Here is a 56,583-nt window from a genome sequence, read left to right as displayed (position 1 = left end):
CAACACACGCCGTCATGCGCCAAGGGGATCGCCTGGTATCCAAGGGTCAATCACATGAACGACAAACTGGTGACGCTGATCGGTGGCGGCGGGTTTCTGGGGCGATATGTCGCACAGGAATTGATGAAGGCAGGCGCGCGGGTGCGGATCGCGCAGCGTGATCCGCGCGCGGCGTTGTTCCTGCGCACGCAGGGTGGCCTGGGGCAGATGCAGTTCGCCGCGGTCGACGTGACCAAGCCCGAATCGGTGGCGCGCGCGGTGCAGGGCTCGGACGGGGTCGTGAACCTGGTCGGCGTGCTGGCGGGTAATTTCCACGCCGTGCAGGCCGAAGGCGCCGCCACCGTCGCGCAGGCGGCCACGGCGGCCGGCGTTACGGCGTTGGTGCATGTCTCGGCGATCGGCGCCGACGCCGCATCCGATTCTGCCTACGGCCGATCGAAGGGCGACGGTGAGGCCGCGGTGCGCGCGGCCTTCCCGCGCGCGACGATCCTGCGCCCGTCGATCGTGTTCGGGCGCGAGGACCAGTTCGTCAACCGCTTCGCCGGGATGATCGCCGCCACTCCGGTGGTGCCGGTGCTGCGCGCCGGGGCACGGTTCCAGCCGGTCTATGTCGCCGATGTCGCCGCCGCCGTCACCCGCGTGCTCGCCGAGCCCGGCCGCTTCGGCGGTGAGACGCTCGAGCTTGGCGGGCCCGACGTGGTGACGATGGGCGACCTGATCCGCTGGATCGCGCAGGCGATCGGCCGCGCGCCGCGGATCGCGGAACTGCCGGATGTCGTCGGCGGGCTGATCGCCAAGGCAGGCTTCCTGCCCGGCGCGCCGATCACCGCCGACCAGTGGAAGATGCTGCAGCGCGACAATGTGGTGACCGGTACCGACGGGCTTGCTGCACTCGGCATCACGCCGACGCCGATGGCGAGCGTCGCGCCCAGTTGGCTGGTGCGCTATCGCCGCGAAGGCCGCTTCGGTACGGTGAGCGCCAGCGCATAACGCGCGGCTATTGGGGAATTACCAGTGTACGACCTGATCGTCATCATCCTGCTCGGCATCGTCGAGGGGGTGACCGAGTTCCTGCCCGTCTCCTCCACCGGCCATCTCATCCTGGCCGGCGCGCTGCTCGGGCTGCCCCAAGCCGACGCGACGTTCGACATCGTCATCCAGCTGGGCGCGATCTTGGCCGTCATCGTGCTGTTCTGGGGCCGGTTCATGAAGGTCGGCCGAGGATTGCTGGCGCGCGACCCGGCGGCGATCCGCTTCACGCGCAACGTGTTGCTCGGCTTCCTGCCCTCGGCGATCGTCGGGGCGATCGCCTACAAGGCGATCAAGGCAGTGCTGGAGGCGCCCCTGGTTGGGCCGCTCGTCGTCTCGATCGCCTTGATCGTCGGCGGCGTGCTGATCCTGCTGATCGAGCGGCTTCAGAAACATGTCGTGACACGCAGCGTGGAGGAGATGCCGTGGCGCACGGCGCTAACGATCGGCGTGGTGCAATGCCTGTCGATGATTCCGGGCGTCAGCCGCTCGGGCGCGACGATCATGGGCGCGCTGACGCTGGGCGTCGATCGGGAGACCGCGGCGGAATACAGCTTCTTCCTGGCCATCCCGACGATGATGGGCGCGACGACGCTGGCGCTGTACAAGGGCCGGCATGAACTGGGCGATGCGCATCTGACGGCGATCGCGATCGGCTTCGTGGTGTCTTTCGTCGTAGCGCTGGCGGTGATCCGCTGGTTCGTCGCGTTCGTTGGCCGGCATGGTTTTGCGCCATTTGCCTGGTATCGAATCGTCGCTGGGAGCATCGCCCTTATCGCACTACTGTCTCATTAATGCCGATGGGTCCTAAATTAGGGTAAGCAGCTTTTGCAGATTGGCCTCAAAGAACCTGCGTAATTGATTAGGTTAAACATGCTTACCTATTGAACGATTTTTGCGTGACACGTCATAAGAACGAAATTATGCACCTCGCTCGATACACGCGAGGCGGCATGACCGATACGATGCTCAAATTCGTGGGACGGCCCCAGGCCTATCCCGGCAAACGCCCAGCCCCGGTGCGGGCAGACGATTTCCGCGAGATCGCAGAGCGCTATGCGCCGCCCGCGGCCGAGGATCAGGCTGGGCGTTGCTCGCAATGCGGCGTGCCCTATTGCTCGGTGCATTGCCCGCTGCACAACCACATCCCCGATTGGCTGCGGCTCACTGCGGAGGGGCGATTGCGCGAGGCCTATGAGCTGAGCAATTCGACCTCGACCATGCCCGAAATCTGCGGCCGCATCTGCCCGCAGGACCGGCTGTGCGAAGGCAATTGCGTGATCGAGTTCACCGGGCATGGCGCGGTGACGATCGGGTCGGTGGAGAAATTCATCACCGATACCGCCTGGGAGGAAGGCTGGGTCGAGCCGGTCACGGTCGGGCCCGCGCGGGGCCAGTCGGTCGGGGTGATCGGTGCAGGTCCGGCGGGGCTGAGCGCCGCCGAGTATCTGCGCAATCATGGGTACGACGTGCATGTCTATGACCGCTACGACCGCGCCGGCGGGCTGCTGACCTATGGCATTCCGGGGTTCAAGCTGGAGAAGCATGTTGTCACGCGGCGGGTCGAGCGGCTGAAGCAGGGCGGTATCGTGTTCCACGAGAGCTTCGAAGTGGGCCGGGACGCCAACCTGGACGAGTTGCGCCAGCGGCACGACGCGGTGCTGATCGCAACGGGCGTGTACAAGCCGCGCGCGATCAAGGCGCCTGGTGTCGGCAGCCAGGGCGTGGTCGACGCGCTCGATTTCCTCACCGCCTCCAACCGCAAGAGCTTCGGCGATGCGGTGCCGGCGTTCGATGACGGATCGCTCAATGCCGAGGGCAAGCATGTGGTGGTGATCGGCGGCGGAGATACAGCGATGGATTGCGTGCGCACCGCGGTGCGCCAGGGCGCGGCCAGCGTGAAGTGCCTTTATCGCCGTGACCGCGCCAACATGCCGGGATCGCAGCGCGAAGTCGCCAATGCTGAGGAGGAAGGCGTAGAATTCGTCTGGCTTACCGCGCCGGAAGCGTTTGCCGCGGCAGCCGAAGCGACGGTCGGGCGCGTGACGAGCGTCAAGGCCAGCCGCATGCGGCTGGGCGCGCCCGATGCCAGCGGCAGGCGCGCGCCGGAAGTCGATCCGGAAGGCGGGTTCGACGTGCCGGCCGATCTCGTCATCAAGGCGTTGGGTTTCGATGCCGAGGATCTGCCGACCATGTTCGGCACGCCTGAACTAGGCGTCACGCGTTGGGGCACCTTGCTGGTCGGTAAGACGCTGATGACCTCGCTCGACGGCGTGTTCGCGGCAGGTGACATCGTGCGTGGTGCCTCGCTGGTGGTATGGGCGATCCGCGACGGGCGTGATGTGTCGGCCGCGATGCACAAGTGGCTGAAGGCCAAGGCAGCGAGCGAGAGGGTGGCGGCATGAGCGCTATACGACATGCGACCGCGCTGGCCTTGATGGTTGCGGCGTCGGCAGTCTCCGGCGTTGCCGCCGCGCAGACCGGAGCGGCGACACCGGCGCTCGATCCGGCACGGGTCGCCGTAGCCAGTGAGTTGATCGAGCTTCTGTTCCCGGCAGCAACGCGGGAAAAGATGATCGATGGGATGATGCAGCCGATGCTCGCGAACATTCGCCAAAGCATGACGCAGAACCCGCAGTTCGAAGCGCTTCTAAACAACGACGCGCGTGCTCGGGAAGTATTTGACCGCTTCCTAGACCGACAGCTGTCGCGCTCGACCGAAGCCATGCATGCCGGGCTCCCGGGCATGGCGACGGCAATGACCAACGCCTATGCGCGACGGTTCGACGTCGGCCAGCTTCGAGAGCTCAAGGCCTTCTTTAGCACGCCCACCGGCCGCGTTTACATGCAGCAGTCCATGACGATCATGAGCGATCCGGACGTTGCCGCTTGGCAGCGCGATTTGATGAAGCAGTCCATGAGCCACATGCAGGCTGACGTCGCCGAACTTACCAAAGACATCATGGCGTTAGCCGGGGACGAGAAAAAGCCATGAGCATGGAGTCCGAACGCGACCGCCTCGCCCGCGATGGCATGTATCGCCCCGAATTCGAATCCGACGCTTGTGGCGTCGGGCTGATCGCCGCCACCGATGGCACGCCGTCGCGGCGCGTCGTGCAATCGGCAATCGATGCCTTGAAGGCCGTGTGGCACCGCGGCGCCGTGGATGCCGATGGCAAGACCGGCGATGGCGCTGGTCTGCATGTCGATTTGCCGCTCAAATTCTTCGACGATGCCGTGGCCGCCTCCGGCCATCACGCCAAGCCCAACCGGCTGGCCGTCGGCATGATCTTCCTGCCGCGCACCGATCTCGGCGCGCAGGAGGCGTGCCGGACGATCGTGGAGAGCGCGATCATCGAGGAAGGCTATACCATTTATGGCTGGCGCCAGGTGCCAGTCGACGTTTCGGTGATCGGCATCAAGGCTCAGGCGACGCGACCCGAAATCGAGCAGATCATGATCGCGGGGCCCCTGCCTGACGAGCAGTCCGCGGCCGAGTTCGAGAAGAACCTGTACCTCGTGCGGCGCCGGATCGAGAAGCGCGTGATCGCCGCGCAGATCCAGGGCTTCTACGTCTGCTCGCTGTCGTGCCGCTCGATCATCTACAAGGGGCTGTTCCTGGCGGAGAGCCTGTCGCTCTTCTACCCCGATCTGCAGGATCAGCGCTTCGAAAGCCGCGTGGCGATCTTTCACCAGCGTTATTCCACCAACACCTTCCCGCAATGGTGGCTGGCGCAGCCGTTCCGCTGTCTTGCGCATAATGGCGAGATCAACACGATCCGCGGCAACAAGAACTGGATGCTGAGCCACGAGATCAAGATGGCGAGCTTGGCGTTCGGCGAGCATTCGGAGGACATCAAGCCGGTGATCCCGGCCGGCGCCAGCGACACCGCGGCGCTGGACGCGACGTTCGAGGCGATCTGCCGATCGGGCCGCGACGCGCCGACCGCCAAGCTGATGCTGGTTCCCGAGGCGTGGATGGGCAAGGGCGAGATGCCCAAGGCGCATCTCGACATGTACAAATATCTCGCATCCGTGATGGAGCCGTGGGACGGCCCGGCGGCGCTGGCCATGACCGACGGGCGCTGGGCCGTGGCGGGCATGGATCGCAATGCGCTTCGCCCCTTACGCTATACGCTGACCAGCGACGGGCTGCTGATCGTGGGCTCGGAGACCGGCATGGTGGTGGTGCCGGAATCGACCGTGCTCGAAAAGGGCCGGCTGGGTCCGGGTCAGATGATCGCGGTCGATCTCGACGAGGGCGTGCTGTTCAAGGATTGCGAGATCAAGGACAAGATCTCGGCCGAGGCGGATTATGCGGCGATGATCGGCAATTTTCTGTCCATCGCCGATCTGCCGCCAGCCCCCGGTGATGCCGTGACTCGCTTCGCTCGCGCCGATCTAACCAGGCGTCAGATCGCTGCCGGGCAGTCGCTGGAGGATATGGAGCTGATCCTGTCGCCGATGGTGGAAGGCGCCAAGGAAGCGATCGGATCGATGGGCGACGATACGCCGCTTGCCGTCGTGTCCGACAATCCACGGCTGATCAGCCATTTCTTCCGGCAGAATTTCAGCCAGGTGACCAATCCGCCGATCGATCCTCTGCGCGAACGGCATGTCATGTCGCTCAAAACCCGCTTCGGCAATCTATCCAACATTCTGGATACCGGCGCGCGCAAGGACGGCGTGCTGGTGCTCGATTCGCCGGTGCTGACCGGCACGGACTGGGCGCGACTGAAGGCGTTCTTCGGCAATGCCGTGGCGGAGATCGACTGCACGTTCGACGCCGGCGGCACGCCCGATACGCTGCGCCACGCGATCGCGCGCATCCGCACGCAGGCAGAGCAAGCGGTGCGGGAAGGCAAGAGCGAGCTGTTCCTGACCGACATGCGCACCTCCGAGGATCGCGTGGCGATTGCCGGCGTGCTGGCGGCGGCGGCCGTGCACACGCATCTCGTACGCAAGGGCCTGCGCTCTTATGCCAGCATTAACATCCAGACCGCGGAATGCCTCGACACGCATTATTACGCCGTGCTGATCGGCGTCGGCGCGACGACGGTGCATGCCTATCTCACCGAGGCCTCGATCGCCGACCGGCATGAGCGTGGTCTCTTCGGCGACCTGACGCTAGACGAATGTGTCGCGCGACACCGTAAGGCGATCGACGAGGGGCTGCTCAAGATCATCTCGAAGATGGGGATCGCGGTGATCTCCTCCTATCGCGGCGGTTATAATTTCGAGGCGGTCGGCCTCAGCCGTGCGCTGGTCAACGATTTCTTCCCGGGCATGCCGGCCAAGATTTCGGGCGAAGGCTATGCCTCCTTGTTCGTCAATGCGACGGACCGGCACGAGGCGGCCTTCGACGATGCGGTCGTCCACCTGCCGATCGGCGGCTTCTATCGCCAGCGCCATTCGGGCGAGACGCACGCATACTCCGCGCAATTGATGCACCTGCTGCAATCGGCCGTGGCGAGCGACAGCTACTCGACCTACCTGCAATTCTCGCGCGGCGTAGAGGCATTGCCGCCGGTCTATCTGCGCGACCTGCTGCAGTTCAACTTCCCCGACGAAGGCATTCCGCAGGACCAGGTCGAAGCGATCACCGAGATTCGCAAGCGCTTCGTCACGCCGGGCATGAGCCTGGGCGCGCTCAGCCCCAAAGCGCATGAGACGCTGGCGATCGCCATGAACCGTATCGGCGCCAAGGCGGTGTCGGGCGAAGGCGGCGAGGACAAGGCCCGCTACACGCCCTATGCCAATGGCGACAACGCCAATTCGGGCGTCAAGCAGATCGCCTCCGGACGCTTCGGCGTGACGGCGGAATATCTCGGAGCCTGCGAAGAGATCGAGGTCAAGGTCGCACAGGGCGCCAAGCCCGGCGAAGGCGGGCAGTTGCCCGGCTTCAAGGTGACCGAGTTCATCGCCAAGTTGCGCCACGCAACTCCGGGCGTGACACTGATCAGCCCCCCGCCGCACCATGATATTTACTCGATCGAGGATCTCGCGCAGCTGATCTACGACCTGAAGCAGATCAACCCCCGCGCGCGAGTGTGCGTCAAGCTGGTCTCCTCCGCCGGGATCGGCACGGTCGCGGCCGGCGTCGCCAAGGCGCATGCCGACGTGATCCTGATCGCCGGGCATGTCGGCGGCACGGGCGCTTCGCCGCAGACCAGCATCAAATATGCCGGCACGCCGTGGGAAATGGGGCTGTCCGAGGTCAACCAGACGCTGACCCTCAACGGCCTACGCGGCCGCATCAAGCTGCGCACGGACGGCGGCCTCAAGACCGGGCGCGACATCGTCATCGCCGCGATCCTGGGCGCCGAGGAGTTCGGCATCGGCACGCTCTCACTGGTTGCCATGGGCTGCATCATGGTCCGGCAATGCCATTCGAACACCTGTCCGGTGGGCGTATGCACGCAAGACGAGAAATTACGCGCCAAATTCACCGGCACACCCGAAAAGGTCATCAACCTGATGACCTTCATCGCCGAGGAAGTCCGCGACATCCTCGCGCGTCTGGGCTTCAAGAGCCTCGACGAGGTGATCGGGCGCACCGAATTGCTCCGCCAGGTCAGCCGCGGAGCGGAGCATCTCGACGATCTCGATCTCAACCCGATCCTGGCCAAGGTGGATGCGGACGATAGCCAGCGGCGTTTCTCGCTCAGCACGTTCCGCAACGACGTGCCCGACAGTCTCGACGCGCAGATGATCCGCGATGCCGCCGCCGTGTTCAGCCGCGGCGAGAAGATGCAGCTGACCTATAGCGTGCGCAACACGCACCGCGCGGTGGGCACGCGACTGTCGAGCGAGATCACCGCCAAGTTCGGCATGTCGACGTTGGCCGACGGGCACGTCCATGTGCGGCTGCGCGGCTCCGCTGGCCAAAGCCTCGGCGCATTCCTGTGCAAGGGCATCACGCTCGAAGTGTTCGGCGACGCCAACGATTATGTCGGCAAGGGCCTATCCGGCGGCAAGATCGTCGTGCGCCCGATGGTCAGTTCGCCTCTCGCCAGTCAGGACAACACGATCATCGGCAACACCGTGCTGTACGGCGCGACGTCGGGCAGCTTGCTGGCCGCCGGCCAGGCGGGCGAGCGTTTCGCCGTGCGCAATTCGGGCGCGACGGTGGTGGTCGAGGGCTGCGGCGCCAATGGTTGCGAGTACATGACCGGTGGAGTCGCGGTGGTGCTGGGCAGCGTCGGCGCCAATTTCGGCGCGGGGATGACCGGGGGAATGGCGTTCGTCTATGACACGGACGGCAGCTTCGAACGCCGCGCCAATCCGGAGAGCATCACCTGGCAGCGGCTGTCGTCAATGCACTGGGAATCGGTGCTGCTCGACCTGATCCGCACGCACCATGCCGCGACGGACAGCAAATGGTCGGGTGCGATGCTGGAGGATTGGAACCTGGCGGCCGGGCATTTCTGGCAAGTGGTGCCCAAGGAGATGATCGGTCGCCTGCCGCACGCGCTGGACGACAGTCTGGAGATGGTCGCGGCGGAGTGAAGCAGCGGACTCGCAAATTAACCGGTAATCTGCTACATCGCGCTTCTGCCCAATAGGATCGGACGGTGTCATGCGACTGATTTCCCTGCTTTCCTTCTCGGCGGCGTTATTGGCCGCCAATCCTGCGGTGGCACGGGATCGCGAGATGCCGTCGGCCGATCAGGTCGCGCGCGCCTTGGACGACCCTCAGGTCCAGGCAGGCGTCGCCACCGTGCTCGACGCCTTTGCCGGGGCGGTGCTCGACACGCATGTCGGGCCGCTGTCGCATTATACGGGCAAGGTCCGGTCGAGCGATACGTTGCGCGATCTTGCCCGGCGCGACGATCCACAGTTCGATCGCCACTTGCAGGAACAGACGCGCGGCGCGGTGGCGCTGGCCGGGCGGACCGCGCGTGACGCCGCCACGATGCAGAAGGAATTGAGCGCGACCGCTGCACGGCTGCGCAGCCTGTTCGCCATGACCTCGGCCGCTCTGGATACCGCCGCTAGTGGCGCGCCCGGCGATAAGTAAGTCCAATGGCTCTGCCAGCTAAACCAAGGTTTGGCGCGCGATTGCCCGGCCCGCCACGTCACTCCCCTAGCAAAAACGTGGATCCGGTGCGCGTCGGTGGCACCGGCAAGCCCAGCAGGGCGCAAAAAGCGATAACCACGGCCGCGTTCAACCATCGATTGTCGATGAGATACGGCCGTACCGCCTGGGGCCGTGATGCCACCTCGCGCAACAATGCGCGCGCTTCGTCCACGGCATCATGCGGTACGCGCACGTGAATGCCGCCCAGGGCCACCATCAGCACCGGATTGACCGCCGCATGTGCCGCACCAATCGCTAGATTGGGAATACCGTAGAAGTGCAGCATCGACCGTAGCACCAGCGTTTCCGGCTGATTGTAGGTGATCGCTACCGTCTCCAACCTGTCGTCAGCCATTCTCGCCTTCCCCCGCCCGCTCAGTCGATCTAACACGCCCCCATGTGGCAACTCCATCAATTCCCGCTCTGCCCGTTTTCGCGCAAGGTGCGCCTGCTGCTGGGTGAAAAAGGCGTCGGGTACGAACTCGTGCGCGAACGCCCATGGGAGCGGCGCGACGAGTTCCTCGACATGAACCCCGCCGGACAAGTGCCGGTGATGACCGACACCACGCGCAAGATCCTGCTGATGGATTCGATGGTGATCTGCGAATATCTCGAAGAAACGGTCGAGAAAGCGGCGATGATCAGCGGCACTGCAATCAACCGCGCGGAGATCCGCCGCCTAGTCATGTGGTTCGACCATCATTTCTTCGCCGACATCACGGCGCCGCTGCTCCACGAGCGCATGGTCAAACGTCTGGTGACCAAGGAAGCCCCCGATTCGAAAGCGCTGCGCGAGGCGATGAAGGCGGCGGTGCGCCACCTCGATTATACCGACTATCTGCTCGGCCATCACAATTGGATCGCCGGCACGACGATGAGTCTGGCCGACCTTGCCGCCGCAGCGCAGATTTCGGTCGCGGATTATCTCGGCGGTATCGACTGGAAGAATCACGAGGAAACCGCGCGCTGGTATGCCGGGATGAAAAGCCGGCCGAGCTTCCGGCCGTTGCTGTCGGAGCGGATGGAGGGGATCGCCCCGCCATCCCACTATGACGACGTGAACTTCTGATGCACGTGACGCACGATGCAGCGGCCGGCATTGCGGCGGAGATCGGGTTCGACGCTTTCCTGGCAGTCGATATCCGGGTCGGCACGATCATCGAAGCGCTTCCCTTCCCCCAGGCGCGCAAGCCCGCATACCGACTGGCGATAGATTTCGGCCCGGTGATCGGGATCAAGCGATCCTCGGCACAGATCACGGAGCATTACACGTTGGAAGACTTGGCTGGCCGGCAAGTGGCGGCGGTGGTCAACTTCCCGCCGCGGCAGATCGGGCCGATGATGTCGGAGGTCCTGACCCTGGGCTTCCCCGATGCCGATGGCAAAGTGGTACTGGTTACCCCGAGCAAGGACGTGCCCAATGGCGGGCGCCTCTTCTAGCCGGCCCCGCGTGGGCACTGCCGGCTGGGCGATCCCGGCGCCGTCGCGCGGCGACTTCCCCGAACAGGGCAGCCAGCTCGAGCGCTATGCGACGCGGCTGGACGCCGCCGAGATCAATTCCAGCTTCCATCGCCCCCATCGGCGCACGACCTACGAACGCTGGGCGGCAAGCGTGCCGCCCGGCTTCCGCTTCGCCGTCAAGCTGCCCAAGACGATCACGCATGAGCGGCGTCTGGTCGAGGTCGACGATCTGCTCGGCCGTTTCGGTGAAGAGGTGGCCGGGCTCGGCGACAAGCGCGGGCCTTTATTGGTGCAATTGCCACCGAGCTTGGTGTTCGACGAGGCAGTGGCTGCGGCTTTCTTCGCGCACGCGGCGGGCGTGCTTGGCGGCGCGTTCGCTTGCGAACCGCGGCATGCTAGCTGGTTCACACTGGAGGCCGATAACTTTCTGGTCGCGCATCGCATCGCCCGCGTCGCGGCCGACCCGGCACGTGTGCCGGAGGCAGCGACACCGGGCGGCTGGCGCGGACTGAGCTACGCGCGGTGGCATGGCTCGCCGCAAATGTATCGCTCGGATTACGATGCGCTGGCGCTGGCGGGGCATGCCGACGTGGCGCGTGCGGCGCCCGACGAGCAGTGGACGATCTACGACAATACCAGCGCTGGCTTCGCACTGGGCAATGCGCTTACCTTGGCGCGCCTGGTGGAGTGATCTGCCGAATGTCGAGACCTGCCACCGGGCAGCCTACCCCGCCAGGCTTTTCGATGCCTGTTCGAACATGTCCTTCGACAGCCCGGGCGTTCCTACGATCCGCTCCAGTTCCGCCTTCATCAGCCCCGCGCGCTTTGCGTCGAACCGGCGCCAGCGCCCGAGCGGCGGCAGCAGCTTGGCCGCGGTCTGTGGGTTCAGCTTATCAAGCGCGATCAACTGGTCGGCGACGAAGCGATAGCCGGCACCACTGGCGGCATTGAAGGCCCGCTGGTTGACGCTGAAGGCACCGATCAGGGCGCGCGCACGGTTGGGATTGGCGAGCGTGAAATCACGGTGCCGCGCCAGTTCCTGGACAGTTGCCAGCGTGTCGTCGCGCGGCGACAACGCCTGCGTCTGGAACCATTTGTCGAGCACCAGCGCATTATCACCGTACAGGTTGTAGAAGATGTCGAGCGCTGCCACGCGTTCGGCCGTGTCACCGGCGATCAGCGTGGTCAGCGCCCCCTGCCGATCGGTCATGTTGTCCGCCGCCTCGAACTGGCGGAAGGCAAGCGCCGGTGCATCGGCAGCACCGCTGGCGGCGATATAGCCGAGCGCCACTGTCTTCAGCCGGCGAAGCCCCTTGGCGGCTGGCGTATATTCGAAGCGCTCGGCTAGCGCGCCCTCATAGTGCGCGCGCCACCGGACATCCAATTGTCGTCCAAGATCACGCCGCAGCGCCTCGCGCGCGCGGAAGATCGCCTCCGGATCGACCAGCGGCATCTGATCGCCGACAAAGGCGTCGGACGGGAGCAGCACCGCCTCGGCAATGAATGCCGGATCCAGCGAGGCATCGTCCAGCGTGCCCGCCACCGCTGCGATCACCGCCGCGTGATCGGCGCGGCCGAGCGTCGCGCTTTCCACCAGTGTGTCGAGCATCAATTGCTGCATCGCCTCGTACCGGGCGAAAGGATCGTCGTCATGCGCGCTGAGAAAGGCCAGATCGGCCGCCGAGCGATCGGTCTCGACGATGATCGGCGCGGAGAAGCCGCGGTTGATCGACAGCACCGGCCGTTCGGTCACACCGTCGAAAATCATCTGCTGGCCGGCGGTGTCGAGCATCACCAACTGCTCGCCCGACAGGGTCGTCGCGGTGTCCGCGCCGAACAGCTTGATCTTGAGCGGCAAGACCATCGGCTGCTTGTCCGGCTGACCGGGCGTCGGCAGCGTCCGCTGAGACAAAGTCAGTATCGCGCGGCCGCTGCCCGGCTCGTGACGCAGACTGGCCGTCACGCGCGGCGTGCCGGCCTGCGAATACCACAAGCGGAACTGCGTCAGATCGACGCCGCTGCCGAACTCCATCGAGCGGACGAAATCCTCGCACGTCGCCGCGGTGCCATCGAAGCGGTCGAAATATAGATCGGTCGCGGTGCGGAAGCGTTCGGCGCCCAGGATGGTGGCGATCATGCGGATCACCTCGGCGCCCTTGTTGTAGATCGTGGCCGTGTAGAAGTTGGAGATTTCCTGGTATTCGTCCGGCCGGATCGGGTGCGCCAGCGGGCCGGCATCTTCGGGGAATTGGGCGGCGCGCAAGCCGCGCACATCCTCTATCCGCTTGACCGCCGCGCTGCCCTGATCGGCAGAGAAGCCTTGATCCCGGAACACGGTGAAGCCCTCCTTCAGCGAAAGCTGGAACCAATCGCGGCATGTGATGCGATTACCAGACCAATTGTGGAAATATTCGTGTGCGACGACGGCGGCGATCGCATCGAAATCGTAATCCGTCGCAGTGTCTGCATCGGCCAGGATGTAGCGGCTGTTGAAGATGTTCAGCCCCTTATTCTCCATCGCGCCGAAGTTGAAATCGTCCACCGCGACGATGTTGAACACGTCGAGATCATATTCGCGCCCATAGACGCGCTCGTCCCACGCCATCGATGTCTGCAGCGCGGCCAGTGCATGCTCGGTCTTGGGCAAGTCGGCCGCGCGTACCCAGATCGCCAGTGCCACCTCGCGGCCGGACATCGTCGTGAAGCGCGCGCGATTGGCGACCAGATTGCCAGCGACGAGCGCGAACAGATAGCACGGCTTGGGGAACGGGTCGTGCCACTCCGCCCAATGCCGGCCAGCGGGCAACTCGCCGGCCGCGGTAGGATCGCCGTTGGCAAGCAGCACCGGGTAACGCGCTTGGTCGGCCGACATGCGCACCGTGTACACGCTCAACACATCGGGACGGTCGGGGAAGAAGGTGATGCGGCGGAAGCCCTCCGCCTCGCACTGCGTGCACAGGTTACCGCCCGAGGCGTAGAGCCCCATCAGCTGCGTGTTGCGCTCAGGAGCGATCTCAACCTCGGTTTCGACGATATGATCGGCGCCGCTCAGCGGGATCACCAGCGCCCCATCCTCATGCCGCCAGTCGTTTACGGCAACGCCGTCCACCTTGACGATGATCGGCGTCAGTCCATCGCCATCCAAAATCAGCGGATTACCATGGGCGCTGGTCCGCACCACCTGCAGCGTGGCGCGGACGCGCGTCGCGGCTGCATCCAAGTCGAAGTCGAGCGCGATCGTCGGGACCTGCCAGTCGGGCGGAGTATAATCTATCCGGCGGATGATATGGGGCGTGGCGCTGGCGGTCTGGATGTCGAGCATGCGATGACGACTACAGGAGCAGATATGCGCTATGCTACCGAAATCGCACGGCTCTTGCGTGGGATTGCAAGGGTGCTACCCGCTTGGGACGAATAAAGCGGGAAGTGATCCAGATGTTCCGAATAATGGGCGCGGTCGCGCTCGCAGCGATTGCCGGCGGCGCCTTTGCCGCAGATACGCCCCCTGCCGCCACGCCCAAGCGAACCGCCAAGGCCACCAACGCGATCGTCACTGCGCCGCTGCCCGAAGATCAGGCGGCGATGAAGGCGCACGTGATGTTTCTTGCCTCGGATGCGATGCGCGGGCGCGAGGCGGGCAGTGCCGAGTACGACATCGCCGCGCAATATGTCGCCGCGCAATTCTACGCGGCGGGTCTGCGGCCCGGCGGTGACGATGGCGGCTATCTTCAGCGCGTGCCGCTCGTCACCTACAAGGCAGCGGACAAGGGGAATATGGTGCTGTCGCGTCCCGGCACCTCGCCGCTGACGTTCGTTTTCGGGGAGGACTACGCGCCCGGCGTCGATCCGGCGAAGCGCGCGACTGCGGTCGATGCGCCCGTAATATTCGTCGGCTACGGCATCGTCGCGCCGCACGTGAAACGCGACGACTATGCCGGCGTCGATGCGCGCGGCAAGATCGTCGCCTATTTCGGTGGCGCGCCCGACAGCCTGCAGAGCGAGGAACGCGCGCATTTCTCCAGCGCCGGCACCAAGCAGGCGATCGCCGCCGACCATGGCGCGGTCGGCACGCTGACGCTCGAGCGCGCCGGCCCGCGCAGTACGCCCTTCGCGCGTGCCGCCGAGGCATGGGACCGGGCGCGCACGATCTGGGCCAATGCCGACGGCACCGGCAAGGCGGAGGGTGCCCCGATGCTCGGTACGCTGAGCCAACCGGGCGCAGCCAAGCTGTTCGCCGGCGCCCGCACGCCTTGGACGCAGGTCGCCAAGCTTGCCGCCAACAGCGAGGCCAGGTTCAAGGCCGAGCAATTGCCCGGCAACTTGACCATCGCGCTGCACACCAATTTCGAGCCCAAGACGAGCAGCAACGTCGTAGGGCTGATCCCGGGTAGCGATGCGGCAATCGGCAAGCAGGTCGTGATCCTTTCTGCGCATCTCGATCATGTCGGCGTCGGCAAGGCCGATGCGACCGGCGACACGATCTATAATGGCGCGGAGGACAATGCGGTCGGCATCGCCAGCCTGATCGAGGAAGCCAGGCGCTTCAAGGCGAGCGGCAAGCCGCCGCGCCGCACGATCATGTTCCTGGCCGTCACCGCCGAGGAAAAGGGGCTGGTCGGCTCCGATTATTTCGCCAACCACCCCACGGTGCCGCTCACCAGCATCGTCGCCGACGTCAATCTCGACATGCCGATCATCACCTACAAGTTCGAGGACATGACGGTGTTCGGTGCCGATCGCTCGACACTCGGGCCGATCGTCGCCAAGGCCGCGGCGACAAAAGGCGTGGTGATGTCGCCCGACCCCGATCCGGCAATGGGCCTGTTCGTACGCAGCGACCATTATCGTTTCGTGCAAAAAGGCGTGCCCTCGGTCTTCCTATGGCCAGGCAAAAAGGGAGCGGGCAAGGCAGCGTGGGACGACTTCTTCGCGCACCATTACCACCAGCCCTCGGACGAGATCACGCTGCCGCTCGACTGGGCGCAGGGCGTGCGCTTCGTCGAGACCAATTACGCCATCGCGCGCGAGATCGCGGATGGCGACGAGCGCCCGCGCTGGAACAAGGGTGATTTCTTCGGCCTGCTCTACAATGGCTTCGGCGCGCGATAGTTTGTCGCCTGATGCCCAGCGAAGGCCGGGGGCCCAGTCAAGAAGGATCCCGTCATGAAGCGCCACGCCGGGAAACGGGGATCTACATGTCTCGCCTGCTGATCTTCGGGCTCGGCTACACCGCAGGCCACATCACCGCGGCGTTGCGGCAGCGCGGCTGGAACGTCATCGGCACTACGCGTGATGGCCGGGATGACACGCTCGCCTTTGGCGACACCGCCACGGTGACGCGCGAACTGGCGCGCGCCACGCACATCCTGTCCTCTGTCCCTCCCGCAGGCGACTCAGACCCCGTCCTCGCCAAGTACGGCCAAGCGCTGAACGCATCGTCCGCCCGGCGCGGCTATCTCTCCTCCACCGGTGTCTACGGGGATGCAGACGGCGCTTGGGTCGACGAGAGCGCCCCGACGACCGGGCGCCGCGCCCCGCGCGTCGCGGCGGACCAGGCTTGGCTGGCGCTTGGCGCGCGAGTGTTCCGGCTGCCCGGCATCTACGGCCCGGGACGCTCCGCGCTCGATCGCGTGGCGGAAGGCCGCGCGCACCGCGTCGATCTGCCTTCCCAGGTGTTCAGCCGCGTGCATGTCGAAGATATCGTCTCGGGCGTCATCGCGGCATTGGATGCGCCGCCCGGCGCCTACAATCTCGCCGATGATGGGCCGTGCGGGCAGAACGAGGTGATCGCCTATGCCGCCCACCTGCTCGGGCAGGCCGCGCCGCCGTTCGTCGGTCTCGACACGCTGAGCCCGATGGCGCGCAGCTTCTATGCCGAGAATCGCCGCGTCGCCAACGCCAAGGCCAAGCGCGTGCTCGGCTGGCGCCTGCGTTATCCCGATTACCGGTTGGGCCTCCGGGCTCTCAGCGCAATGACCAGCCCGACCATTGCCAGCACCGCGCCTGCACCCGCAAGCCAGGACCAGCGATAGCCCTCGAACAATGTCGACAGGATCATCGCGATCACCGGCGTGACCACGCCTGAATAGGCCGCCTTGGCCGGACCGATCACGCGGATCAGCCCGAAATACAGCGTAAAGGCGACCGCCGAGGCGAACACGCCGAGATACAGCACGCCCGCGACATAGCCGATCCGCCAGTCCAACACCGGCGCCCCGGTCAATGCGGTGGCCAATGTCGCGTCGAACGCCGCGCCGATCAGCATCGACATCCCCAGCATCGTCGCCATCGGGTAACGCTTGGCCGTTGCCGTGCCCTGCATGACATTGGCGGTCGAGGCAGAGCAGACGGCGAGCAGGGTGATGCCGATCCCCGCCAGCACCGCCTGCGCGCCCGTCCCGGCAACGCGCGCCTCGTGCAGGAACAGCAGCGCCACGCCCGCCATCGCCACACCCGAGCCGAGCAGCAGCTGCGCACCCATCCGTTGACCGAGGAAGATGCGTGACAGGATCGCGTTCGGCACCAGCAGCAGCGCGAACACCGCCGCCACCAGCCCGGAAGTAACGTAGCTCTCGGCGCGGTAGACGAAGTTGAAGTTCAGGCAAAATTGCGCGAGGCCGAGCGCCGCCGCGAACCGCCAACCACGTGCGTCCAGCGCCAGCCGTTCGCGCTTCACCGCCGCATAAACGAGCATCGTCAGCCCAGCGACGAGGAAGCGATAGGTCACCGACCAGCTCGGCGGCACCACGCCCAGCTGGTCCTTGATCACCAGCCAGGTCGATCCCCAAATCAACGTGACGATCGCGAACGGGATCAGCACCGCCAGCCTGGTCGATCGTGGCGCGGACTTCTGGTTCATCCGCGTTCGGAGAGCTTGCGCTCCCATGCGAGGGCATCGGTGACGATCAGGTCAAGATCGTCGCGTCTGGGCGTCCAATCGAGCGTGCGCAGGATCGCCGCATTGTCCGAGATGAGCGCCGCGGGATCGCCCGGGCGGCGGCCCTGGCGATTGCGCACAATCTGCACGTTGGTCACGCGATCGACCGCATCGAGCACTTCGTTGACCGAGAAGCCACGCCCATAGCCAGCGTTGAGCGTGTGGCTGCGCGTCGGTTCGGCGATGAGCAAGTCGAGTGCGGCGACATGCGCGGCGGCGAGATCGCTCACATGAATGTAATCGCGCACGCCGGTGCCGTCGGGTGTGTCGAAATCGGTGCCGAAGACCGCGACACTATCACGCTTGCCCGTAGCCGCTTCGACGGCGACCTTGATCAGGTGCGTGGCGCCAGCCGTGGATTGCCCGCTGCGCCCTTCTGGATCGGCGCCGGCGACGTTGAAATAACGCAACGCGGCGTAGTTCATCGGATGCGCTGCCGCGACATCGCGCAACATCGCCTCGGTCATCAGCTTCGACATGCCGTACGGGTTGATCGGCACGGTCGGGCTGGTCTCCGACACCTTCTCGGTAGTCGGCGTGCCATACGTCGCGGCGGTGGAGGAGAAGATGAAGTGCGGGACGCTTTCGGTCACCGCGCTTTCGATCAGCGAGCGGCTGGCAGCGGTGTTGTTACGATAATATTTTAGCGGATCACTGACCGATTCCGGCACCACGACAGAGCCGGCAAAATGCATGATCGCCTTCACGTGATGCCCGCGGATCGCGGCGCGCACGCGGCCCTCATCCTCGATCGCGCATTCGATCAACGTCGCGCGCTCGTCAACCGCCCAATCGAACCCAGTGACGAGATTGTCGACCACGACCACGCCGTAGCCGGCATCGAGCAGCGCCAGCACCGCATGGCTGCCGATATAGCCTGCGCCGCCCGTTACCATCACCGTCATGTCGTTCATCATCACCGCTCCTCTGGCATGAGCGCCTACCAGCGGTGATTGCACCGCGCCACCGGCTTCCTATCTTGGCTTCAAGCAGATCAAGGAGTTTATCGATGGCAAGCCAAGTCGCCACGCTCGCAGGCGGATGTTTCTGGTGCACGGAAGCCGTGTTTAACGACGTGATCGGCGTCGAGAAGGTCGAGAGCGGTTATATCGGCGGCACGGTCGAGAACCCGACCTATCGCCAGGTATGCGCTGGCGACACTGGCCATGCCGAGGCAATCCGCATTACCTTCGATGCCGACCAGCTGAGCTACGCCGACCTGCTCGACATCTTCTTCGCCACGCACGATGCGACGCAGCTCAACCGCCAGGGAAACGATGTCGGTACCCAATACCGGTCGGCGATCTTCCCGCATTCGGACGAGCAGGAAACCGAGGCTCGCGCGGCAATGGCGCGTGCCGGGGCAACGTCATCGGGGCCGATTGTGACCACGATCGAACCACTCTCCGAATGGTATCCGGCCGAGGATTACCATCAGGAATATTGGGAAACCGAAGGCCGCAGCAATCCCTATTGCATGGCGGTGATCCCGCCCAAGCTGCAGAAGCTGCGCAAGAGCTTCGCTGCGCGGTCCAAGGCGGCGGTGTCGGCCTGAAGAAGGTCTGGTTCGCGCAGAGGCGCAGAGAGCGCGGAGCAGAAGAAACTTCTTCTCTGCGTCCTCCGCGCCTCTGCGCGAACCAATTCTACGGTCGATGCGCAGCGCGCCGTAGCCGATCGTTGATCGCCGCGCCAATGCCGTGGGACGGGATCGGCGCAATGCCGAGCGTCTTCCGGTCGCTAGCGTCGGCGCGGTGAAGCGCATCGAAGAGGTACGCTGCGGCTTCCGTCAAATCGCCAGCGGTGGAAAGCGTGTCGTCCCCCCCAATCGCGCCGAAACCGATCAGCCATTCGCCGGGGCGCGCCTCAGTCGCGTTGAGACGTAGCGACTTGCGCGGCGCATAATGACTGTCGAGCTGCCCCGGCGCACTGACGTTCCCCGGCGAACGCCGGGGCTCAGTTACGCCGTCCATCGCGACTGGCTCCCGGCCTCCGCCCGGGAACATGTCCGACAATAACTCGGCCGTGATAGGCCCCTCGCGCAGGATGCGCATCCCGCCCGCCGTCGCCACGATCGTCGACTCTACCCCCACCTCAGTCGCCCCATCGTCGATCACCAGCGATATCCGCCCACCCAGACTCGCCAAAACATGCGCCGCCCGCGTCGGGCTGATCCCACCGCTGGCATTGGCGGACGGCGCCGCCAACGGCACGCCGCTTGCCTCCAACAATGCCCGCATCGCCCGGTGCGCCGGAACCCGGACCGCCACCGTCTCCAGCCCGGCAGTCACCAGCGAGGCGATCCCTCCATCCTCCCGCACCGGCAGCACCAAGGTCAGCGGCCCTGGCCAGAATGCCGCCGCCAGCCGCAGCGCCGTGTCGTCAAACACTGCAATCCGCTCCGCCGCCGCCAGGTCCAGCACGTGCACGATCAGCGGGTTGAAGCTCGGCCGCCCCTTCGCCACATAGATCCCCGCCACCGCCGCCGAATCGGTCGCATCCGCCGCCAGCCCGTACACCGTCTCGGTCGGCACCGCGACACACCCGCCACCCGCAATCACCCGTGCCGCGTCGGCAATCGCGGCCGCGCCGTAGGGTAAGGTCCGCGTCTCGTGCTGGGGGTTTGGATCGGCCATGTCCCGGCGCTATAGCGCCCCGGAACCAACAGGATAAGAGCAATGCCTTTCACCCCCGCCACCGCCGACCAGCGCTTCGTGCTGGAGCATGTCACGCACATTGCCGAACTTGCGCAAAGCGAACGCTTCGCTGCCGCCAGCGACGATGTGGTCGATGCGGTGCTCGAGGGCGTCGGGCAATTCGCCGAGGGGGAATGGGCACCACTGCAGCGCATCGGCGACACGGTCGGCGCCAAGTGGACGACGGACGGTGTGGTGATGCCCGACGGGTTCGTGCAAGCCTATCACGACTATGTCGAGGGCGGCTGGGGCACGATCGGCGTGCCTGAGGAACATGGCGGCCAGGGCCTGCCCTTCGCAATCCAGACCGCAGTGCTGGAGACGCTGGGCAGCGCGAACATGGGCTTCGCGCTCGCCCCGACGCTGACCGTCGGTGCGATCGAGGCACTGGCACATCACGGCAGCGCGGAGCAGCAGGCGCTGTATCTGCCGCATCTCGCCACCGGCGAATGGACCGGCACGATGAACCTCACCGAGCCACAGGCCGGGTCCGATGTCGGCGCGCTGCGCAGCACCGCGACACCGCTCGGGGACGGCAAGTTCGCCATCAAGGGCACCAAGATCTACATCTCGTTTGGCGATCACGACATGGCGCCGAACATCGTCCACCTCGTCCTTGCTCGCACGCCAGGCGCACCGCTGGGCACCAAGGGAATCTCGCTGTTCCTCGTGCCGAAATACCGGTTGAACGAAGACGGCACGCCGGGCGATTTCAACGACGTTCGCGTTGTCTCGATCGAGCACAAGATGGGGCTGCACGCCTCGCCGACCTGCGTGCTGAGCTTCGGCGACAACGATGACTGCATAGGCGAGCTGATCGGTGCCGAATTCGGCGGCATCCGCGCCATGTTCACGATGATGAACAATGCCCGGCTCAACGTTGGCCTGCAGGGTGTGCAGGTTGCGGAAGGCGCAACCCAGGCGGCGGTCGCCTATGCACTGGATCGAGTCCAGTCGGCACGCGCCGGCGGCGCCAGCCGCGATTCCGTGCGGATCGTCGAACACCCCGACGTCCGCCGGATGCTGATGCGCATGAAGGCCCAGACCCAGGCAGCCCGCGCTTTGGTCTATCTCGCGGCGGCGCAGGTCGATCGCGCGACGCTTGGCGAAGCAGGCGCGCAGAACCGGCTCGACATTCTCACCCCGCTCGCCAAAGCGCACGGCACCGATATCGGTTGCCAAGTCAGCTCGATCGGCGTGCAGGTGTTCGGCGGCATGGGCTATGTCGAGGAAACCGGGGCGGCGCAGTTCTTCCGCGATGCGCGCATCACGCCGATCTACGAAGGTACCAACGGCATCCAGGCCGCTGATCTGGTCGGGCGCAAGCTCGGGCTCGATAACGGCGCGGCGTTCGCGGCACTGATCGCCGATATGCGCGCGGAGGCTCGCGATTCCGAGCTGATCGCGCTGATTGACGCTTGCGAGGAAATCGGACGCGGCATGATGGCGCTCGACGCCGACGACAAGCTTGCCGGCTCCTACCCGTTCCTCACCATGCTGTCGGTCGCGACATGCGGCTGGCTGATGGAGCGGCTCGGCCGCGCTACCGAGGGCGCGACGGGTGATGCCGGGTTCCTGGCGATGAAGAAGGCCGCGACGCGCTTCTATGTCGAACAGATCGTGCCCGAGGCTCTTGGCCTGAAGGCCGCGGCGACGGCGCACGCGGAAGTGCTGTATTCGGTCGAGGCCGAGGCCTTCGCTGCATGAGCTTCGATCTCGATTCCTATCTCGCGCGCCTGACGCTTGGCGCACGGCCGTCGCCCGATGCCGAGGGGCTGGCGCGACTGCAGCGCGCGCACCGGCTGGCGATACCGTTTGAGAATCTCGACGTGATGCTCGGGCGCGCTATCGCGCTCGATAGTGACAGCGTGTTCGCCAAGCTCGTCACGGCACGGCGTGGCGGCTATTGCTTCGAACACAACCGGCTGTTCCGCGATGGGCTGGCGGCGCTGGGGTTCGTTGCCCGGCCACTGCTCGGCCGCGTGTGGCTGCTCGGCAGCGACACGCCGGGTTTGACGCATACGCTCAGCCTGGTGACGATCGACGGGCAGGACTGGATAGCCGATCCGGGGTTCGGCGGCAGCTATACGCCGCCCATGCCGCTGGTCGATGGCGCGACGGCGATGGCACCGGATGGCGCGGCGTTCCGGCTCGACGCGGACCCGGTCTATGGCTGGATGCTGTCACGCGACGGCGGTCAGGGATGGCAGCGGCAATACAGCTTTACGCTGGCGCAGGTGTGGGACGCCGACCTGGCGATGGGCAATCATTGGTGCGCAACCGCGCCGGTCAGCCGGTTCACCAAAAGCAATATCGTCAGCATCGTGCTGCCGAACGGCTTTGCGAGCCTGCAGGATCGCGACTACAAGCGGCGCAACGGCAGCGACGAAACAAGCGCGGAAATTACCGATCCTCGCGTTTATAAGCTGCGATTGAGCATGATGTTCGGGATCGATCTGGGTGCGGAAGAGATCGCGGCGCTGGGCGTGTTTGCGGCGGCGTAGGTCCACCCCCGAGCCGGCAGATTAAGCCCGCTCGCGCTCGAGCAAATCCGCGACATCCAGACCTAGCAGCGTGATGTGGCTGCGTATCCGCGGCCAGCTCGTCTTCAGGAACAGCTCCCGCTCCGCCAGCTTCAGACGCTCGACCGCGCCCGGCAGCACGAACATGCCGACGCCGCGGCGCACCTCGACATAGCCGTCGTCCTGGAAGCTCTGATAGGCCTTGGCGACCGTCAGCGGGTTGGCGCCATGCTCGGCGGCGAGCGCGCGGACCGAGGGCAATTGATCGCCAGCGCCGAAATCGCCGCGCAGGATGCCGGCCGAGATCGTCGCGCGTAGCTTCAGATATACCGGGCTGTCGTCGCTGTTGAGCGCTGTCATAGCGCCTTAATACAGCAATGGGGCAAAAGGTCCAGCATCAAACCGGGCGCCATTGCGACACGATCCGGCCCATATCGGGTCGCGGCCGCTCATCGAGCGGGCGGCCGGGCGTACCGATGAACATGAAGCCCACGATCCGCTCCGAAGCCGAACCGAAAGCATCGCGCACGGCATCGCTGGCACTTGGCCAGCCGGTCAGCCAGCCGGCGGCAAAGCCCAGCGCGTGGCAGGCGTGCAGCAGGTTCATCGCCGCGGCCCCTGCGGACAATTCCTGCTCCCACAATGGAATATGGCTCTCGGTCTTCGGTGAAAACAGCATGACCACTAGCGTCGGCGCCTGATGCGCGAACTGATCGAGCGACTCGATCTCGCCACGCTTGGCGTCGGAGCGTTCAGCGCGATAGGCATGGGTGATCACGTCCGCCAGCGCATCCCGAGCCTCATCCGCCACGATCACGAAGCGCCACGGGGCCAGCTTGCCATGATCCGGAGTCCGCGCGGCAATTTCCAGGATCGTCGCCAGTTGTGCCGCGTCGGGGCCGGGCGCAATCAGGTCGCGCGGCTTGCCCGAGCGGCGTGTGGCGAGCAAAGATAGCGGGGTGGTTGTGTCGTTCAGGATCATGCCAGCCATCTAGGGATGACCCGCGCGTATTTACACCCGGGCGATAGGCGTTAGTCTTATCGGCATCAAAGGCGCCGCGTTCGACCGCGCCGACTGCATCAGGGAGCGTATGTAAATGGTCGACACCCCCACCGCGGATTCCCGCGGCGAGCCGGATATCAGCCACGTCAATCCGGCCGACGCCAAGACCTGGTTCGGTCAACCAACACAGCTTGCGCGCCTGTTCTCGACTGAGGCGATGGAGCGTTTCGGCTATTATGGCATGCGCGCGTTGCTCATGCTGTATCTCACCAAGCATTTCATATTCGGCGATCGCCAGGCGACGGGGCTGTACGGCGGCTTTACCGCCCTGGTCTATCTCACCCCGCTGATCGGCGGCTATCTCGCGGATCAATATCTCGGCTCCAAACGCGCGGTGAAGTTCGGCGCGGTGCTGATGTCGCTCGGTTATTTCGTGCTCTGCTTCGGCGGGCAGACCGCCACGCCTTTCGCGACGATCGACGGCCAGCGTTATGCAGTCGAAGTTCGCCAGGAAAACGGCGCAGAGACACGTTACGTCACCAGCAGCACGCCAGGCGCGGTCGCCGAACCGCTCAAGGTGAAGGGCAATGACGACGGCACTGTCACGCTGACCCGCGCCGACGGCCAGGTCGCGCAGACCGTCGCCAAGGGCGGCTTCGTCTCCGATGCCGATCGCAGTCCGTTCTACGTCGCGCTGATGCTGCTCGCTTTGTCGATGGTGTCGGTCGGCAACGGCTTCTTCAAGCCCAATATCTCGACCATGGTCGGCGAGCTTTACCAGCAAGGCGACCGACGACGCGATTCCGGCTTCACGATCTTCTACATGGGCATCAACCTCGGCTCGCTCGGCTCGCAGATCCTGTGCCCGTTCCTCGCCGATGCCGTCGGCTGGTGGGCGGGCTTCGGCCTCGCCGCGATCGGCATGATGTTCTCCTTCGCGCTGATCCAGTTCGATGGCGGCAAGCTCGCCGGGTACGGCGAATCCCCGATCAAGGCGGGGCAGAAGGACCCCGCTTTGGGCATCTTCGCGCTGGCGCTCCTTGGGGTGCCGGCTTTCTACCTGCTGTTCGTCAACCTGATGAACATGGCGCCGCAGGTGCCGGGATCGGGCATCGTCGGCTATATCGCCTCGCTGTCGCTGATGGGCAAATTGCTGTTCGGCACGTTCCTCATCGCGGTTCCCGGCATCCTGATCTGGTCGTTCCTGAAGGGCAGCCGGAAAGAGTTCCAGATGATGCTGGCGGCGGTGGTGCTCGTCGTGTTCAACGTCGTGTTCTGGACGTTGTTCGAACAGGCCGGTTCGTCACTCACCCTGTTTGCCGATCGCAATACCGAGCTGTCGTTGCTCGGCATCCCGATCTCCGCGGGGCAGACGCAGTTCTTCAACGCGTTCTTCATCGTGACCCTGGCGCCGATCATGAGCTATCTGTGGACCAGCCTCGCCAAGCGGGGCTTGGAGCCATCGATCCCGGTCAAGTTCGGCATCGCGCTGATCGGCGTTGGCTTGGGCTTCCTGTTCCTCGTCTGGGGCACGGGCTTTGCCGGCCCCGACTTCAAGGTCGCGATGTGGTGGCTGGCCGGGCTGTATTTCATCCACAGCTTCGCCGAACTCTGCATCTCGCCGGTCGGACTCAGCATGATCACCAAATTGTCGATCGCGCGCATCGTCGGGCTGATGATGGGCGTGTGGTTCCTGTCGATCTCGGTCGCGCAATATGTCGCCGGCATCGTGGCACAGGTGGCGAGCGTCGAGACGGTCGGCGGCGAGGTGACCAACCTCAAGGTCAGCCTGGACACCTATTCGGGCGTGTTCACGACGATTTCCGAGGTCGCCATCGCGCTCGGTATCCTGCTGCTGCTGCTGTCCTGGCCGCTCAAGAAGTGGATGCACGGCGTAAAATAAGGGGGCCGTCGTGGGAAATGTGATCGCCGCCGCTATCGCCTTTGTCGGCACGCATTTCCTGCTCTCGCATCCATTGCGGCGCGCGATCGTCGCGCGGATCGGCGAAGGGCCGTTTGCTGGCCTCTATTCGCTGGTCGCGGCGGTCACGCTCGGCTGGCTGGCCTTCGCCTATCGCGCCGCGCCAGCGACGCCGCTGCTATGGGTACCGGGCGACGGCATCTGGATCGCCGTGACGATCGTGATGCTGCTGGCCAGTGTGCTGCTCGTCGGCTCGCTGATCGGCAATCCCGCGCTCCCCGATCCAAGCGGCCAGCGCAAACCCGTGCCCGAGGCGCGCGGCGTGTTCGCGATCACGCGCCATCCGATGATGTGGGCGTTCGCGCTTTGGGGTGCGTGCCATATTGCGGTGTACCCGATGGCGGCGAACATCGTGCTGGCGAGCAGCGTCATCATCCTCGCGCTGGTCGGCGCAGCGTTCCAGGACGATACGAAACGCCGATTGCGGCCCAATTTCTGGCCTGCCTGGCAGCAGCGCACCAGTTACGTGCCGTTCGCCGCCATCCTGGCTGGCCGCGCCCAGTTCGGCGGCTTCCGCGCGCATGATCTTGTCGGCGGCTTGATCGTCTGGCTCGCCGCGACCTGGGCACACATGCCGCTAGCCGGCTGGGCGGCCGGCATCTGGCGCTGGCTGTAGCGTTTCCTCTCCCGCCTCCCGCTGCCGCCGCGATAGCGTCAGCGTTGTTGCCAGATCCATCATCACGTTGCCCAGCGTCCGCATGATATCGGGGATCGTCTCCACCGCGACCAGCAACCCGAGCGGCGCGACCGGCGCACCGATCGCCGAGGCAACGGGCGCGATCGCGCTGACATAGCTGATCGTGCCGGGCAGGCTCACCGACCCCAACGACGTCAGCGTTGCGACCAACGTACCCACCGCCAGCGTGCCGAAGGTCAGCGGCACCTCGAACCAGATCGCGACATAGATCGCCACGGCGAAGTTCATCGCCGGCCCGGTCGCGCGGAAGATCGCCACCGCCAGCGGCAGGGTGACGCCCGACGTCGCCACCGGCACGCCAAGCTCGCTCGCCCCTTCGACCATCGCCGGCAGCGATGCGAGCGAGGATTGCGTGCTGATCGCGACCGCTTGGCTCGGCAATACCGCGCGGGCATAGCGCCCAAGCCCGATCCGCCCGCCGATCACCGCCAGCGGATAGGCGCTGAGCGCGACCACCGCGCCAACCGCCACCACCGTCAGGATGTAATGGACCAGCGCGCCAAACGCGCCCGTGCCCGCTCGCGCGCCGACGATCAGCGCCAGTGCGAACACGCCGACCGGCCCGATCCACAGGATCCAGTCGATCACCACCAGCATCGTATCGCGCACGGCCGTGAAGAAGGCGGTGAGCAGGTCACGCGATTCCCGCGCCAGCCGCGTCATCGCGAAGGCGAAGACGAGCGCGAAGATGATCAGCGAGATGAACTTGTTCTCCGCCATCGCCTTGACGATGTTGGACGGGATCACCGCGGCGAGGAATTCCCCGATCGGCGGAATCGTGCCGACCGCCTGCGCCCCGACCAACGCGGCCTTCAGCGCAGCAGCCGATTCGCGCGGCAGCGGCGCGATCTGCAGGAACAACGGCGTCAGGATGGCCGCGGTCAGTGCCGAACAGAACAGCAACGTCACGTACATGGCGATCGCGCGCCCCGCGAGCCGCCCCGCCTGCGCCGCCTCCGCCGTCGCCGCCACGCCGGTGATCAGCAGCGAGACGACCAGCGGCACGATCGTCATCTGCAACGCGTTCAGCCACGCCGTGCCGATCGGCTCCGCCACCGCGATCGTCGGCTGCACCGCCCCCGGTGCGTAAGCGGCCAGCGCAATGCCGCCGCCCAGCCCGATAACCAGGGCAGACAGAATACGGGTGGCTTGCGACATGCTGATCCTTCGATATGGCGTAACGTAACGGCGGCGGTGTCCATAGACGCGCCCGCATAGCGGACAGGAACAGGTTCGAATGGCAAGAAAATATTTCGGCACCGATGGCATCCGCGGCATCACCAATGGCGCGAACATGACCGCGGCGATGGCGATGAAGGTCGGCATGGCGGCCGGCGCCCACTTCCTGCGCGGCGATCACCGCCACCGCGTGGTGATCGGCAAGGACACCCGGCTGTCGGGCTATATGCTCGAATCCGCGATGGTCGCCGGCTTCACCAGCGTCGGCATGGATGTCGTACTCTTGGGACCGATGCCGACGCCCGCCGTCGCCATGCTGACGCAATCGATGCGCGCCGACATGGGCGTGATGATCTCGGCCAGCCATAATCCTTACGGGGACAATGGCATCAAGCTGTTCGGGCCCGACGGCTACAAACTGTCCGACCAGGACGAACTGGCGATCGAGGCGCTGATCGACGGCGAGATCGCGCTCTCCGCTCCTGCCGATATCGGCCGCGCGCGCCGCGTCGACGATGCGCAGGGCCGCTACATCCATTTCGCCAAATCGACTTTCCCGACCGATCTCACGCTCGACGGCATGAAGATCGTTGTCGATTGCGCCAACGGTGCCGGCTACCAGGTCGCGCCGTCCGCCTTGTGGGAGCTCGGCGCCGAAGTCATCGCGCTTGGCGTCTCGCCCAACGGCAAGAACATCAATGACGGCGTCGGCTCGACCGCGCCGGAATTGCTGTGCGAGACGGTGGTGGCAAGCGGCGCGCACCTCGGCATCGCGCTGGATGGCGATGCCGACCGGCTGATCGTGGTCGACGAGCTGGGCCATGTCGTCGATGGCGATCAGCTGATGGCGACGATCGCCAGCGGCTATGCGCGTGCCGGCCGGTTGAAGAATGGCGGGCTGGTGGCGACGGTCATGTCCAATCTCGGGCTCGAACGCCATTTGAAGGCGCAGGGCATCGGCATGATCCGCACCGCGGTCGGCGACCGCCACGTGCTGGAGGCGATGCGCGCGCAAGGGTATAATGTCGGCGGCGAGCAGAGCGGACACATCATCCTCAGCGATTATGCCACCACCGGCGACGGGCTGGTCGCCGCGCTGCAGGTGCTGGCGGAGCTGGCCTGGGCCGGCGTTCCGGCCAGCCAGTTGCTGCACCGGTTCGATCCGCTGCCGCAATTGCTCAAGAACGTCCGCTTCAAGGGCGGCAAGCCGCTCGAGCATGACAGCGTCAAGGCGGTGATCGCCGAGGCGGAGGCGGAATTGGCCGGGATCGGTCGCCTGGTGATCCGCCCCTCCGGCACCGAACCCGTGATCCGCGTGATGGCCGAGGGTGACGATGCCGCCCAGGTCACGCGCGTGGTGGATCGCATCTGCGACGCGGTGAGGCTGGTCGCCGCCTGATCATCCGGCACCATTGGGAACTATCGCTTCGGCCGATGCTTCGACTGTCGAGAAGCTCGCACATGGAGGTCGTATGGAGATCGTGAACCTACCCGCCGGGGAAAGTGCCCCGCCCGATGCCGATTGCATCAGGGTGCAGGAGCTGGAGAATGGCCGTTTCAGCCTGAACGCCTCCGTGCTTGTCCGCTGCGGCGATGTCGATCCGGCCGAGTCGATGTCGCTGATCGGCGGCGAACCCTATGACAGCTATGACGATGCTGAATCGGCGGGGCTTGCCTGGGCCAACGAACATTGCCCCGAAAAGCTTTATGTCAGCCGGTCGGCGGGCACCAAGCCGCTGCCGGATAGCACCGAGGAGGATGCTGGCTGATCGGGGGCTGGCGGGTAGCCTATGTTCCCCTGCGAACGCACGGGTCCAGGGTTACAGGCGGTGCGTTGGCGGCTCTGGGCTCCTGCGTTCGCAGGAGCACGAGGCTGCTGGGTCCTGGCCTTCGCTGGGGTGCAGTGGTAACGGTCTCTTAGCGCGCCAGCGACGGAAAGCCCGCCTTGAACGCCGCAACCTTCGGCTTGTCCCACATCATGATGTAGGGGTGCGTGGGGTTCCGGTCGAAGAAGTCCTGGTGATAGGCCTCGGCGGTATAGAAGGGTGCGCTCTCGATGCGGGTGACGATCGGCCGGGGGAATACCTTGGCCTTGCCGAGTTGCGCGATATAGGCGGCCGCCACTGCCTTCTGCTGCGGGCTCTGCGGGAAGATCGCCGAGCGATAGCTTGGGCCGCTGTCGGGGCCTTGGCGGTTCAACTGGGTCGGATTGTGCGCGATCGAGAAATAGACGCGTAGCAACGTGCCGTAGCTGACCTTGGCCGGATCGTAGACGACCTTGATCGCCTCGGCATGGCCAGTCGCCTCGGTGCTGACCTGGGCATAGCTCGCCGTGGCGCGCGTGCCGCCGGCATAGCCCGCGGTCACCGCGCGCACGCCCTTCACGCGCTCGAATACCGCCTCCATGCCCCAGAAGCAGCCGCCGGCGAACACCGCGGTCTGCAGCCCGGCGCTGCGCGGCACGTCCTGCGCGGCAGCCGGGATCGGCACCGCGCGCTCGGCATTGGCGATACCGCAGGCGGACAGCGAAATGGCGAGCCCGACGCTGGCAAGGAACTTGTTCATGGGCGAAAGCCTCGTGATGTCACACGGCGGACGCGCCGGCACGATCGATATAGGAAGGCCGCGGGCGGCCCGCCACACGGCTTAGCGTGCCGGTTGCTCCAGCGCAGCGGTCGGCGCCGAGGTCGCGAACGTATCCGCCGGGGTCAGCGTGACCATGCCGAGCGCGCCGAGTGCGAAACCGGCTGCGAATTGCCACAGGAAGGTGGATTTCAGGATCGTACGCATATTCTTGCCTCTTTACCCATCCCCCGTTTCTGGGGCGACGAGCCGTCTCGATGATGTCTGTCGATGGCGGAGATCGGTATTCGACCTCCCACCGACAAGGACGTTTTAGGAAACGCTCGGTTAACGGGGTCTGGCCGTGCTGTTCATGCGCGCGCCAGTATTCAGGCGGCGACGTTCACCACATGCTGCTTACCGAAGCGCTGCCGCCGCCGTCTGGATTCGCGTGCATGCCTCGCGCAGCAGGTCGTCCGACGTGGCGTAGGAGATCCGCATCGCCGGCGAGAGCCCGAAGGCCGCCCCCTGCACTGCCGCCACCTTGGCGTCGTCCAGCAGATAGCCGACGAAATCCTCGTCGGTGTCGATCCGCCGGCCGTTCGGCGTGGTCTTGCCGATCAGGCCGGAGAATTCGGGATAGACGTAGAACGCGCCTTCGGGCCGCGGGCAGGTGATGCCGGTCGCTTCGTTCAGCATCGACACGACGAGGTCGCGCCGCGACTGGAACAGAGCCGCATTGTCCTTCAGGAACGCCTGGTCGCCGGTCAGCGCCGCCACCGATGCCGCCTGTGCGATCGAGCACGGATTGCTGGTCGATTGCGACTGCAGCTTGGACATCGCCTTGATCAGCCAGGGTGCGCCGCCGGCAAAGCCGATCCGCCACCCGGTCATCGCATAGGCCTTCGAACAACCGTTCGCGGTCAGCGTGCGATCGTAGAGCGACGGGCAGACCTCAGCGATCGAGGTGAACTCGAAATCGTCGAACACGATGTGCTCGTACATGTCGTCGGCGAAGATCCACACGTGCGGATGCCGCTCCAGCACCTCGCCCAGCGCCATCAGCTCGGCGCGCGAATAGGCGGCGCCAGTGGGGTTGGAGGGCGAGTTGAGGATAACCCACTTGGTGCGCGGGGTGATCGCCGCTTCCAGTTGCTCGGGCCGCAGCTTGTAGTTCTGCTCCGCGCCCGCCGCCACGAAAACCGGCGTGCCGTTCGCGAACAGCACGACGTCGGGGTAGCTCACCCAATAGGGCGCCGGGATGACGACCTCGTCGCCGGCATCCAGCGTCGCGACCATCGCATTGAACAAGGTGTGCTTGCCGCCGGCGTTGATGGTGATCTGATCGCGCGTATAGGTCAGGCCATTGTCGCGCTTGAACTTCTGGATCACCGCTTCCTTCAGCTCGGGCGTGCCATCGACGTTTGTATACTTCGTCTTGCCGTCGCGGATCGCCTTGATCCCGGCTTCCTTGATGAAATCGGGCGTGTCGAAATCGGGTTCGCCGGCGCCGAGACCGATCACGTCCACCCCTTGCGCCTTCAGTTCCGCCACGCGCGAGGTGATTGCCAGCGTCGGCGACGGCTTGATGCGGGCGAGCGCGGCGGAGGGGTGCATGGCGGTTCCTGAAATAAGGGAAGCGCGGGCGCTATAGCCTTGGCGAAGTCCGGTTCGCAACCGCAACGATGGCAGGAAACGTGCCGCGCACGGCATTGCCGAGCAGGAACCCGCCGCTCAGGTCGTCGGGCGTGAGATCGCCTTCGAAGGCCCTGCCCGTGGCGATCAGCTCGGCGCGCAGCACGCCCGGCAACAATCCGCGCGCCAGCGGCGGCGTCGCCAGCACCTGCCCGCGGGGAACGAAGATGTTGGTGAAGCTGCCCTCCGTCAGGAAACCCTCGGGATCGACGAACACCACCTCGCCGGTACCCGCGGCCCGCCGCGTGGCATCGTAGAAGCCGCGGTCGCTGGTCTTGTGCCGCAACCGGAAGTCGTCGCACGCGACCGGCAGCGGCACGATCGCAACGGACATGGGCGCATCGACCGTCGGCGGCGCGGGCCCCACCTCGATCGCCACCGCACCGCTCCTGGAAAGCAGCAGCCGCAGCCGTTTGGCGGTGCGCAGGCGAAAGGTTGCCGCCTGCAATTCGTTGCGCGTGTCGTGGCGGTCGAATGGAAAGCCGAACAGGTCGGCACTCTCCTTCATCCGTGCCAGATGCCGTTCGAGCAGCAGCAGCCCGGCGTCGGGATCGAACGCCATCGTCTCGATCAGATCGAAGCGGCGCTGGCCCGCGGTCAGGAAGTCGCCCTTGGCCAGTGTCTCGTCCCATTCCTGCGCAGCGATCGAGTCCGCAACGATCCCACCGCCGACTCCGAACGCCGCCTTAGGCGCTCCGTTCCGGATCGACAGCGTGCGGATCGCCACGTTGAACATGGCGTCGCGCACGCCGCTATCGCCAGCGGCATCGATCCGGCCGATCGACCCGGTATAGGCGCCGCGTGGGCTGCCCTCGATTTCACGGATCGCCTGCATCGCACGGATCTTGGGCGCACCGGTGATCGACCCGCACGGGAACAAGGCCGACAGCACGTCGATCGCATCCTTGTCGTCGGCAAGCTCGGCAGTGACGGTCGACACCATCTGCAGCACCGTCGGATAACGCTCGACCTCGAACAGGGCCGGCACCGCGACGCTTCCCGGCCGCGCCACGCGCGACAAATCGTTGCGCATCAGATCGACGATCATCAGGTTTTCGGCGCGCTGCTTGGCGTCGCTTGCCAAGGCCTCGGCCAACGCCGCGTCTTCCTCTACCGTCGCACCACGCCGAGCCGTCCCCTTCATCGGCCGGCAGGTGAGCTTGCCGCCTTCGGCCGCGAAGAACAGTTCGGGCGAGAGCGAGAGCAATGCCTCCTGGCCGGTCCACACCAAGGCGCCATAGCCGGCCTGCGCACGGCCCCGCAGCTGCGCGTACAGCGCCAGCGGGTTGCCTGCGAAGCGGCACAGCGCGCGATAGGTGAGGTTTGCCTGATAGATATCGCCCGCCGCAATCAGGTCCAGCACCCGCCCGAACTGCGCATCGTAGTGCGCGCGGTCCAGCAACGGCTCCGGCGCGCCGATCCACGCACCGTTGGGATCGGGCAGGATCGCCCGCACGTCAGCGATATCGTCCCACCGCTCGAACAGCCCGAACCATAACAGCGGCACAGCGGCAGCGTGCGTCGCTGCCACCGCGGGCTCCAGCCCCGCCCCGGCTTCATACGCCAGGAACCCCGCCGCATGATATTCGGCGGCCGCCCGTATCTCGGCCAACGCCGCAACGATGTCGTGCGTCTCGGTGGCCACGATCACGCGTACCGGATCGCGGTACAGCCGCGCGCCGCCATCACGCGCATCGTCCAGCAGAACAAACGGGAGGGCATCCAGCGCTAGCATCCCCCGATCAGTGCCGTGCGCGCGCGGCTGCGGCAAGCGGCGAACTTGCCCCGCCTGCCCGCGCCGCCTATTTCGATGCCATGGCCAATCCACCGCTTCGCGCTGCAATCATCCCCGTCACGCCGCTGCAGCAGAATTGCACGTTGCTGTGGTGCACCGAAACGATGCGGGGCGCGTTCGTCGATCCCGGTGGCGATCTTCCCAAGCTGAAGGCAGCCGCCGCGCAGCATGGTGTGACGATCGAGAAGATCATCCTGACGCACGGCCATTTCGACCATGCCGGCGAAGCCAAGCCGCTCGCCGAGGAGCTCGGCGTGCCGATCGAAGGGCCGCATGAGGCCGATCTGTTCCTGCTCGAGACGTTGGCCGAGGACGGGATGAAATACGGCATCATGGGCGGCAAGTCGTTCGTGCCGGATCGCTGGCTGGTCGAGGGCGATACGGTGACGGTCGGCAACCTGACGCTGCACGTCTACGAGACCCCCGGGCACACGCCCGGCCATGTCATTTTCCACCACCCCGAATCGAAGCTGGCGCTGGTCGGCGACGTGCTGTTCCAGGGCTCGGTCGGCCGCACCGATTTCCCGCGCAGCAACCATGCCGACCTGATCACATCGGTGGTGACCAAGTTGTGGCCGCTCGGCGACGACACCGCGTTCATCCCCGGCCACGGCCCGACGAGTAATTTCGGCCACGAGCGCCGCTACAATCCATTCGTCGGCGAAGGTGCTACCGGCTGATAGGAACCTTACCCCAGTCCAGTCACCCACGGGGGTGCCTGGTTCGATCTGGCAAGACCATTCTTAACCTACGGCCGGCACCGTCTCGATGATCGCCGGGGGTTGGTCGTTCACCGCGATCCAGGGCAGCGCGATCGCATATAGCCCGAGGCCAAGCAGCAGCAGGAACGTGACCAAAGTTCCGCCCTCGCGCGCGCCTTTCAGCCCGTCCATGCCGAGCGCATGCGCCACACGGGCGAGCAGGAACGATATCGCCGCGATCCACAGCCAGGTCGATGTCCCGCTCGCCAGCTCGATCGCTGCGATCAGCATGACGATGAACGGGGCGTACTCGACGTAATTGGCCTGTGCGCGCATCCGGGTGATCAGCGCATCGTCACCGCCATCGCCGATGCTGACCTTGGCCGATCGCCGCGCGCTGCCGGCCCGCGTTCCGAGCCACATCGCGATGATCGCGGCACCCCCGGTCGTTACCAAGGTGATCGGTAATGTGATCGCTTGCATCATGTTCGGGCCCCCGATTATCATCGTTGCCGTGCCTGGCACTAGCCGCACTGGGTTGCAACCGCCGCGGGAATCGCTATAGGCGCAACCCTTCGTGACGTTTCCGGCCGCTTGCGCCACTGCGGCCGACTTCCCTGTCGGTAGAGTGGGGTTTCCGGTAGGGCCGTCGCTTCATAGACCGATCAAGCACAAGGTTTCGCCGAAATGGCCGTCCCCAAGAGAAAAACTACGCCGTCCAAGCGCGGCATGCGTCGTAGCCACGATTCGCTGACCGTGGCGTCGTTCCAGGAATGCCCGAACTGCGGCGAACTGAAGCGGCCGCACAATCTGTGCAATTCCTGTGGCCATTATAACGGCCGCGAGATCATCTCGGTCGAAGGCTGACCGAACAAGCGAACGGACGTCACGTGACCGACAGCTCCCGGATTGCCGTCGATGCGATGGGCGGCGACAAGGGGCTGGCGGTGATGCTGGCCGGCGTTGCGCGTGCGCGGCACAATTTCCCGGACATGCGCTTCATCCTCGTCGGGGATGAGGCCGCGATTCGGGAAGGCTTGGCGGCGCACCCCAATCTCACCGCCAATTCCGAAATCGTCCATGCGCCCGAAGTGGTCGGCTCGAGCGACAAGCCGAGCCAAGCATTGCGGCGCGCCAAGAAGACGTCGATGGGCATCGCCATCGACCTGGTGAAGCAGGGCCGTGCCGGTGCCGCCGTGTCGTCGGGCAACACCGGCGCGCTGATGGCGATGGCGAAGCTGAGCCTGCGCATGCTGCCGGGAATCGACCGGCCGGCGCTCGCGGCCATGCTGCCCACGCTCGGCGAAAACGACGTCGTCGTGCTCGATCTTGGTGCCAACACCGAATGCGATGCACGCAATCTGGTGCAGTTCGCGGTGATGGGCGCCGCTTATGCCCGGACCACGCTGGAACTGGCATCGCCCCGCGTTGCCCTGCTCAACATCGGCAGCGAAGACCAGAAGGGAACCGACGAGATCCGCGATGCCGCGCAGGCGATCAAGGAGGCAACGCATCTGCCGATGACCTTTACCGGTTTCATCGAGGGTGACCGTCTGTCGCGCGGCGATGTCGATGTCATCGTGTGCGATGGTTTCTCCGGCAATATCGCGCTCAAGACCGCCGAGGGCACGGCGCGATTCGTCGCCGACCTGCTGAAGCGCGCGTTCCAGAGCTCGATCCGCTCCAAGATCGGCTTCCTGATCTCGAAGCCCGCCACCGAATTGCTCCGCCACCACCTCGATCCGAACGTGCATAACGGGGCCGTCTTCCTGGGCCTGAACGGCATCGTGGTGAAGAGCCATGGCGGCGCCAGCGAGATCGGCGTCGCGACCGCGATCGCTGCGGCGGCCAAGATGGTGCGCGACGATCTGACCCGCAGGATCAGCGAAGACCTCGGCAATTTCGAGGCGAAGGCAGCATGAACCAGCAAGCGGAACCCGGCCCCATGCGTAGCGTGATCACCGGCACCGGATCGGCACTGCCGGCGCGCCGCGTGTCGAATGCCGAACTGGCAGAGACGGTGGATACGACCGACGAGTGGATCGTCGAGCGCACCGGCATCCGGTTCCGCCACATCGCCGGCCCCGACGAAACCACCGCGACGCTCGCCGCCGATGCCTGCAAGGCGGCGCTGGCCGCAGCTGGCCGGGCGGCACAGGATGTGGACCTGATCGTGCTGGCGACCGCCACGCCCGACCAGACCTTCCCGGCCAGCGCCACCAAGGTGCAGGCGATGCTCGGCATCGACGATTGCGTCGCCTTCGACGTGGCGGCGGTGTGTTCGGGCTTCCTCTACGCGCTGCAGGTCGCCGACAGCATGATCCGCGCGGGCGTGCACAAGTGCGCGCTGGTGATCGGCGCCGAGACGTTCAGTCGCATCCTCGATTGGGAGGACCGCACCACCTGCGTGCTGTTCGGCGACGGTGCCGGGGCGATCGTGCTCGAGGCCGAACAAGGCGGCACGCGTGGCATTCTGGGCACCAAGCTGCATGCCGACGGCCGGCACAACGACCTGCTCTACGTCGATGGCGGCCCGTCCACGACGGGAACGGTCGGCAAGCTGCGCATGAAGGGCCGCGAGGTGTTCCGCCACGCGGTGGTCAATCTCGCCTCGGTAATGACCGAGACGCTGACCGCGGCCGGCCTGGACGCGGGCGACGTCGACTGGGTCGTGCCGCACCAGGCGAACGCCCGCATCCTGGATGCGACGGCGCGCAAGCTCGGCCTGCCACCCGGCAAGGTGGTCGTCACGGTCGATCAGCACGCCAACACTTCTGCCGCCTCGGTGCCGCTGGCGCTGGATACCGCCGTTCGCGACGGGCGCATCCAGCCGGGCCACCTGCTGGTGCTGGAGGCGATGGGCGGGGGCTTCACCTGGGGTGCCGCGGTGGTACGCTTCTAGCACTCGAAACGCATCCGTCACAAAGGTCTTCACGGGCGCTCCGCCCTTGTGTTACGGACCTTTTCTGCCGCCAAGGGAAGGGTTTTGCATGGCGCCTGTAGGTACACTGACACGAGCCGATCTGGCGGAATCGCTTCATCATCAGGTGGGGCTGTCGCGCGCCGATTCCGCCAAGATGGTCGAGGATATTCTCGCCCATATGTGCGAATCACTGTCGCGCGGTGAGAACGTCAAGATTTCCGGCTTCGGCACCTTCGTGCTGCGCGACAAGGGGGAACGCGTGGGCCGTAATCCCAAGACCGGGGTCGAGGTGCCGATCGCACCGCGACGGGTGCTCACCTTCCGCGCGAGCCAGATGATGCGCGATCGCATCGTCAGCGGCGGCTGACATGATCCCGCCCGGGACACCCGACAAGGCGGCGGGGGCGTTCCGGACAATCGGCGAGCTTTCCCGCGAGACCGGGCTGCCGCAGCATATCCTGCGTTATTGGGAAACGCGCTTCCCACAATTGCGCCCGCTGCAGCGCGCCGGCAATCGCCGCTACTATCGGCCCGCGGACGTCGCGCTGGTACAGCGGATCGACGGCCTGCTGAACCACCAGGGCTATACCATCCTCGGCGTGCAGAAGCTGCTGGCGGCCGAGCGCAAGTCTCCGCCGAAAGCGGCGATGGAGACGGATGACGCCCAGGTAATACGGGCGGTGCGCGACGGGCTCGCGGATGCCCTAGATACCGACAGCCGTTCTATCGAGGACTGATGCCCGTCGCCAACATGTCGGCGATCGTCTCCGCGATATCCTCCGGCGTGCGATCCTCGCCCCACACGCCGTAGCGCAGGCCCAGGAAGACGTTGATCCCCATCAGCGCCCAGGCGTGAACCTCGCTGACGTCTGCGCGAATCTCGCCGCGGGTTGCCGCGTCCTTCAATCGTCCGGCGATGCGCTCGGCAGTGGTGGCATAGTGAAGGCGGAAACTTTCCGGATCGACGAATTCCGATTCGTCGATGATGCGGTACAATTCCTTGTGCCCGCGCACGAAGCCGATGAATTCGCGCAAGCCGGCCTGTTCGGCGGCGAGTTGATCGGGCGCGGCGCGGATCGCCGGCGCGACATGATCCCGCACCTGATCCGAGATATCGCGGACCAGCGCGCGGAACACGGCGTCCTTGGTATCGAAATAGGTGTAGAAGCTACCCAGCGCGACGCCCGCCCGCCGCGTGATGCCGCTGATCGACGCATCGTGGAAGCCGCGTTCGCCGAATTCGAGCGCCGCTGCATCCAGGATCGCCCGCATCGTCCTGCGCCCACGCTCCGTGCGCGGCGCCTTGCCCTCGCTCGCGGCATCTGTCGCGCGATCACGCGGCGGCGTCGCCGGATCGGCCCCTTGCGACACTATTTCTTCTCTCCTCGACATCCAAGTTGAAACCCGGTTCAGGTTTCAGTATAGCTATGCGTCGACAGCGTACAACCCGGATCACCGGCCGCAAGCAAGCGGGGCGCTTTATAGGGAGGATGGTTTCATGGCTCACTTCAGGTTCGCGCGCCGCTTGCTTCAGACGGGTGTCGCACTGTTCGCCTTGACGACGGTCCCGGCCTTTTCGCAGGAAACCGCGCCTGCGGCTGACGACCTGCAGGCGGCCGGGGTCGAGGATGCCGCTGCCCAGGGTGAGGTCATCGTCACCGCCCGCCGCCGCCAAGAACGGCTGCTCGACGTGCCGGTCGCCATCTCCGCCTTCTCGGGCGCGCAGCTCGAGGCATCGGGTGCGCTGGACGTCACCGACCTGGCCAATGTCACCCCCAACGTCACGCTGGAAGTGTCGCGCGGGACCAACTCCACGCTGACCGCCTTCATCCGCGGTGTCGGCCAGCAGGACCCGGTTGCCGGCTTCGAGGCCGGCGTCGGCATCTATCTCGACGACGTCTATCTCAATCGTCCGCAGGCGGCGGTGCTCGACATTTACGACGTGGAGCGGATCGAAGTGCTGCGCGGGCCGCAGGGCACGCTGTACGGCCGCAACACGATCGGCGGTGCGGTGAAGTACGTGACGCGGCGTATCGGCGACGATCCGACGCTGAACGTTCGCGCCAGCTATGGCAGCTACGATCAGGCGGATGGGGTGATCAGCGCAAGTGCGCCGATCGGCAATAGCGGCTTCAAGATCGGCGGCGCGGTGGCGCGGCTCAGCCGCGGCGGCTTTGGCGACAATCTCACCACGGGCGAGGAAAACTATAACCGCGATCTATGGGCTGCCCGCGGCACGCTGCAATACGATCCCAGCAGCAGCGTCTTCTTCCGCCTGTCCGGCGACTACACCAAGGACAATAGCAATACGCGCGGCGGCCACCGCTTGATCCCCGCGCTCAACAGCACGGCCTTCCCGGTGCTCGACGACGTCTATGACAGCCGCGGCGCGCTGGTCGCCCCGAAGCAGAAGGTCGAGGCCTATGGCGGCTCGCTGTTCGCCGAATTGAAGCCGACGGACTGGCTGACCTTCCGGTCGATCACCGGCTATCGCAAGGACGATAGCGCCACGCCGATCGATTTCGACGCGTTGCCGGCGGTGGATGTCGATGTGCCTGCTTTCTACAACAACAAGCAGTTCAGCCAGGAAGTGCAATTGCTGGTCGATACCGGGCCGTTCAATGCGCTGCTCGGCCTCTATTATCTCGACGCCAAGGCACGCACCGTGTTCGACGTGCGGACGCCGAACACGGTCACCGCGCTGACGTTCGGCGATGTCCGCACCGATACCGTCGCGATCTTCGGCGATGCGACCTACGATATCACGCCCGCGCTCAGCGTGTCGGTGGGTGGCCGCTACACCTGGGACACGCGCCGCTCGCAAGTGGAGCGCAACGTCTATCTGGGCGCTTCGCCCTTCTTCGGCGGCACCACCGCGCCGATCCTGCGGCAGACCGACTTCCGCGGTTCGGCGGACTTCGCCAAGTTCACCCCGCGCGCGTCGATCAGCTTCAAGCCCGCGCAGGACAATCTGCTGTACGCAAGCTACGCCAAGGGCTTTAAGGGCGGCGGCTTCGATCCGCGCGGCGTGGGCACGGCGGCGCCCGATCTCAACGGCAACGGCATTTCCGGTGCCGGCGGCGATCAGGACGACATCTTCGATTTCCTATCGTTCGAGCCCGAGACGGTCGAAAGCTACGAGATCGGCTACAAGGCCAGCCTGTTCGATCGGCGGCTGACGCTCGCCTTGGCGGGCTTCCATGCGCGCTATACCGACGTGCAGGTGCCTGGATCGGTCGGGCAGACGTTGAACGGCGTGCAGACGTTCGTCGGCGTTACCACCAATGCCGGCCGTGCGCGGATCAACGGCATCGAAGCGGAAGCGAACCTGACGGTGCTGCGTGGTGGGGATGGCCAGCGGCTGAGCTTGGCCGGCACGGTGGGCTATCTCGATGCGAAATATACCCGCTTCATCGATGCCCGCGGCATCGACGTCGCCAACCGGCGCAAGTTCCAGAACACGCCGGACCTGACGGCAAGCGGCACGATCGCTTATACACAGCCGATTGGCGACGGATCGATCGATCTCAGCTCGACCCTGTCCTACCGCAGCGATTCGCAGCAGTTCGAAGTGAAAACGCCGGGGCTTGATCAGCCGGGATTTGCATTGCTCGACGCCAATATCGTCTACAACATCAACGAGCGTTTTTCGATCGGCGTCCATGGCAAGAACCTGACGGACAAGCGCTACATCGTCTCCGGATACAATTTCCTGACGCAAAATCCAGATAGCGGTGAGTATGTCCTGTCGGCGGTGCCGACCAATCCGAATTACCTTAAGCCCGGCCTCGCCCCGACGCTCGGCAATACCGGCACGTTGACGGCCTATTACGGCAACCCCCGCCAGGTCTTCGCCACATTCACGGCGAAGTTCTGAACGGCCAACTTCTGAATGGACGGGCGCCAGGCCGACGCCCATGAAGGCTATGGGCGCGGCAACGATCCGCGCCCGGACTGCCGATACCGCCCGGGAGAGCGCCTGATGACCGACACCACTGCACCGACTCCCGTCAAGCCGAGTTCCGGCTACAGCGCGCTGGTGCTGGGCATGCTGTTGCTGGTCTATACCTTCAACTTCCTGGACCGGCAGATCCTCGGCATCCTGGTGCAGCCGATCAAGGCGGAACTGCATCTGAGCGACACGCAATTGGGGCTGCTCGGTGGGACCGCCTTTGCGATCCTCTATTCGACGCTCGCCATACCATTGGCGCTGATCGCCGACCGCACCAGCCGGTCCTGGGTGATCACGATCAGCCTGACGGTATGGAGCCTGTTCACCGCTTTGTGTGGGCTGGCGACGAGCTTCGGGCAGATGTTCCTGTTCCGCCTGGGCGTCGGTGTGGGCGAAGCGGGCGGCGTGGCGCCGTCCTATGCGCTGATCGCCGACTATTTTCCGCCCGAACGGCGTGCGCGCGCGCTCGGCATCTATTCGATGGGTATTCCGATCGGGCTAGCCATGGGCACGTTGCTCGGGGCGTTCATCGCCACCTATGTCGATTGGCGCGCGGCGTTCATCACGGTCGGCGTGGCGGGCATCGTCATCGCGCCAATCTTCCGCCTGATCGTCAAGGAGCCGGTCCGCGCGGTAGCGCCAGTGGGGCGGGCGCCGGTCAGCGCGGTGTTCGCGATCCTGGCGCGGAAACCCAGTTTCTGGCTAATGGCCTTTGCCGCCTCGATGAGCAGCCTGGCCGGCTATGGACTCGCCTTCTGGGTGCCGTCGCTGATGATCCGCAGCTACGGCTTCGACCTGCAAGGCGCGGCTTTGTACTTCGCCTCGCTCTTGCTGGTCGGCGGGGCGAGCGGCGTGTTCCTGGGCGGCGTACTGGCCGACCGGCTGGGCGGCGACCGGGGCAATTACGCCAAGCTGCCGGCGATCGCCTGGCTGATCACCGGGCCGCTGTTCATCGCCGGCTTCCTGTCGCCCTCCCCGTGGGTCGCCTGGTTCTTCTTCATCATCCCCAATGCGCTCAACATCTTGTGGCTGGGGCCGCTGACCACCGCCGTGCAGCACCTGGTCCCTGCGCATATGCGCGCGACCGCCTCGGCGAGCTTCCTGCTGATCAACAATCTGATCGGGCTCGGCATCGGATCGGTGGCGATCGGGGCCTTGTCCGAGGCGCTGACCGCACGGTTCGGCACCGAGGCACTGCGCTATTCGGCGGTCGCCGTGGCGTGCTTCTACGTGCTGGCGACGATCCTGGCGTTTCTGGCGGTGAAGCCGCTGCGCCGGGACTGGGTAGACGAGCCGGTGGCCGCCTAAGCCGTTCCCGGGCGAAGGCCGGCCCCGTAGTAGGCTAGTTGGGAACGGCTGCTGCGCTTCGTTACGTCGGCCGTCGCTACTTGGCCCGGCCTGCGCCGGGGAACAGTGAGGCTACCGTTCGCGCGTCGCGGCGAACTTCACCTTGGGATAGCGATCGGCGACATAGCCCACGTCCCACGCCGTCTTCGCCATATACACCGGGTTGCCGTCGCGATCCTTGGCAAGCTGGTTGCGGTTGATGTCGGCGAAGGCCTTCAGATCGGCCGGATCCTCGGCCGACACCCAGCGCGCGGTGTCGTAGGGCGCCATCTCCAGCCCGGCATCGACCTTATACTCCGCTTCCAGCCGGCTGAGCAGCACCTCCAGCTGCAGCTGCCCGACCACGCCGATGATCCAGTTCGAGCCGATCTCGGGATAGAAGACCTGCGTCACGCCTTCCTCTGCCATGTCGTCCAGCGCCTTGCGCAACTGCTTGGTCTTTGTCGGATCCTTCAGCACGACACGCCGCAGGATTTCAGGCGCGAAATTGGGCAGGCCCGTGAAGCGCACGTCGGCGCGCTCGCTCATCGTGTCCCCTACCCTCAGCGTGCCGTGATTGGGGATGCCGATGATATCGCCGGGGAACGCCTCGTCGGCCAGTTCGCGGTTCTGCGCGAAGAACAGGATCGGCGAGTGGATCGCGATCGGCTTGCCGTGGCCGGTTGGGGTCAGCTTCATGCCGCGCTTGAACGTGCCCGAGCACAGCCGCATGAAGGCGATGCGGTCGCGGTGGTTGGGGTCCATGTTCGCCTGGACCTTGAAGATGAAGCCGGTGACGTCCGCGCGGTCGGGCGTGACCGGCGCGGGCTCGGCCGGCTGCGGGCGTGGGCCGGGGGCGTGGGCGCCAAGCGCAGCGATCAGTTCGGCGACGCCGAAATCCTTCAGCGCCGAACCGAAATATACCGGCGTCAGATCGCCCGCGCGATAGCGCTCGACATCGAAGCCGGCATAGCCGCCCATCGCCAGCTCGGATTCGTCGCGCAGCGCAGCCAGCGCGGGCGCGGAGATGGTCGCCGCCAGCTTGGGATCGTCCATGCCGGTGAAGTCGAGCGACGTGCCCATGAACTCGCGGCTCGGCCCTTCGGGTTGGCTGAGCGTGTTGGCGTGAAGATCGTAGACACCCTCGAAATCGCTACCCATCCCGACCGGCCAGCTCATCGGGGTCACGTCGAGCTGGAGGATATCGGCGATCTCGTCGAGCAGTTCGAACGGCGGACGGCCTTCGCGATCGACCTTGTTGACGAAGGTGATGATCGGCACCGCGCGCAGGCGGCATACCTCGAACAGCTTGCGCGTCTGCGCCTCGATGCCGCGTGCCGCATCGATCACCATGACGGCGGAATCGACCGCGGTCAGCGTGCGATACGTGTCCTCCGAAAAGTCCTCGTGCCCCGGCGTGTCGAGCAGGTTGAAGGTCAGCCCGTCTTTCTCAAAGGTCATCACCGACGACGTGACCGAGATGCCGCGCTGTTGCTCGATCTTCATCCAGTCGGACCGCGCACGGCGATTCTGCCCGCGCGCCTTCACTTCGCCGGCGAGATGGATCGCGCCGCCGAAATACAGCAATTTCTCGGTCAGCGTGGTCTTGCCGGCATCGGGATGGGAAATGATCGCGAAGGTGCGGCGGTCGGAAATCTGGGACATCCGGATGCCCTAGCTTCGCGCGGCGCATTCGTCACCCCAGACGGTACCGCAGGAGGTGACCGCTAGGGGTTCAGCGTGACACTCATCACGATCGTCTTCTCGCCATCCACCTCGATCTCGATCACGCCGGGCTTGTCACGGTACGCGCCGGTATAGCCCGACGGATCGGCAGTGCCATGCCACGGCTCGATGCAGATGAAGGCCGCACCGGGCTTGGTCCAGATGCCGAGCGACGGCGTGTCCGGGAACGCGACGTCGAGCGTCGGGCCGCCGAACGCGCCATACGTGACCGACGACGAGGCAACCGGATCCCACACCAATGCATCGTCGGCGAACAGATTGTCGCGCAGGCGCAGGCTGCGACCATCGAGCGGCGACTCGCGCGTCTCGGGCGGGATCGTGCCGTCCTTGGCGACCTTCTTCAGTGCGCCCGGCTCCTGCTTGCCGAACAGGATGCGGTGCGCCTCGCGCGGCTCGCCATACGGCAGCGGCCAGGCGAAGGCGGGATGGAAGCCGAAGCTGGCAGGCATCGGCGCCGCGCCCCGGTTGACGATCCGCGCAGTGATGGTGAGCGTCGCACCTTCCAGCGCGTAGGTGAGTTCGAGCGCGAAGGCGAAGGGGTATGCCGCGCGGGTTTCATCGCTGTCGGTGAGGCGGAAGACGGCGTGATGCGGCTGGACATCGACGATCTCGAAATCGCTGCGGCGGGCAAAGCCGTGCTTGCCCATCTTGTAGCTCTGGCCATCGACCCGCAGCGTGTCCCCGGCCAATGCGCCGACGATCGGGAACAGGATCGGGGCATGGCCGGTCCAGAACGCCGGATCGGCGTCGGTCATCAGCTCCTTGCCGCGGGCATCGCGCAGGTGCGTCAGTTCGGCACCGAATGGGTTGATCTCGGCCGTGAGCTTGGGGGATTTGATGGTGATGAGGTCGGTCATGAACGTTCCGTAGCGGGGGACGGACAGAAACGAAACCGTTCCCCGGCATAGGCCGGGGCCCGGTAGCGGAGGCCGAGGTAACAAGGCGCAGCGATAGCCAACTTCCGCTCCGCTCCTGGACCCCGGCCTGCGCCGGGGAACAGGTTGGTCAGCCCCTGAGCGTTGCGCCAAGCTTTGAAACGGCGGCCACCACCTTGTCGGCGATCACCTTCAAATCCGCGTCGGTGAAACTCTTCTCGACCGGCTGCAGCGTCACTTCGATCGCAAGGCTCTTCTTGCCGTCCTCGACACCAGCGCCAGTGAACACGTCGAACAGCCGCGCGCCCGTAATCACTGCCTTGTCCGCCCCCCTCGCCGCCCGCACGAGCGCATCGGCGGCAAGATCGGACGGCACCAGGAAGGCGAAGTCACGAGTCACGGCCTGCAGCGCGGGCGGCGTGTAAGCGGGGCGCATGAAGCCGGTGGCGCGCTTGGGCGGGATGGCATCGAGATAGAGCTCCACCGCGGCGACCGGCCCGTCGAGATCGAACGCCTTGAGCACGCTCGGATGGACCATGCCGAACGCCGCCAGCACGGTTTTCGGCCCGAGCCGCAGCGTGCCCGATTGACCGGGGTGCCAGGCGTCGCCTGCCTCGCCCATCACCTGCAGGTTATCCACCGGTGCGCCCGCGGCGGCGAGCAAGGCGATCGCTTCCGCCTTGGCGTCGAACGCGTCCGCTGTCGTCATCTTGCCGCCGCGCCAGCTACGTGGACGCGAGGCGCCGGCGAACACCAGCCCGAGCGTCGCGCGCTCCTTGTCGGCCAGGTAGCGGCGGCCGACCTCGAACAGCCGCACGCTGGTCGCGCCGCGCTTGAGGTTGCGTTCGGCGGCCGAGAGCAGGCCGGGGAGCAGCGATGGGCGCATCACCTTCAGCTCTTCGCTGATCGGGTTGGCGAGCGTCCAAGCGCCGCCGCCGAACGGCGCGGCCTGCGCCTCGGACAGGAAGCTCCAGGTGACCGATTCGTCGAGCCCGCGCGCGGCGGCGGCACGGCGCACGCGGCGTTCGAGCTTCTGCTCGGGCGTGGCGGTGGGCTTGGCGACACCAGGCGCGCGCGGCAGCGGCGTCGAGGGGACGTTGTAGATCCCCTCGATGCGGATCACTTCCTCGACCAGATCGGCCGGGCCATCGACGTCACGGCGCCAGCTCGGGATCGTCACCGACCAGTCACCGTCGACAAGGAAGCCGAGGTGTTCGAGGATTTCCTGCTGGCGTGCGGGCGCAATGGCGAGGCCGCCGAGCGTTTCGGCCAGCGCCGGATCGTAGGCGACGGTACGCGGCGCGAGTGGCGGGGCGCCGGCGCGCGTGACCTGGCTGGCGGTGCCGCCGCAGATGTCGAGCACCATCTGCGTGGCGATCGCCAGACCTTGGTCAAGGAACGCCGGATCGACGCCGCGTTCGAAGCGCTGGCGCGCATCGCTGGTCAGGCCAAGCTTCTGGCCGGTACGCGCGATCGCGTCGGGATCGAAATAGGCGCATTCGATCAGCACGTCGGTGGTGCTCTCCGACACGCCGGAGTCCTCGCCGCCCATGATGCCGCCGATGTCGTGGACGTGCGCGTCGTCGGCGATCACCGTCATCGTCTCGGTCAGCGTATAGGTCTTGCCGTTGAGCGCGAGCACCTGTTCGCCGGCCACCGCCTTGCGCGCGACGAGGCCGCCGGTGAGTTTTGCGCGGTCGTAGACGTGCAAGGGGCGGCCGAGATCGATCATCACGTAATTGGTGATGTCGACCAGCGCGGAAATCGGCTTCTGGCCGATCGCGGTGAGGCGGCGGCGCATCCATTCGGGCGCCTCGCCGTTGCTGACGCCGCTGACCGACTGGGCGTAGAAAGCGGGGCAGCCCTCGGGATCATCGGTGCGCACGTCGGGGCCGGCGCCCTCGCCGGCGACCGGCGTTACGGTCAGCGACTTGAGCGTGCCGAGGCCGGCAGCCGCCAGATCCCGCGCAATGCCGTGGACGCCCATGCAATCCTGCTTGTTGGGCGTGATGCTGACGTCGATCACCGGATCGGTGAGCCCGGCATAATCCGGATAGGACGTGCCGATGGGCGCGTCGGCGGGCAGCTCGATGATGCCGTCATGATCCTCGCCAAGCTCCAGCTCGCGCGTCGAACACATCATGCCGTTGGAGACAACACCGCGGATCTCGGCGACCTTGAGCGTGATGTCGCTGCCGGGCACGTACGCGCCGGGCGCGCCGAACACGCCGACCAGCCCGGCGCGCGCATTGGGCGCGCCGCACACGACCTGCATCGGGCCGTCACCGGCATCGACCGAGAGGACCTGAAGCTTGTCGGCCTGTGGGTGGCGTTCGGCGCTGAGCACGCGCGCGACCTTGAACGCGGCGAGCTTCTCGCCGGGATTCTCCACGCCTTCGACTTCGAGGCCGATACGCGTCAGCGTGTCGACGATCTGGTCGAGGCTGGCGGTCGTGTCGAGGTGCTGGCGGAGCCAGTCTAGGGTGATCTTCATGCGCCGACTCCGCCGGACAAAGTGGGCACGTCGAGCGCGGAGAAGCCGTAATGCTTCAGCCAGCGCACGTCGCTTTCGAATACCGGGCGAAGATCGTCGATGCCGTACTTCAGCATCGCCAGGCGATCGATGCCACAGCCGAAGGCGAAGCCCTGCCATTCGTTCGGGTCGAGCCCGCACGCCTCGATCACCTTGCGGTGGACCATGCCGCTGCCGAGTACTTCCATCCAGCCGTCACTGCCGCCGATCACGCGTTTGCCCTTGTCGAGACTGAAGCCGACATCGACTTCCGCCGAGGGCTCGGTGAACGGGAAATAGCTCGGCCGCAGCCGCAGCACGACATCGTCGCGCTCGAAGAACGCGCGCAGGAACGTCTCGAGCGTCCATTTGAGATGCCCGAGCGTGATGCCCTTGTCGATCACCAGCCCCTCGATCTGGTGGAACATCGGCGTGTGCGTCGCATCCCAGTCGGAGCGATAGACGCGGCCCGGCGCGATGATGCGGATCGGCTCGCCGGCCTTGCCCGAGCGGCGTGCCACCTCGACCATCGTGCGGATCTGCACCGGCGAGGTGTGCGTGCGCAGCACCATCGGCGGCTCATGCTCGCCGGCGAGGTAGAAGGTATCCTGCATCGCGCGCGCGGGGTGCGTCTCGGGAATGTTGAGCGCGCTGAAATTGTGCCAGTCGTCCTCGATCTCCGGGCCGGTGGCGACCGCAAAGCCGAGATCGGCGAAGATCTCCGCCAGCTCGTCCATCACCTGGCTGACCGGGTGGATCGTGCCGGCAGGTAGCGCATCGGCCGGCAGCGTCATGTCGAGCGTCTCGCGGGCGAGCCGCGCATCGAGCTCGGCGCGCTCCAGCGCATCCTTGCGCGCGGCGATCGCCGCAGTGACGGCTTCGCGCAGACCCTGGATGCGGGGGCCCTGCACCAGACGCTCCTCGGGCGACATCTTGCCCAGCGTCTTGAGCAGCGCCGTCACCGCCCCGGCCTTGCCCAATGCATGGACGCGGCACGCCTCCAGCGCATCGAGCCCGCTCGCGGTCTCGATCGCGGCGACGAGGTCCGTCTTCAGTTGCTCGATGTCGGTCGCTTGCTCGGTCACTGATCACTCCGTTGCCCGGCTGGGCGGTATGCCGATAACGAAAAGGGCGCGGGTGGCCTAGACCACCCGCGCCCCCAATGTCGCTTACTCGCAGGTCGCTGTCAGGCGGCCTGGGGCAGAGCCGCCTTCGCCTGCGCGATGATGGCGCTAAATGCCGCGCCTTCGTGCATCGCGATATCGGCCAGGACCTTGCGGTCGAGATCGATGTTCGCAAGCTTCAGGCCGTGCATGAACGTGCCGTAGGTCAGGCCCTCCATGCGCACGGCAGCGTTGATACGCTGGATCCAGAGCGCACGGAACGAGCGCTTCTTAACCTTGCGATCGCGATAGGCGTACTGGCCGGCCTTTTCGACCGCCTGACGGGCGATACGGATCGTGTTCTTGCGACGGCCATAATAGCCCTTCGCCAGATTCAGAACCCGCTTGTGCTTGGCGTGAGTGGTTACACCACGTTTGACGCGTGCCATTCTCTATTCCTTTCCGCTCAACCGAGACCGTACGGTGCCCATGCCTTCACCGTGGCGGTGTCGGCCTTGGACAGCAGCTTGGTGCCGCGGTTCTGACGGATATACTTGCTGTTGTGGCTGATCAGGCGGTGGCGCTTGCCGGCCACGCCATGCTTCAACAGACCGGATGCAGTGAGCTTGAAGCGCTTCTTCACGCCGCTCTTCGTCTTGAGTTTGGGCATTTTCGTCCTTTCAGTTTCGCGGAGCGTTTATGAACGGCCACGGCAGCCCATACCGGCCGGGCAGTTCCTCTTTACTCGCGGGAAGGAGGGCGCTTAGTCGAGGGGCCGGCAAATTGCAACACACGGGAACGATTCACTTTCATCACCGGTTGCAGCGGCTATGGCAGACATCGACACTCCCGTAACGACCCCCGATGTTCATCCCGTTCCGGACGCGGCGGCGCCCCCGGCCGCACCGTGCGTGGAGCCGTGGTATCGGCGTCGCTACCGCCAGCATAGCCCGATCGGCTGGGTAACGCGGATCATCCTGTCGATCCTGTTCCTGATCGTGCTTGCCTGGGCGATCCTTTTCATCACCAAGGGCCGCTTCCTCAAGCACACGTTCGAGAAATATATGAGCCGCAGCGCCGGGCGCGACGTGCGCGTGGCGGGCGATTTCCAATTCTATTTCAACCCGATCAACCTGAAGGTCTATGCCGAGGGGCTGAGTGTCGCCAACCCCGATTGGGCGCGGGAACAACGCCCGCGCTTCTTCGAGGCCAAGCGCATCGACCTTCGATTCGCGATCGTGCCGCTGATCTTTTCGGGCACCAAGCGCGTCAATCGGCTGGAGATCGAGGGCGGGCGTATCGACCTGCGCTGGGACGCGGCACATGCGCGCAATACCTGGACGTTCGGCGACCCCAACAAGAAGGGCAAGCCGTTCGAGATGCCGTTGATCCGCGCCGCGACGGTGCGCGATACGCGAGTCACCTACCGCGACCCGCAGATGCAATTGTCCGCCGACATCGCGATCCAGAGCGTGAAGGCCAGCGACAGCCGCTTTGCCAGCGCGGTCCGCTTCACCGGATCGGGCACCGCGCGCACCACGCCGTTCACGATGACCGGCGCGTTGCTCTCGCCCAACGCCACGCTGGCCGGCGGCGAGAACCAGCTGATGGCGCATATCGACGGCGCCAAGACGCGGATCGACATTGCCGGCACGCTGCCGGGCGCGACCGAGCTGCAAGGCTCCAAGCTGCGGATCACGGCGCGCGGCCGCAACCTCGCCGACCTGTTCATGGTGATGGGCGTCGCGATCCCCGACACGCGCACCTATGTGCTCAATTCCAACCTGACCAAGCAAGACAATGACTGGGTGTTCACGCGGCTCAACGGTCATTTTGGCGACAGCGACATCGCCGGCAAGCTGACCGTGACGATGCGCGAGCCGCGCATCCTGCTCACCGCCACACTGGCCACGCGGACGCTGGATATCGTCGATGTCGCGCCGTTCATCGGCTACAATCCCGATCTGGTCGCCGCCAAGGGCGCCGCTGGGGCGATCAGCACCGTCGGCGGCACCCCGCGACTGCTGCCCGATGCCCCGCTCCGCGTCGAGGCGCTGCGCAACTTCGATGCCGACGTGCGCTATACCGTCGGCCGGGTGCGGGCGAAGAGCGTGCCCATTTCCAACATCGCGCTGACGCTCGGGCTCGACAATTCGCTGCTCAAGCTCTCCCCACTGACGTTCGAGATGGCGCGCGGCCGTGTCGCGTCGGACATCACGATCAATGCGCGGCGCCAGCCCGTGTTTACCGACTACGACATCCGCCTGTCGCCGACGCCCCTCGCCCGGTTGCTGGCCGGCTGGGGAGTCGAGGAATCGGGCACCAGCGGCACGGTGAAGGCGCGCGTCAAGTTGACCGGCGTCGGCAATACGGTGCACGATTCGCTCAGCAACGCGAACGGCCGCATCGCGATCATCCTGCCGCAGGGCAGCTTCTGGGCGCGCAACATCCAGCTGTCCGAACTGGATGCGGGTACGTTCGTGCAGCGCCTGTTCCAGGGCAAGCTGAAGGAACCGGTGCAGATCAATTGCGGGCTGATCGGCTTTACCGTGCGCAATGGTATCGCCGCGGCCGACCCGATCCTGATCGACACGCGCAAGAACGTGATGATCGGTCGCGGCGGGTTCAGCTTCAAGAACGAAGCGCTCGATCTCGCCTTCCGCGCGGACAGCAAGAAGTTCAGCCTGTTCGCCGGGCAATCGCCGATCGGCATCAACGGCTATTTCGCCAAGCCCGGGATCAGCCCGGTCAGCGGCGAATTGATGGGCCGCGCCGGCGCGGCGCTGGGCCTGAGCCTGGTGGCGACGCCGCTTGCCGGGGTGCTGGCGTTCGTCGATGTCGGCGATGCCAAGGGTGCCGCCTGCGGCCCGGTGCTGCAGGGCGCGACCGCGCGGGCGCAGCGGACCAAGGACGGCAAGCAGCGCGACGACGTGGGCAAGGGCACGACCGCAAAGGCGGAAGACGGCAAGCGCTCGAAGGAGGAGAAGAAGGGCCAGAAGAAGAAGTTCCTGGGCATCTTCTGAGCGGTTTCTAAGTCAAACCGGGATAACCTGCACCGGGGGAGATTGAGGGACGTACCCTCAATGCCCGCGGCAGGCGAGCGCCTCCAATATGTCCTCGATCCGCGCCGGATCGCCGGCGGCAATCACCTCGCCGACGCTGTCGGCGGTCAGCGGATCGCCCGCCCAGTCACACATGCGACCGCCCGCCCCTTCGACCACCGGCACCAAGGCGGCGAAGTCATGGATCTTGAGGTTCGCCTCGACGACGATATCCAGCCAGCCGCTGGCAACGCAGCCGTAATTGTAGCAGTCGCCGCCCAGCACCGTGCTGCGGACCGCCGCATCGAGATGCTCGAAGGCATGGAGTGTCGCATCGTCGAAGGCGGCGGGCGACGTCGTGCCGAGCAAGGCACTCGCCAGATCGGGGCAGCGCCGCGTGGCCGCCGGCCGACCATTGAACAAGGTCGGCTGCCCGACCACCCCCAGCCAGCGTTCCTGCAGGATCGGCTGGTCGATCACGCCCAGCATCGGCCAGCCATCGACCATCAGCGCGATCAGCGTGCCGAAGATCGGGCGGCCCGAAATGAACGCGCGGGTGCCGTCGATCGGATCCAGCACCCAGGCACGGCCTGACGTGCCTTCCTTCACGCCATATTCCTCGCCGATGACCGCGTCGGTCGGGAAATGCTGCTCGATCAGCGCGCGCATCGCGGCTTCCGCCGCCCGATCGGCGATCGTAACGGGCGACTCGTCCTCCTTCGACTCCACGCCGTAGGCGCTGCGGAAATGCGGGCGGATCGCCGCACCGGCGGCGTCGGCGAGGCGGGCGGCGAATGCCGTGTCGGCAGGGGTGATACGCATCGCGGCTGCCTAGCGCGCGGCAGCGCGGCACGCCAACGAGATTTTGCCTGCAGCGTCGCCAGTTCAGGCCCAATCGCATGCCATGCCGATCGTGGGATCGATCCATAACGAACCAGTTTTGTCCGGTGCAAACGGGTTGTTAGCAGTTCCGGCCTAGCACCTGTGTCAACGAGGCAGCAGGCGGTACCGTGTTCGGAGGAACCGGCGGCGAGCGGCGGGGGCGCAATGACGGCAGCGATTGCTCGACGAGTGGCAGAGACCGATGATGACGCGACATTGTTCGCGCGCATCGGTGCCTTTCTGTACGAGCAGCATCTGAGCCCTGATCCGCAACATTATGCCTTCGCCTATCTGGTCATCACCGAGGCAAACGGCCCGGTCGGGCAAGCCGTTGCGAAATGGACGGAGAACGGCGTTCGGTTATCGCGCCGCGACATCGAGGCGCTCGGCGGATCGGTGGCAGAGATCTCGGGTGCCAGCGACGATGTCGACGCCGCAGAGGGGCTGGTCGCGCGAACGCAGATGCAAGTCGAGGGATTTGCCGACATGATGGAGCAGATGCGCGCCGAAACGCAGGGGTTCGGCCGCGACCTTGCCGCCAGCGCCGACACGTTGCGCGATACGCCGGCATTGGGTGCCGATCAGGTCGCGCGACTGACGGCGGCGATGCTCGCCCGGGTCCGCAGTGCCGAAAGCCGGCTCCAGGCAGCGACGGCGGAAGTGAACGACCTACGCGTCAAGCTGGACGAGGCGCGCGACAATGCCCGGCGGGATGCGCTGACCGGCCTGCCCAACCGGCGCATGTTCGAGGAGGCCTATGCCGAACGCATGTCGCGGCCGGGCGGCACATGCATTGCGGTGTGCGATGTCGACCATTTCAAGGCAGTCAACGACCGCTTCGGGCATGCCGTGGGCGACCGGGTATTGAAGGCGATCGCCGAGACCTTGTCGCTGTGTTGCGACGGGCATCTGGTGACGCGTTATGGCGGGGAGGAATTCGCCGTGCTGTTCAGCGGGGTGGATTCGGCCAAGGCATTGAAGACGCTAGAGGCGGCACGCAAGGCGCTGGCGGCCAAACGATATCGCGTGCGCGGCAGCGATGTGCCGCTGGGCGAACTTACCTTCTCGGCCGGCATGACGACGGCCGCGGCGAACGAATCACTGACAACCGCTTTCGGCCGCGCGGACCGGCTGCTCTATGGGGCGAAGCAGGCCGGACGAAACCAGCTCAAGTACGGCTGAAGCCAAACATTGGCAAAAGTGCGCCAGCATATTGGCGCATTCTACCAGTGTCGGAACGGCACGACAGCTGAATGCCAGCATTACAGCCACTTAGCGAATTGGCACGCTCCCTGCAAAGCTCCTGACATCGGCAGCCGGATGGTCCGGATCGCCGCATCGACAGGAGTTCCTACCATGTCCGTTCGCTTCGAAGCCCTGCAGCGCACCGCTTTTTCCGCTCTGGCCGCCTTGTTCGTCGCCAGCATCATGATCAGCGCCGCCGTTCCCGTCGTCCCGGTCGCCTGACCGGGACGCCACTCAGGGGAGCAATGCAATGCGCAGTATCTTCATCGGCATCGCCGCCTTTACGCTGACCGTCCTCGCGATCCTCGGCCAGCAGGCATCCGCCGCCAGCCAGTTGATCGGCTAGCATCAGATCGGGCGCAAAGCGCCCAAGGTCGAACCGGCGACGGGTCCCGCGGCAGCCTCCTCACCACGCGAATAGGTGCCGATCAGCAACCCGGCGCCCAGCACATGCCCGGCCATCGCCGCGATCAGCGCGGCGCGCCCCGGCGTCTTGCCGGGATCACTGACCCCGCCATCAAGCGCGAACAATTGAAAGACATAACGGTGCTCGCCATGCCCGGTCGGCGGATCGGGCGGCAGCCATCCTTCGCCGAGATACGAATTTCGCCCGACATCCCCGCCCTCCGCCGTGCCGGTATCATCGGCGGCGATCGCCCCTTCGGCCAGCCGTCCGGCTTGTGCCGGCAGCCCCCACACGATTGCGTGCACCAAAGGCGACGGCGTCGGCGCATCTGCATCCTCGACCAGCAAGGCCAGCATCGCGGTCCCCTCCGGCACCGCGCCCCAGACGAGCGGCGGCGAGACGCCCTCGCCGTCGGCTGTAAAGCGTGGCGGCAGGCGGGCCTCGTTGGCAAAGGCCGGGCTCGACAGATCGATCGTGGCGCCCTGCCCCAGCCCGGGCTGCGCGATAGTCAACGCGTCGGCACCGGCGCGCATGTTTTTCAAGGCAGCACCCAGCCATTGGGGGATATGTTCCAGCACCGCATTCTCCTGTCTGTCGGCAGTCAAGCCACGGGCTTGGGCTTCGGTTCCGAATCCGCGCGCCTTTCGCGATTTGCCGGACTATGCTGGCGCCGTGCGGGCATATCGCCTGCCGAAAGGATGTCCCATGGCAAAGAGCCAGAAGAAATCGAACAAGGAAGTGCGCAAGCCCAAGGCCGAGAAGGTCAAGGCGATCGCGGCGAACAGCTCGACCAAGAACAAGGCGCTCGACATCGTCACGATCAAGAGCTGATCGCGGGCATGGCAATTGATGACGACAGCTTCGTCTATGACGAGGCAAGCGGCGAATGGGTCAGCGCGGCCGATGCGGCGGCGCTGCCCGCCGCCGGTACCGTCGAGGTGCGCGACGCAGTGGGTAACCTGCTATCCGACGGCGATCAGGTGACGTTGATCAAGGACCTGACCGTCAAGGGCGCCGGCCAGACTCTGAAGCGCGGCACGCTGATCAAGTCGATCCGCCTGACCGGCGACGCGCAGGAGATCGATTGCCGGTACGAGGGCATCAAGGGTCTCGTGCTGCGCGCCGAGTTCGTCAAGAAACGCTGACGATGCTAAGCGGGTTGGACGAAAGCTGGCGCGGCAAGCTGGCGCCGGCGTTGCAGGGTCCGCACATGGCGGCGCTCGCCGACTTCCTCGCGGCGGAAGATGCCGCCGGCAAGCAGGTGTTCCCCGCGTCGCACGACCGGTTCCGCGCGCTGGCGCTCACGCCGATCGACCGCGTGCGCGTGGTGATCCTGGGCCAGGATCCCTATCATGGCGAGGGGCAGGCGCATGGCTTGTCCTTTTCCGTGCCGCCGGGCGTACGCCCACCGCCGTCGCTGGTGAACATCTACAAGGAACTGGAAGCCGATCTCGGCGTGCCGCGCGCGCGGCACGGGTTTCTGGAGCATTGGGCGGCGCAAGGCGTGTTGCTGCTCAACACCGTGCTGACGGTCGAACAGGGCCGCGCGGCGTCGCATCGCGGGCGCGGATGGGAAGGCTTCACCGATGCTGTGATCGCGGCAGTAAGCGCGGCAACCGCGCCGAGCGTGTTCATGCTGTGGGGCGCGCATGCGCAGAAGAAGGCCGCCCTGGTGGACGAGTCGCACCATCTCGTGCTGACGGCGGCGCATCCTTCGCCGCTATCGGCGCATAACGGCTTTCACGGCTGTCGGCATTTCTCGCGCGCCAACGCGTTCCTATCGGAGCATGGCCGCGGAACGATCGACTGGGCGCTGCCGCCGATGGCGGCATGAGCACGCTCGATCGCTTCGTCGATGCGCAGCGGGATGTCTATGAAGACGCGCTGGCGGAGCTTCGCAATGGGCGGAAACGCAGCCATTGGATGTGGTTCGTGTTCCCGCAGATCGCCGGGCTCGGCCAGAGCCCGACCGCGCGCTTCTACGCCGTCCGAGATCTGGACGAAGCGCGCGCCTATCTCGCGCACCCGCTCCTGGCCGAGAGGCTGCTTACCTGTACGGAGGCGATGCTGAGCTGGGCCGGTCGGCGCTCGGCCGAGACGGTGCTTGGCGGCATCGATGCGGTCAAACTGCGCTCGAGCGCCACCTTGTTCGAGGCAGCGGGCGACGATGCCCGTTTCGGCCGCTGCCTGGACGCGTTCTACGACGGCGATCGCGACGCGTCCACGCTCCGGCTGAT

The 56,583-nt window shown here is 65.7% G+C and carries 54 protein-coding genes (1 of these 54 only partly in view); 32 read left to right on the top strand and 22 right to left on the bottom strand.

The genetic code is table 11. The features are described 5' to 3' along the window. Window positions 1-54: 54 nt before the first annotated feature. The 6 genes from NV382_RS14965 to NV382_RS14940 all read left to right on the top strand — a co-directional run bounded on the left by NV382_RS14965 (window position 55) and on the right by NV382_RS14940 (window position 9,049). Window positions 55-990: a complex I NDUFA9 subunit family protein gene (locus tag NV382_RS14965; RefSeq protein ID WP_260597516.1), complete on the top strand. Its 936-nt coding sequence runs from the start codon at window positions 55-57 to the stop codon at window positions 988-990. Window positions 991-1,014: 24 nt separating this feature from the next. After that, window positions 1,015-1,824 carry an undecaprenyl-diphosphate phosphatase gene (locus NV382_RS14960; protein WP_260597515.1) on the top strand — a complete coding sequence of 270 codons (810 nt, stop codon included), beginning with the start codon at window positions 1,015-1,017 and terminating at the stop codon, window positions 1,822-1,824. 158 nt (window positions 1,825-1,982) lie between these two features. After that, on the top strand, window positions 1,983-3,434 hold the full coding sequence (locus tag NV382_RS14955; protein ID WP_260597514.1) for an NAD(P)-dependent oxidoreductase: 1,452 nt from the start codon (window positions 1,983-1,985) through the stop codon (window positions 3,432-3,434). Beyond that, window positions 3,431-4,024 (top strand): DUF2059 domain-containing protein, encoded by a 594-nt coding sequence (locus tag NV382_RS14950; RefSeq protein ID WP_260597513.1) that lies wholly within the window; start codon window positions 3,431-3,433, stop codon window positions 4,022-4,024. Before NV382_RS14955 ends, NV382_RS14950 begins: the two co-directional genes overlap by 4 nt. Then, complete coding sequence (gene gltB / locus NV382_RS14945; RefSeq protein WP_260597512.1) at window positions 4,021-8,538, top strand: glutamate synthase large subunit; 4,518 nt, start codon at window positions 4,021-4,023, stop codon at window positions 8,536-8,538. Before NV382_RS14950 ends, gltB begins: the two co-directional genes overlap by 4 nt. A 70-nt stretch (window positions 8,539-8,608) precedes the next feature. Then, the gene (locus tag NV382_RS14940) at window positions 8,609-9,049 is read left to right on the top strand and encodes a hypothetical protein (RefSeq protein ID WP_260597511.1); all 441 of its coding nucleotides are present in this window, start codon (window positions 8,609-8,611) and stop codon (window positions 9,047-9,049) included. 58 nt (window positions 9,050-9,107) lie between these two features. Here NV382_RS14940 and NV382_RS14935 read toward each other — a convergent pair whose 3' ends face one another. Next, window positions 9,108-9,464, bottom strand: a complete 357-nt coding sequence (locus NV382_RS14935) for a hypothetical protein (RefSeq protein ID WP_260597510.1) — start codon at window positions 9,462-9,464, stop codon at window positions 9,108-9,110. Between the two features lie 42 nt (window positions 9,465-9,506). On the opposite strand from NV382_RS14935, the gene NV382_RS14930 reads away from it, so the two are divergent. Genes NV382_RS14930 through NV382_RS14920 form a run of 3 tightly spaced genes read left to right on the top strand, consistent with a single transcriptional unit; the run spans window position 9,507 to window position 11,261 of the window. Further along, complete coding sequence (locus tag NV382_RS14930; protein ID WP_260597509.1) at window positions 9,507-10,178, top strand: glutathione S-transferase family protein; 672 nt, start codon at window positions 9,507-9,509, stop codon at window positions 10,176-10,178. After that, window positions 10,178-10,549: a tRNA-binding protein gene (locus tag NV382_RS14925; protein WP_260597508.1), complete on the top strand. Its 372-nt coding sequence runs from the start codon at window positions 10,178-10,180 to the stop codon at window positions 10,547-10,549. Before NV382_RS14930 ends, NV382_RS14925 begins: the two co-directional genes overlap by 1 nt. Next, entirely contained in the window at window positions 10,530-11,261 is a 732-nt protein-coding gene (locus tag NV382_RS14920; protein ID WP_260597507.1) for a DUF72 domain-containing protein, read from the top strand. Before NV382_RS14925 ends, NV382_RS14920 begins: the two co-directional genes overlap by 20 nt. Before the next feature lie 33 nt (window positions 11,262-11,294). Here NV382_RS14920 and pepN read toward each other — a convergent pair whose 3' ends face one another. Continuing rightward, window positions 11,295-13,892: an aminopeptidase N gene (pepN, locus tag NV382_RS14915; protein ID WP_260597506.1), complete on the bottom strand. Its 2,598-nt coding sequence runs from the start codon at window positions 13,890-13,892 to the stop codon at window positions 11,295-11,297. Between the two features lie 113 nt (window positions 13,893-14,005). On the opposite strand from pepN, the gene NV382_RS14910 reads away from it, so the two are divergent. Together NV382_RS14910 and NV382_RS14905 are read left to right on the top strand one after the other, a co-directional pair. Beyond that, complete coding sequence (locus NV382_RS14910) at window positions 14,006-15,679, top strand: M28 family metallopeptidase (protein ID WP_260597505.1); 1,674 nt, start codon at window positions 14,006-14,008, stop codon at window positions 15,677-15,679. Window positions 15,680-15,765: 86 nt separating this feature from the next. Beyond that, window positions 15,766-16,602: a Rossmann-fold NAD(P)-binding domain-containing protein gene (locus tag NV382_RS14905; RefSeq protein ID WP_260597504.1), complete on the top strand. Its 837-nt coding sequence runs from the start codon at window positions 15,766-15,768 to the stop codon at window positions 16,600-16,602. Here the strand turns inward: NV382_RS14905 and NV382_RS14900 are convergent. Both NV382_RS14900 and galE read right to left on the bottom strand, forming a co-directional pair. Then, window positions 16,512-17,429, bottom strand: a complete 918-nt coding sequence (locus tag NV382_RS14900) for a DMT family transporter (RefSeq protein ID WP_260597503.1) — start codon at window positions 17,427-17,429, stop codon at window positions 16,512-16,514. The genes NV382_RS14905 and NV382_RS14900 overlap by 91 nt on opposite strands. Further along, window positions 17,426-18,421: a UDP-glucose 4-epimerase GalE gene (galE, locus tag NV382_RS14895; protein ID WP_260597502.1), complete on the bottom strand. Its 996-nt coding sequence runs from the start codon at window positions 18,419-18,421 to the stop codon at window positions 17,426-17,428. Before galE ends, NV382_RS14900 begins: the two co-directional genes overlap by 4 nt. A gap of 95 nt (window positions 18,422-18,516) precedes the next feature. On the opposite strand from galE, the gene msrA (NV382_RS14890) reads away from it, so the two are divergent. Beyond that, on the top strand, window positions 18,517-19,062 hold the full coding sequence (gene msrA, locus NV382_RS14890; RefSeq protein WP_260597501.1) for a peptide-methionine (S)-S-oxide reductase MsrA: 546 nt from the start codon (window positions 18,517-18,519) through the stop codon (window positions 19,060-19,062). Between the two features lie 88 nt (window positions 19,063-19,150). Here the strand turns inward: msrA (NV382_RS14890) and NV382_RS14885 are convergent, their stop codons facing one another. Then, entirely contained in the window at window positions 19,151-20,140 is a 990-nt protein-coding gene (locus NV382_RS14885; RefSeq protein WP_260597500.1) for an L-threonylcarbamoyladenylate synthase, read from the bottom strand. 42 nt (window positions 20,141-20,182) lie between these two features. Between NV382_RS14885 and NV382_RS14880 the strand changes: the two genes are divergently transcribed. After that, window positions 20,183-21,907 (top strand): acyl-CoA dehydrogenase, encoded by a 1,725-nt coding sequence (locus NV382_RS14880; RefSeq protein ID WP_260597499.1) that lies wholly within the window; start codon window positions 20,183-20,185, stop codon window positions 21,905-21,907. Then, window positions 21,904-22,704 carry an arylamine N-acetyltransferase family protein gene (locus NV382_RS14875; protein ID WP_260597498.1) on the top strand — a complete coding sequence of 267 codons (801 nt, stop codon included), beginning with the start codon at window positions 21,904-21,906 and terminating at the stop codon, window positions 22,702-22,704. Before NV382_RS14880 ends, NV382_RS14875 begins: the two co-directional genes overlap by 4 nt. A gap of 21 nt (window positions 22,705-22,725) precedes the next feature. Here NV382_RS14875 and NV382_RS14870 read toward each other — a convergent pair whose 3' ends face one another. Both NV382_RS14870 and NV382_RS14865 read right to left on the bottom strand, forming a co-directional pair. Beyond that, complete coding sequence (locus tag NV382_RS14870; protein WP_260597497.1) at window positions 22,726-23,082, bottom strand: GntR family transcriptional regulator; 357 nt, start codon at window positions 23,080-23,082, stop codon at window positions 22,726-22,728. Window positions 23,083-23,119: 37 nt separating this feature from the next. Beyond that, window positions 23,120-23,701 (bottom strand): nitroreductase family protein, encoded by a 582-nt coding sequence (locus NV382_RS14865; RefSeq protein ID WP_260600434.1) that lies wholly within the window; start codon window positions 23,699-23,701, stop codon window positions 23,120-23,122. Window positions 23,702-23,819: 118 nt separating this feature from the next. Between NV382_RS14865 and NV382_RS14860 the strand changes: the two genes are divergently transcribed. Further along, the gene (locus NV382_RS14860) at window positions 23,820-25,628 is read left to right on the top strand and encodes a peptide MFS transporter (RefSeq protein ID WP_260597496.1); all 1,809 of its coding nucleotides are present in this window, start codon (window positions 23,820-23,822) and stop codon (window positions 25,626-25,628) included. 10 nt (window positions 25,629-25,638) lie between these two features. Beyond that, complete coding sequence (locus NV382_RS14855) at window positions 25,639-26,322, top strand: NnrU family protein (protein WP_260597495.1); 684 nt, start codon at window positions 25,639-25,641, stop codon at window positions 26,320-26,322. Here the strand turns inward: NV382_RS14855 and NV382_RS14850 are convergent. Continuing rightward, on the bottom strand, window positions 26,284-27,561 hold the full coding sequence (locus NV382_RS14850) for a dicarboxylate/amino acid:cation symporter (RefSeq protein WP_260597494.1): 1,278 nt from the start codon (window positions 27,559-27,561) through the stop codon (window positions 26,284-26,286). The genes NV382_RS14855 and NV382_RS14850 overlap by 39 nt on opposite strands. Window positions 27,562-27,640: 79 nt before the next feature. Between NV382_RS14850 and glmM the strand changes: the two genes are divergently transcribed. Then, complete coding sequence (gene glmM / locus NV382_RS14845; RefSeq protein WP_260597493.1) at window positions 27,641-28,981, top strand: phosphoglucosamine mutase; 1,341 nt, start codon at window positions 27,641-27,643, stop codon at window positions 28,979-28,981. 73 nt (window positions 28,982-29,054) lie between these two features. Next, entirely contained in the window at window positions 29,055-29,351 is a 297-nt protein-coding gene (locus NV382_RS14840; RefSeq protein WP_260597492.1) for a hypothetical protein, read from the top strand. A gap of 148 nt (window positions 29,352-29,499) precedes the next feature. Here the strand turns inward: NV382_RS14840 and msrA (NV382_RS14835) are convergent, their stop codons facing one another. From msrA (NV382_RS14835) to pabB, 4 genes are all read right to left on the bottom strand, one after another. Next, window positions 29,500-30,147: a peptide-methionine (S)-S-oxide reductase MsrA gene (gene msrA / locus NV382_RS14835; protein WP_260597491.1), complete on the bottom strand. Its 648-nt coding sequence runs from the start codon at window positions 30,145-30,147 to the stop codon at window positions 29,500-29,502. Between the two features lie 81 nt (window positions 30,148-30,228). Further along, a complete protein-coding gene (locus NV382_RS14830) occupies window positions 30,229-30,372 on the bottom strand; it encodes a hypothetical protein (RefSeq protein ID WP_260597490.1) in 144 nt (47 codons plus the stop codon). Between the two features lie 189 nt (window positions 30,373-30,561). After that, on the bottom strand, window positions 30,562-31,761 hold the full coding sequence (locus NV382_RS14825; RefSeq protein ID WP_260597489.1) for a pyridoxal phosphate-dependent aminotransferase: 1,200 nt from the start codon (window positions 31,759-31,761) through the stop codon (window positions 30,562-30,564). 31 nt (window positions 31,762-31,792) lie between these two features. Next, window positions 31,793-33,574: an aminodeoxychorismate synthase component I gene (gene pabB / locus NV382_RS14820; RefSeq protein ID WP_260597488.1), complete on the bottom strand. Its 1,782-nt coding sequence runs from the start codon at window positions 33,572-33,574 to the stop codon at window positions 31,793-31,795. 80 nt (window positions 33,575-33,654) lie between these two features. On the opposite strand from pabB, the gene NV382_RS14815 reads away from it, so the two are divergent. Beyond that, window positions 33,655-34,314, top strand: a complete 660-nt coding sequence (locus NV382_RS14815; protein ID WP_260597487.1) for an MBL fold metallo-hydrolase — start codon at window positions 33,655-33,657, stop codon at window positions 34,312-34,314. Window positions 34,315-34,377: 63 nt separating this feature from the next. Here the strand turns inward: NV382_RS14815 and NV382_RS14810 are convergent, their stop codons facing one another. After that, on the bottom strand, window positions 34,378-34,818 hold the full coding sequence (locus tag NV382_RS14810; protein ID WP_260600433.1) for an MAPEG family protein: 441 nt from the start codon (window positions 34,816-34,818) through the stop codon (window positions 34,378-34,380). Between the two features lie 204 nt (window positions 34,819-35,022). On the opposite strand from NV382_RS14810, the gene rpmF reads away from it, so the two are divergent. From rpmF to NV382_RS14785, 5 genes are all read left to right on the top strand, one after another. Beyond that, window positions 35,023-35,202, top strand: coding sequence for a 50S ribosomal protein L32 (gene rpmF / locus NV382_RS14805; protein ID WP_260597486.1), 180 nt, complete (start codon window positions 35,023-35,025; stop codon window positions 35,200-35,202). A gap of 23 nt (window positions 35,203-35,225) precedes the next feature. Beyond that, window positions 35,226-36,257, top strand: coding sequence for a phosphate acyltransferase PlsX (gene plsX / locus NV382_RS14800; RefSeq protein ID WP_260597485.1), 1,032 nt, complete (start codon window positions 35,226-35,228; stop codon window positions 36,255-36,257). Then, on the top strand, window positions 36,254-37,237 hold the full coding sequence (locus NV382_RS14795; protein ID WP_312026749.1) for a beta-ketoacyl-ACP synthase III: 984 nt from the start codon (window positions 36,254-36,256) through the stop codon (window positions 37,235-37,237). The genes plsX and NV382_RS14795 overlap by 4 nt, the downstream gene beginning before the upstream one ends. A gap of 88 nt (window positions 37,238-37,325) precedes the next feature. Beyond that, window positions 37,326-37,625: an integration host factor subunit alpha gene (locus NV382_RS14790; RefSeq protein ID WP_260597484.1), complete on the top strand. Its 300-nt coding sequence runs from the start codon at window positions 37,326-37,328 to the stop codon at window positions 37,623-37,625. Between the two features lies 1 nt (window position 37,626). Then, entirely contained in the window at window positions 37,627-37,995 is a 369-nt protein-coding gene (locus NV382_RS14785; protein ID WP_260597483.1) for a MerR family transcriptional regulator, read from the top strand. On the opposite strand, the gene NV382_RS14780 is transcribed toward NV382_RS14785, so the two are convergent. After that, complete coding sequence (locus NV382_RS14780; protein ID WP_260597482.1) at window positions 37,982-38,629, bottom strand: TetR/AcrR family transcriptional regulator; 648 nt, start codon at window positions 38,627-38,629, stop codon at window positions 37,982-37,984. The genes NV382_RS14785 and NV382_RS14780 overlap by 14 nt on opposite strands. Window positions 38,630-38,756: 127 nt before the next feature. On the opposite strand from NV382_RS14780, the gene NV382_RS14775 reads away from it, so the two are divergent. After that, window positions 38,757-41,135 (top strand): TonB-dependent receptor, encoded by a 2,379-nt coding sequence (locus tag NV382_RS14775; RefSeq protein WP_260597481.1) that lies wholly within the window; start codon window positions 38,757-38,759, stop codon window positions 41,133-41,135. Between the two features lie 105 nt (window positions 41,136-41,240). Beyond that, window positions 41,241-42,518 carry a spinster family MFS transporter gene (locus tag NV382_RS14770; RefSeq protein WP_260597480.1) on the top strand — a complete coding sequence of 426 codons (1,278 nt, stop codon included), beginning with the start codon at window positions 41,241-41,243 and terminating at the stop codon, window positions 42,516-42,518. A 111-nt stretch (window positions 42,519-42,629) separates the two neighbouring features. Here the strand turns inward: NV382_RS14770 and NV382_RS14765 are convergent, their stop codons facing one another. From NV382_RS14765 to rpmI, 6 genes are all read right to left on the bottom strand, one after another. After that, on the bottom strand, window positions 42,630-44,201 hold the full coding sequence (locus tag NV382_RS14765) for a peptide chain release factor 3 (RefSeq protein WP_260597479.1): 1,572 nt from the start codon (window positions 44,199-44,201) through the stop codon (window positions 42,630-42,632). A gap of 62 nt (window positions 44,202-44,263) precedes the next feature. Continuing rightward, the gene (locus NV382_RS14760; RefSeq protein ID WP_260597478.1) at window positions 44,264-45,139 is read right to left on the bottom strand and encodes an aldose 1-epimerase family protein; all 876 of its coding nucleotides are present in this window, start codon (window positions 45,137-45,139) and stop codon (window positions 44,264-44,266) included. A gap of 148 nt (window positions 45,140-45,287) precedes the next feature. Next, window positions 45,288-47,651: a phenylalanine--tRNA ligase subunit beta gene (gene pheT / locus NV382_RS14755; protein ID WP_260597477.1), complete on the bottom strand. Its 2,364-nt coding sequence runs from the start codon at window positions 47,649-47,651 to the stop codon at window positions 45,288-45,290. Further along, window positions 47,648-48,754, bottom strand: coding sequence for a phenylalanine--tRNA ligase subunit alpha (gene pheS, locus NV382_RS14750; RefSeq protein ID WP_260597476.1), 1,107 nt, complete (start codon window positions 48,752-48,754; stop codon window positions 47,648-47,650). Before pheS ends, pheT begins: the two co-directional genes overlap by 4 nt. Window positions 48,755-48,855: 101 nt before the next feature. Beyond that, the gene (rplT, locus tag NV382_RS14745; RefSeq protein WP_260597475.1) at window positions 48,856-49,221 is read right to left on the bottom strand and encodes a 50S ribosomal protein L20; all 366 of its coding nucleotides are present in this window, start codon (window positions 49,219-49,221) and stop codon (window positions 48,856-48,858) included. A gap of 17 nt (window positions 49,222-49,238) precedes the next feature. Further along, window positions 49,239-49,442, bottom strand: coding sequence for a 50S ribosomal protein L35 (gene rpmI / locus NV382_RS14740; RefSeq protein ID WP_260597474.1), 204 nt, complete (start codon window positions 49,440-49,442; stop codon window positions 49,239-49,241). Window positions 49,443-49,602: 160 nt separating this feature from the next. Between rpmI and NV382_RS14735 the strand changes: the two genes are divergently transcribed. Beyond that, window positions 49,603-51,795 (top strand): AsmA family protein, encoded by a 2,193-nt coding sequence (locus tag NV382_RS14735; RefSeq protein ID WP_260597473.1) that lies wholly within the window; start codon window positions 49,603-49,605, stop codon window positions 51,793-51,795. Window positions 51,796-51,852: 57 nt separating this feature from the next. Here NV382_RS14735 and hisN read toward each other — a convergent pair whose 3' ends face one another. Beyond that, complete coding sequence (gene hisN, locus NV382_RS14730) at window positions 51,853-52,635, bottom strand: histidinol-phosphatase (RefSeq protein WP_260597472.1); 783 nt, start codon at window positions 52,633-52,635, stop codon at window positions 51,853-51,855. Window positions 52,636-52,884: 249 nt separating this feature from the next. On the opposite strand from hisN, the gene NV382_RS14725 reads away from it, so the two are divergent. After that, window positions 52,885-53,877, top strand: coding sequence for a GGDEF domain-containing protein (locus NV382_RS14725; protein ID WP_312026748.1), 993 nt, complete (start codon window positions 52,885-52,887; stop codon window positions 53,875-53,877). Between the two features lie 411 nt (window positions 53,878-54,288). On the opposite strand, the gene NV382_RS14720 is transcribed toward NV382_RS14725, so the two are convergent. Further along, entirely contained in the window at window positions 54,289-54,924 is a 636-nt protein-coding gene (locus NV382_RS14720; RefSeq protein WP_260600431.1) for a YbhB/YbcL family Raf kinase inhibitor-like protein, read from the bottom strand. A gap of 127 nt (window positions 54,925-55,051) precedes the next feature. Between NV382_RS14720 and NV382_RS14715 the strand changes: the two genes are divergently transcribed. The 4 genes in view from NV382_RS14715 to NV382_RS14700 are tightly spaced (at most 14 nt apart) and all read left to right on the top strand, a layout consistent with a single transcriptional unit that may run on beyond the window. Continuing rightward, window positions 55,052-55,177 carry a hypothetical protein gene (locus NV382_RS14715; protein ID WP_260597470.1) on the top strand — a complete coding sequence of 42 codons (126 nt, stop codon included), beginning with the start codon at window positions 55,052-55,054 and terminating at the stop codon, window positions 55,175-55,177. Window positions 55,178-55,191: 14 nt separating this feature from the next. Beyond that, the gene (locus tag NV382_RS14710; RefSeq protein WP_418066799.1) at window positions 55,192-55,491 is read left to right on the top strand and encodes an alkylphosphonate utilization protein; all 300 of its coding nucleotides are present in this window, start codon (window positions 55,192-55,194) and stop codon (window positions 55,489-55,491) included. Between the two features lie 2 nt (window positions 55,492-55,493). Then, window positions 55,494-56,180: a uracil-DNA glycosylase gene (ung, locus tag NV382_RS14705; protein WP_260597468.1), complete on the top strand. Its 687-nt coding sequence runs from the start codon at window positions 55,494-55,496 to the stop codon at window positions 56,178-56,180. Next, window positions 56,177-56,583 carry the 5' portion of a DUF1810 domain-containing protein gene (locus NV382_RS14700; protein WP_260597467.1) on the top strand. It continues 10 nt past the right edge of the window, so 407 of the gene's 417 nt are visible here — the first part of the coding sequence; the start codon lies at window positions 56,177-56,179; its stop codon lies off the right edge, out of view. Before ung ends, NV382_RS14700 begins: the two co-directional genes overlap by 4 nt.

The sequence above is a fragment of the Sphingomonas endolithica genome (assembly GCF_025231525.1).
GTDB classification, from domain to species: Bacteria; Pseudomonadota; Alphaproteobacteria; order Sphingomonadales; family Sphingomonadaceae; genus Sphingomonas; species Sphingomonas endolithica.
This window is presented reverse-complemented; position numbering and strand designations above follow the sequence as displayed.

What these genes read in the sequence shown, in the direction of transcription:
- NV382_RS14965 (WP_260597516.1), top strand. Translation starts at nt 55, where the DNA reads ATGAACGACAAACTGGTGACGCTGATCGGTGGCGGCGGGTTTCTGGGG.
- NV382_RS14955 (WP_260597514.1), top strand. Translation starts at nt 1,983, where the DNA reads ATGACCGATACGATGCTCAAATTCGTGGGACGGCCCCAGGCCTATCCC.
- NV382_RS14950 (WP_260597513.1), top strand. Translation starts at nt 3,431, where the DNA reads ATGAGCGCTATACGACATGCGACCGCGCTGGCCTTGATGGTTGCGGCG.
- gltB (WP_260597512.1), top strand. Translation starts at nt 4,021, where the DNA reads ATGAGCATGGAGTCCGAACGCGACCGCCTCGCCCGCGATGGCATGTAT.
- NV382_RS14940 (WP_260597511.1), top strand. Translation starts at nt 8,609, where the DNA reads ATGCGACTGATTTCCCTGCTTTCCTTCTCGGCGGCGTTATTGGCCGCC.
- NV382_RS14935 (WP_260597510.1), bottom strand. Translation starts at nt 9,464, where the DNA reads ATGGCTGACGACAGGTTGGAGACGGTAGCGATCACCTACAATCAGCCG.
- NV382_RS14930 (WP_260597509.1), top strand. Translation starts at nt 9,507, where the DNA reads ATGTGGCAACTCCATCAATTCCCGCTCTGCCCGTTTTCGCGCAAGGTG.
- NV382_RS14925 (WP_260597508.1), top strand. Translation starts at nt 10,178, where the DNA reads ATGCACGTGACGCACGATGCAGCGGCCGGCATTGCGGCGGAGATCGGG.
- NV382_RS14920 (WP_260597507.1), top strand. Translation starts at nt 10,530, where the DNA reads ATGGCGGGCGCCTCTTCTAGCCGGCCCCGCGTGGGCACTGCCGGCTGG.
- pepN (WP_260597506.1), bottom strand. Translation starts at nt 13,892, where the DNA reads ATGCTCGACATCCAGACCGCCAGCGCCACGCCCCATATCATCCGCCGG.
- NV382_RS14910 (WP_260597505.1), top strand. Translation starts at nt 14,006, where the DNA reads ATGTTCCGAATAATGGGCGCGGTCGCGCTCGCAGCGATTGCCGGCGGC.
- NV382_RS14905 (WP_260597504.1), top strand. Translation starts at nt 15,766, where the DNA reads ATGTCTCGCCTGCTGATCTTCGGGCTCGGCTACACCGCAGGCCACATC.
- NV382_RS14900 (WP_260597503.1), bottom strand. Translation starts at nt 17,429, where the DNA reads ATGAACCAGAAGTCCGCGCCACGATCGACCAGGCTGGCGGTGCTGATC.
- galE (WP_260597502.1), bottom strand. Translation starts at nt 18,421, where the DNA reads ATGAACGACATGACGGTGATGGTAACGGGCGGCGCAGGCTATATCGGC.
- msrA (WP_260597501.1), top strand. Translation starts at nt 18,517, where the DNA reads ATGGCAAGCCAAGTCGCCACGCTCGCAGGCGGATGTTTCTGGTGCACG.
- NV382_RS14885 (WP_260597500.1), bottom strand. Translation starts at nt 20,140, where the DNA reads ATGGCCGATCCAAACCCCCAGCACGAGACGCGGACCTTACCCTACGGC.
- NV382_RS14880 (WP_260597499.1), top strand. Translation starts at nt 20,183, where the DNA reads ATGCCTTTCACCCCCGCCACCGCCGACCAGCGCTTCGTGCTGGAGCAT.
- NV382_RS14875 (WP_260597498.1), top strand. Translation starts at nt 21,904, where the DNA reads ATGAGCTTCGATCTCGATTCCTATCTCGCGCGCCTGACGCTTGGCGCA.
- NV382_RS14870 (WP_260597497.1), bottom strand. Translation starts at nt 23,082, where the DNA reads ATGACAGCGCTCAACAGCGACGACAGCCCGGTATATCTGAAGCTACGC.
- NV382_RS14860 (WP_260597496.1), top strand. Translation starts at nt 23,820, where the DNA reads ATGGTCGACACCCCCACCGCGGATTCCCGCGGCGAGCCGGATATCAGC.
- NV382_RS14850 (WP_260597494.1), bottom strand. Translation starts at nt 27,561, where the DNA reads ATGTCGCAAGCCACCCGTATTCTGTCTGCCCTGGTTATCGGGCTGGGC.
- glmM (WP_260597493.1), top strand. Translation starts at nt 27,641, where the DNA reads ATGGCAAGAAAATATTTCGGCACCGATGGCATCCGCGGCATCACCAAT.
- NV382_RS14840 (WP_260597492.1), top strand. Translation starts at nt 29,055, where the DNA reads ATGGAGATCGTGAACCTACCCGCCGGGGAAAGTGCCCCGCCCGATGCC.
- msrA (WP_260597491.1), bottom strand. Translation starts at nt 30,147, where the DNA reads ATGAACAAGTTCCTTGCCAGCGTCGGGCTCGCCATTTCGCTGTCCGCC.
- NV382_RS14830 (WP_260597490.1), bottom strand. Translation starts at nt 30,372, where the DNA reads ATGCGTACGATCCTGAAATCCACCTTCCTGTGGCAATTCGCAGCCGGT.
- NV382_RS14825 (WP_260597489.1), bottom strand. Translation starts at nt 31,761, where the DNA reads ATGCACCCCTCCGCCGCGCTCGCCCGCATCAAGCCGTCGCCGACGCTG.
- pabB (WP_260597488.1), bottom strand. Translation starts at nt 33,574, where the DNA reads ATGCTAGCGCTGGATGCCCTCCCGTTTGTTCTGCTGGACGATGCGCGT.
- NV382_RS14815 (WP_260597487.1), top strand. Translation starts at nt 33,655, where the DNA reads ATGGCCAATCCACCGCTTCGCGCTGCAATCATCCCCGTCACGCCGCTG.
- NV382_RS14810 (WP_260600433.1), bottom strand. Translation starts at nt 34,818, where the DNA reads ATGCAAGCGATCACATTACCGATCACCTTGGTAACGACCGGGGGTGCC.
- rpmF (WP_260597486.1), top strand. Translation starts at nt 35,023, where the DNA reads ATGGCCGTCCCCAAGAGAAAAACTACGCCGTCCAAGCGCGGCATGCGT.
- NV382_RS14795 (WP_312026749.1), top strand. Translation starts at nt 36,254, where the DNA reads ATGAACCAGCAAGCGGAACCCGGCCCCATGCGTAGCGTGATCACCGGC.
- NV382_RS14790 (WP_260597484.1), top strand. Translation starts at nt 37,326, where the DNA reads ATGGCGCCTGTAGGTACACTGACACGAGCCGATCTGGCGGAATCGCTT.
- NV382_RS14785 (WP_260597483.1), top strand. Translation starts at nt 37,627, where the DNA reads ATGATCCCGCCCGGGACACCCGACAAGGCGGCGGGGGCGTTCCGGACA.
- NV382_RS14775 (WP_260597481.1), top strand. Translation starts at nt 38,757, where the DNA reads ATGGCTCACTTCAGGTTCGCGCGCCGCTTGCTTCAGACGGGTGTCGCA.
- NV382_RS14770 (WP_260597480.1), top strand. Translation starts at nt 41,241, where the DNA reads ATGACCGACACCACTGCACCGACTCCCGTCAAGCCGAGTTCCGGCTAC.
- NV382_RS14765 (WP_260597479.1), bottom strand. Translation starts at nt 44,201, where the DNA reads ATGTCCCAGATTTCCGACCGCCGCACCTTCGCGATCATTTCCCATCCC.
- NV382_RS14760 (WP_260597478.1), bottom strand. Translation starts at nt 45,139, where the DNA reads ATGACCGACCTCATCACCATCAAATCCCCCAAGCTCACGGCCGAGATC.
- pheT (WP_260597477.1), bottom strand. Translation starts at nt 47,651, where the DNA reads ATGAAGATCACCCTAGACTGGCTCCGCCAGCACCTCGACACGACCGCC.
- rplT (WP_260597475.1), bottom strand. Translation starts at nt 49,221, where the DNA reads ATGGCACGCGTCAAACGTGGTGTAACCACTCACGCCAAGCACAAGCGG.
- rpmI (WP_260597474.1), bottom strand. Translation starts at nt 49,442, where the DNA reads ATGCCCAAACTCAAGACGAAGAGCGGCGTGAAGAAGCGCTTCAAGCTC.
- NV382_RS14735 (WP_260597473.1), top strand. Translation starts at nt 49,603, where the DNA reads ATGGCAGACATCGACACTCCCGTAACGACCCCCGATGTTCATCCCGTT.
- hisN (WP_260597472.1), bottom strand. Translation starts at nt 52,635, where the DNA reads ATGCGTATCACCCCTGCCGACACGGCATTCGCCGCCCGCCTCGCCGAC.
- NV382_RS14715 (WP_260597470.1), top strand. Translation starts at nt 55,052, where the DNA reads ATGGCAAAGAGCCAGAAGAAATCGAACAAGGAAGTGCGCAAGCCCAAG.
- ung (WP_260597468.1), top strand. Translation starts at nt 55,494, where the DNA reads ATGCTAAGCGGGTTGGACGAAAGCTGGCGCGGCAAGCTGGCGCCGGCG.